Source organism: Bacillus sp. LBG-1-113, from assembly GCF_020708615.1.
In the GTDB taxonomy this organism is placed as follows: Bacteria; Bacillota; Bacilli; order Bacillales; family Bacillaceae; genus Bacillus; species Bacillus mojavensis.
The window spans coordinates 288,358-334,033 of sequence record NZ_JAJFDG010000004.1; the positions used below are offsets into that span (position 1 = coordinate 288,358).

General features: G+C 44.7%; 49 protein-coding genes, 1 rRNA gene and 1 pseudogene (1 of these 51 cut by a window edge). 33 read left to right on the plus strand and 18 right to left on the minus strand.

Annotated features, from left to right (window positions below):
- The 6 genes from LJF29_RS13030 to LJF29_RS13055 form a co-directional block, all read left to right on the plus strand.
- A protein-coding gene (locus LJF29_RS13030) for a VOC family protein (RefSeq protein WP_229148962.1) crosses the window boundary here: on the plus strand, nucleotides 1-725 show its 3' portion. Its footprint begins 133 nt before the window's first position; 725 of the gene's 858 nt are visible here — the last part of the coding sequence; the start codon falls outside the window, past its left edge; its stop codon occupies nucleotides 723-725.
- Between the two features lie 330 nt (nucleotides 726-1,055).
- Complete coding sequence (locus LJF29_RS13035; RefSeq protein WP_229148963.1) at nucleotides 1,056-2,258, plus strand: sensor histidine kinase; 1,203 nt, start codon at nucleotides 1,056-1,058, stop codon at nucleotides 2,256-2,258.
- Complete coding sequence (locus tag LJF29_RS13040; RefSeq protein WP_229148965.1) at nucleotides 2,255-2,917, plus strand: response regulator; 663 nt, start codon at nucleotides 2,255-2,257, stop codon at nucleotides 2,915-2,917. Before LJF29_RS13035 ends, LJF29_RS13040 begins: the two co-directional genes overlap by 4 nt.
- A gap of 143 nt (nucleotides 2,918-3,060) precedes the next feature.
- Nucleotides 3,061-3,996: an ABC transporter ATP-binding protein gene (locus LJF29_RS13045; RefSeq protein ID WP_229148966.1), complete on the plus strand. Its 936-nt coding sequence runs from the start codon at nucleotides 3,061-3,063 to the stop codon at nucleotides 3,994-3,996.
- A gap of 11 nt (nucleotides 3,997-4,007) precedes the next feature.
- Nucleotides 4,008-5,195: an ABC transporter permease gene (locus LJF29_RS13050; RefSeq protein WP_229148968.1), complete on the plus strand. Its 1,188-nt coding sequence runs from the start codon at nucleotides 4,008-4,010 to the stop codon at nucleotides 5,193-5,195.
- A 14-nt stretch (nucleotides 5,196-5,209) separates the two neighbouring features.
- On the plus strand, nucleotides 5,210-6,367 hold the full coding sequence (locus LJF29_RS13055) for an ABC transporter permease (RefSeq protein WP_229148969.1): 1,158 nt from the start codon (nucleotides 5,210-5,212) through the stop codon (nucleotides 6,365-6,367).
- 108 nt (nucleotides 6,368-6,475) lie between these two features.
- Here the strand turns inward: LJF29_RS13055 and LJF29_RS13060 are convergent, their stop codons facing one another.
- Nucleotides 6,476-7,039 (minus strand): PadR family transcriptional regulator, encoded by a 564-nt coding sequence (locus LJF29_RS13060; RefSeq protein WP_229149016.1) that lies wholly within the window; start codon nucleotides 7,037-7,039, stop codon nucleotides 6,476-6,478.
- A gap of 401 nt (nucleotides 7,040-7,440) precedes the next feature.
- Here LJF29_RS13060 and LJF29_RS13065 point away from each other — a divergent pair, with 401 nt between their 5' ends.
- Nucleotides 7,441-8,073, plus strand: coding sequence for an esterase/lipase family protein (locus LJF29_RS13065; RefSeq protein WP_029441297.1), 633 nt, complete (start codon nucleotides 7,441-7,443; stop codon nucleotides 8,071-8,073).
- 108 nt (nucleotides 8,074-8,181) lie between these two features.
- On the opposite strand, the pseudogene LJF29_RS21325 reads toward LJF29_RS13065, so the two are convergent.
- A pseudogene (locus tag LJF29_RS21325) lies at nucleotides 8,182-8,292 on the minus strand (TetR/AcrR family transcriptional regulator); the annotation flags it as partial.
- Nucleotides 8,293-8,542: 250 nt separating this feature from the next.
- Here LJF29_RS21325 and LJF29_RS13070 point away from each other — a divergent pair.
- A complete protein-coding gene (locus LJF29_RS13070) occupies nucleotides 8,543-9,631 on the plus strand; it encodes an acyltransferase family protein (protein WP_229148970.1) in 1,089 nt (362 codons plus the stop codon).
- Between the two features lie 36 nt (nucleotides 9,632-9,667).
- On the opposite strand, the gene LJF29_RS13075 is transcribed toward LJF29_RS13070, so the two are convergent.
- Both LJF29_RS13075 and LJF29_RS13080 read right to left on the minus strand, forming a co-directional pair.
- Nucleotides 9,668-10,285, minus strand: coding sequence for a TetR/AcrR family transcriptional regulator (locus LJF29_RS13075; protein ID WP_229148972.1), 618 nt, complete (start codon nucleotides 10,283-10,285; stop codon nucleotides 9,668-9,670).
- Complete coding sequence (locus LJF29_RS13080) at nucleotides 10,251-11,504, minus strand: MFS transporter (protein ID WP_229148973.1); 1,254 nt, start codon at nucleotides 11,502-11,504, stop codon at nucleotides 10,251-10,253. The genes LJF29_RS13075 and LJF29_RS13080 overlap by 35 nt, the downstream gene beginning before the upstream one ends.
- Before the next feature lie 129 nt (nucleotides 11,505-11,633).
- Here LJF29_RS13080 and bstA point away from each other — a divergent pair, with 129 nt between their 5' ends.
- On the plus strand, nucleotides 11,634-12,170 hold the full coding sequence (bstA, locus tag LJF29_RS13085) for a bacillithiol transferase BstA (RefSeq protein WP_229148974.1): 537 nt from the start codon (nucleotides 11,634-11,636) through the stop codon (nucleotides 12,168-12,170).
- On the opposite strand, the gene LJF29_RS13090 is transcribed toward bstA, so the two are convergent.
- Both LJF29_RS13090 and LJF29_RS13095 read right to left on the minus strand, forming a co-directional pair.
- Nucleotides 12,167-13,723, minus strand: a complete 1,557-nt coding sequence (locus LJF29_RS13090) for an MFS transporter (protein WP_229148976.1) — start codon at nucleotides 13,721-13,723, stop codon at nucleotides 12,167-12,169. The two genes, bstA and LJF29_RS13090, sit on opposite strands and share 4 nt — an antisense overlap.
- A 113-nt stretch (nucleotides 13,724-13,836) precedes the next feature.
- Nucleotides 13,837-14,319: a MarR family transcriptional regulator gene (locus LJF29_RS13095; protein ID WP_059291612.1), complete on the minus strand. Its 483-nt coding sequence runs from the start codon at nucleotides 14,317-14,319 to the stop codon at nucleotides 13,837-13,839.
- A 172-nt stretch (nucleotides 14,320-14,491) separates the two neighbouring features.
- Here LJF29_RS13095 and mprF point away from each other — a divergent pair, with 172 nt between their 5' ends.
- The gene (mprF, locus tag LJF29_RS13100; RefSeq protein ID WP_229148982.1) at nucleotides 14,492-17,062 is read left to right on the plus strand and encodes a bifunctional lysylphosphatidylglycerol flippase/synthetase MprF; all 2,571 of its coding nucleotides are present in this window, start codon (nucleotides 14,492-14,494) and stop codon (nucleotides 17,060-17,062) included.
- Nucleotides 17,063-17,077: 15 nt separating this feature from the next.
- Here the strand turns inward: mprF and LJF29_RS13105 are convergent, their stop codons facing one another.
- Nucleotides 17,078-18,055, minus strand: coding sequence for an ABC transporter substrate-binding protein (locus LJF29_RS13105; protein ID WP_229148984.1), 978 nt, complete (start codon nucleotides 18,053-18,055; stop codon nucleotides 17,078-17,080).
- A gap of 156 nt (nucleotides 18,056-18,211) precedes the next feature.
- Here LJF29_RS13105 and LJF29_RS13110 point away from each other — a divergent pair, with 156 nt between their 5' ends.
- The 4 genes from LJF29_RS13110 (at nucleotide 18,212) to LJF29_RS13125 (ending at nucleotide 21,904) form a co-directional block, all read left to right on the plus strand.
- Nucleotides 18,212-19,213, plus strand: a complete 1,002-nt coding sequence (locus LJF29_RS13110) for a FecCD family ABC transporter permease (protein ID WP_229148986.1) — start codon at nucleotides 18,212-18,214, stop codon at nucleotides 19,211-19,213.
- Nucleotides 19,210-20,241, plus strand: a complete 1,032-nt coding sequence (locus tag LJF29_RS13115) for a FecCD family ABC transporter permease (protein WP_010333443.1) — start codon at nucleotides 19,210-19,212, stop codon at nucleotides 20,239-20,241. Before LJF29_RS13110 ends, LJF29_RS13115 begins: the two co-directional genes overlap by 4 nt.
- A gap of 113 nt (nucleotides 20,242-20,354) precedes the next feature.
- Entirely contained in the window at nucleotides 20,355-21,233 is an 879-nt protein-coding gene (locus LJF29_RS13120) for a PhzF family phenazine biosynthesis isomerase (RefSeq protein WP_229148987.1), read from the plus strand.
- A gap of 86 nt (nucleotides 21,234-21,319) precedes the next feature.
- Nucleotides 21,320-21,904: a nitroreductase family protein gene (locus tag LJF29_RS13125; protein WP_024120644.1), complete on the plus strand. Its 585-nt coding sequence runs from the start codon at nucleotides 21,320-21,322 to the stop codon at nucleotides 21,902-21,904.
- A gap of 38 nt (nucleotides 21,905-21,942) precedes the next feature.
- Here the strand turns inward: LJF29_RS13125 and LJF29_RS13130 are convergent, their stop codons facing one another.
- The 3 genes from LJF29_RS13130 to LJF29_RS13140 form a co-directional block, all read right to left on the minus strand.
- Nucleotides 21,943-22,134 (minus strand): YfhD family protein, encoded by a 192-nt coding sequence (locus tag LJF29_RS13130; protein WP_229148989.1) that lies wholly within the window; start codon nucleotides 22,132-22,134, stop codon nucleotides 21,943-21,945.
- Nucleotides 22,135-22,199: 65 nt separating this feature from the next.
- Complete coding sequence (locus LJF29_RS13135) at nucleotides 22,200-22,310, minus strand: YfhE family protein (protein WP_010333447.1); 111 nt, start codon at nucleotides 22,308-22,310, stop codon at nucleotides 22,200-22,202.
- Nucleotides 22,311-22,363: 53 nt separating this feature from the next.
- A complete protein-coding gene (locus tag LJF29_RS13140; RefSeq protein ID WP_229148990.1) occupies nucleotides 22,364-23,275 on the minus strand; it encodes a TIGR01777 family oxidoreductase in 912 nt (303 codons plus the stop codon).
- A gap of 88 nt (nucleotides 23,276-23,363) precedes the next feature.
- Here LJF29_RS13140 and recX point away from each other — a divergent pair, with 88 nt between their 5' ends.
- The 3 genes from recX (at nucleotide 23,364) to LJF29_RS13155 (ending at nucleotide 25,814) form a co-directional block, all read left to right on the plus strand.
- Nucleotides 23,364-24,155 carry a recombination regulator RecX gene (gene recX, locus LJF29_RS13145; protein WP_229148992.1) on the plus strand — a complete coding sequence of 264 codons (792 nt, stop codon included), beginning with the start codon at nucleotides 23,364-23,366 and terminating at the stop codon, nucleotides 24,153-24,155.
- A gap of 7 nt (nucleotides 24,156-24,162) precedes the next feature.
- The gene (locus LJF29_RS13150; RefSeq protein ID WP_229148993.1) at nucleotides 24,163-24,483 is read left to right on the plus strand and encodes a YfhH family protein; all 321 of its coding nucleotides are present in this window, start codon (nucleotides 24,163-24,165) and stop codon (nucleotides 24,481-24,483) included.
- Nucleotides 24,484-24,620: 137 nt separating this feature from the next.
- Complete coding sequence (locus LJF29_RS13155) at nucleotides 24,621-25,814, plus strand: MFS transporter (protein ID WP_229148995.1); 1,194 nt, start codon at nucleotides 24,621-24,623, stop codon at nucleotides 25,812-25,814.
- 33 nt (nucleotides 25,815-25,847) lie between these two features.
- On the opposite strand, the gene LJF29_RS13160 is transcribed toward LJF29_RS13155, so the two are convergent.
- Nucleotides 25,848-26,000 (minus strand): small, acid-soluble spore protein K, encoded by a 153-nt coding sequence (locus LJF29_RS13160; RefSeq protein WP_010333452.1) that lies wholly within the window; start codon nucleotides 25,998-26,000, stop codon nucleotides 25,848-25,850.
- Between the two features lie 124 nt (nucleotides 26,001-26,124).
- Between LJF29_RS13160 and LJF29_RS13165 the strand changes: the two genes are divergently transcribed.
- Nucleotides 26,125-26,394, plus strand: coding sequence for a YfhJ family protein (locus LJF29_RS13165; protein WP_229148996.1), 270 nt, complete (start codon nucleotides 26,125-26,127; stop codon nucleotides 26,392-26,394).
- Between the two features lie 36 nt (nucleotides 26,395-26,430).
- Here the strand turns inward: LJF29_RS13165 and LJF29_RS13170 are convergent, their stop codons facing one another.
- Complete coding sequence (locus LJF29_RS13170; protein ID WP_229148998.1) at nucleotides 26,431-26,814, minus strand: hypothetical protein; 384 nt, start codon at nucleotides 26,812-26,814, stop codon at nucleotides 26,431-26,433.
- Nucleotide 26,815: 1 nt separating this feature from the next.
- On the minus strand, nucleotides 26,816-27,028 hold the full coding sequence (locus LJF29_RS13175; RefSeq protein WP_229148999.1) for a helix-turn-helix transcriptional regulator: 213 nt from the start codon (nucleotides 27,026-27,028) through the stop codon (nucleotides 26,816-26,818).
- A gap of 190 nt (nucleotides 27,029-27,218) precedes the next feature.
- Here LJF29_RS13175 and LJF29_RS13180 point away from each other — a divergent pair, with 190 nt between their 5' ends.
- From LJF29_RS13180 to LJF29_RS13200, 5 genes are all read left to right on the plus strand, one after another.
- On the plus strand, nucleotides 27,219-27,737 hold the full coding sequence (locus LJF29_RS13180) for an SH3 domain-containing protein (protein WP_229149001.1): 519 nt from the start codon (nucleotides 27,219-27,221) through the stop codon (nucleotides 27,735-27,737).
- Nucleotides 27,738-27,822: 85 nt separating this feature from the next.
- The gene (locus LJF29_RS13185; RefSeq protein ID WP_026014680.1) at nucleotides 27,823-28,155 is read left to right on the plus strand and encodes an SdpI family protein; all 333 of its coding nucleotides are present in this window, start codon (nucleotides 27,823-27,825) and stop codon (nucleotides 28,153-28,155) included.
- Entirely contained in the window at nucleotides 28,142-29,005 is an 864-nt protein-coding gene (locus tag LJF29_RS13190) for an alpha/beta fold hydrolase (protein WP_010333458.1), read from the plus strand. The genes LJF29_RS13185 and LJF29_RS13190 overlap by 14 nt, the downstream gene beginning before the upstream one ends.
- Before the next feature lie 231 nt (nucleotides 29,006-29,236).
- Nucleotides 29,237-30,226 carry a glycosyltransferase family 2 protein gene (locus LJF29_RS13195; protein ID WP_010333459.1) on the plus strand — a complete coding sequence of 330 codons (990 nt, stop codon included), beginning with the start codon at nucleotides 29,237-29,239 and terminating at the stop codon, nucleotides 30,224-30,226.
- A 70-nt stretch (nucleotides 30,227-30,296) separates the two neighbouring features.
- Complete coding sequence (locus LJF29_RS13200) at nucleotides 30,297-32,882, plus strand: YfhO family protein (RefSeq protein ID WP_229149002.1); 2,586 nt, start codon at nucleotides 30,297-30,299, stop codon at nucleotides 32,880-32,882.
- On the opposite strand, the gene LJF29_RS13205 is transcribed toward LJF29_RS13200, so the two are convergent.
- Entirely contained in the window at nucleotides 32,879-33,862 is a 984-nt protein-coding gene (locus tag LJF29_RS13205; protein WP_229149004.1) for a metal-dependent hydrolase, read from the minus strand. The genes LJF29_RS13200 and LJF29_RS13205 overlap by 4 nt on opposite strands.
- A 215-nt stretch (nucleotides 33,863-34,077) precedes the next feature.
- Here LJF29_RS13205 and mutY point away from each other — a divergent pair, with 215 nt between their 5' ends.
- A complete protein-coding gene (gene mutY, locus LJF29_RS13210) occupies nucleotides 34,078-35,193 on the plus strand; it encodes an A/G-specific adenine glycosylase (protein ID WP_229149005.1) in 1,116 nt (371 codons plus the stop codon).
- A 6-nt stretch (nucleotides 35,194-35,199) separates the two neighbouring features.
- Here the strand turns inward: mutY and LJF29_RS13215 are convergent, their stop codons facing one another.
- A complete protein-coding gene (locus tag LJF29_RS13215; RefSeq protein WP_229149007.1) occupies nucleotides 35,200-35,424 on the minus strand; it encodes a hypothetical protein in 225 nt (74 codons plus the stop codon).
- 82 nt (nucleotides 35,425-35,506) lie between these two features.
- Between LJF29_RS13215 and fabL the strand changes: the two genes are divergently transcribed.
- The 5 genes from fabL (at nucleotide 35,507) to LJF29_RS13240 (ending at nucleotide 39,522) form a co-directional block, all read left to right on the plus strand.
- On the plus strand, nucleotides 35,507-36,259 hold the full coding sequence (gene fabL, locus LJF29_RS13220) for an enoyl-[acyl-carrier-protein] reductase FabL (RefSeq protein WP_010333464.1): 753 nt from the start codon (nucleotides 35,507-35,509) through the stop codon (nucleotides 36,257-36,259).
- 70 nt (nucleotides 36,260-36,329) lie between these two features.
- Nucleotides 36,330-36,587: a gamma type acid-soluble spore protein SspE gene (sspE, locus tag LJF29_RS13225; RefSeq protein ID WP_010333465.1), complete on the plus strand. Its 258-nt coding sequence runs from the start codon at nucleotides 36,330-36,332 to the stop codon at nucleotides 36,585-36,587.
- A 173-nt stretch (nucleotides 36,588-36,760) separates the two neighbouring features.
- On the plus strand, nucleotides 36,761-37,021 hold the full coding sequence (locus LJF29_RS13230; protein WP_010333466.1) for a YgaB family protein: 261 nt from the start codon (nucleotides 36,761-36,763) through the stop codon (nucleotides 37,019-37,021).
- 143 nt (nucleotides 37,022-37,164) lie between these two features.
- Complete coding sequence (locus tag LJF29_RS13235) at nucleotides 37,165-37,695, plus strand: nucleoside tri-diphosphate phosphatase (protein WP_003223272.1); 531 nt, start codon at nucleotides 37,165-37,167, stop codon at nucleotides 37,693-37,695.
- 84 nt (nucleotides 37,696-37,779) lie between these two features.
- A complete protein-coding gene (locus tag LJF29_RS13240; RefSeq protein ID WP_010333467.1) occupies nucleotides 37,780-39,522 on the plus strand; it encodes an ABC transporter ATP-binding protein in 1,743 nt (580 codons plus the stop codon).
- A 72-nt stretch (nucleotides 39,523-39,594) separates the two neighbouring features.
- On the opposite strand, the gene LJF29_RS13245 is transcribed toward LJF29_RS13240, so the two are convergent.
- Nucleotides 39,595-40,656 carry an aromatic acid exporter family protein gene (locus LJF29_RS13245; RefSeq protein ID WP_010333468.1) on the minus strand — a complete coding sequence of 354 codons (1,062 nt, stop codon included), beginning with the start codon at nucleotides 40,654-40,656 and terminating at the stop codon, nucleotides 39,595-39,597.
- Nucleotides 40,657-40,876: 220 nt separating this feature from the next.
- Nucleotides 40,877-42,166, minus strand: a complete 1,290-nt coding sequence (locus LJF29_RS13250) for a glutamate-1-semialdehyde 2,1-aminomutase (protein WP_229149008.1) — start codon at nucleotides 42,164-42,166, stop codon at nucleotides 40,877-40,879.
- A 151-nt stretch (nucleotides 42,167-42,317) separates the two neighbouring features.
- Here LJF29_RS13250 and bcp point away from each other — a divergent pair, with 151 nt between their 5' ends.
- Nucleotides 42,318-42,791: a thioredoxin-dependent thiol peroxidase gene (gene bcp / locus LJF29_RS13255; RefSeq protein ID WP_010333471.1), complete on the plus strand. Its 474-nt coding sequence runs from the start codon at nucleotides 42,318-42,320 to the stop codon at nucleotides 42,789-42,791.
- A gap of 134 nt (nucleotides 42,792-42,925) precedes the next feature.
- The gene (perR, locus tag LJF29_RS13260; protein WP_010333472.1) at nucleotides 42,926-43,363 is read left to right on the plus strand and encodes a peroxide-responsive transcriptional repressor PerR; all 438 of its coding nucleotides are present in this window, start codon (nucleotides 42,926-42,928) and stop codon (nucleotides 43,361-43,363) included.
- A 30-nt stretch (nucleotides 43,364-43,393) separates the two neighbouring features.
- On the opposite strand, the gene LJF29_RS13265 is transcribed toward perR, so the two are convergent.
- A complete protein-coding gene (locus LJF29_RS13265) occupies nucleotides 43,394-43,747 on the minus strand; it encodes a YgzB family protein (protein WP_229149010.1) in 354 nt (117 codons plus the stop codon).
- 206 nt (nucleotides 43,748-43,953) lie between these two features.
- Here LJF29_RS13265 and LJF29_RS13270 point away from each other — a divergent pair, with 206 nt between their 5' ends.
- Both LJF29_RS13270 and LJF29_RS13275 read left to right on the plus strand, forming a co-directional pair.
- Nucleotides 43,954-44,838: a nucleotidyltransferase-like protein gene (locus tag LJF29_RS13270; RefSeq protein ID WP_229149012.1), complete on the plus strand. Its 885-nt coding sequence runs from the start codon at nucleotides 43,954-43,956 to the stop codon at nucleotides 44,836-44,838.
- 229 nt (nucleotides 44,839-45,067) lie between these two features.
- A 16S ribosomal RNA gene (locus tag LJF29_RS13275) occupies nucleotides 45,068-45,676 on the plus strand; the annotation flags it as partial.

Consider the following 45,676-nt stretch of genomic DNA (forward strand, 5'->3'; position numbering starts at 1 on the left):
TAACGGCTGACGGAATACGCACCCTCCTTATTCTTGAAGAAAATCCAAGCGCTGTCGTCTTGCCTGAACGCACGGTAACGGGCCTCTATCACTTTGCGATTCTGCTGCCCAACAGAAAGGAACTTGGTATCGCACTTGCCCGCTTGATTGAAAACGGGATTGCCCTCGGACAGGGAGACCACGCTGTCAGCGAGGCGCTCTATCTCTCTGATCCTGACGGAAATGGAATTGAAATGTACGCTGACCGCCCCCGAAGCACTTGGCAGCGGGATCGTGAAGGAAACTATGTCATGACGACAACCGCTGTCGACATCGAGAGCCTTTTGGAAGAGGCCGGAGAAGAGCGGAAAACAACACTTCCAAACGGTACGGTCATCGGGCACATTCATCTGCATGTCAGCGATCTGAAAGAAGCAAAAGCGTTTTACACAGATGTGCTTGGCTTTGACATTGTCGGTGACTATGCGGGCATGTCTGCCCTCTTCGTTTCAGCCGGTGGCTACCACCACCATATCGGTTTAAACATTTGGGCGGGAAGAAACGCGCCGCCTAAACCGGCAAATGCCAGCGGACTAGACTATTACACTGTTGTCCTGCCTCATCAAGAGGAACTCAAACGTGTGGCGGACCGAGTCAAAAACGCTGGATATTCGATTGAAGAAACGGAAAATCATTTTCATGTGAAAGACCCTGTCTCCGCAGCGTTTATCAAATTTGTGATTTGACTGTCATCCCTTTGCCGTAAATAACGGCAGGGGGATTTTTTATTTTTGTCCGCCTTGTTATGGTAAGAGAACCAACCTGTAAGGGGGCGTTAGACATGGAACTGAACCATCTTGTAACGGGCTCAATCGCTTTAAATAGAGCAAAATGATGCTTTATTACACACTTATTATTCGGGAGCGATGAATTCGAATAAATAAGTGAAAGCGCCGCATTTGACATAGAGTTCATATGCGGTTTTTTAATTCCGGGATTTATCTTCCAGAAACACCTGTAAAAAATAACAAGAGGCAGGTATGATAAGAAAGGAATTGCTTATAGGAGTGATGAGCGTGAAGGCTCTTTTATTTACAAGAATTTTCACCTTAATGGTGAGCTGTTCGATGTATCTGCCCCTCGTAAAGAATGATAATTGGTTTGAATATCTATTTATAGCGTTAGGAGCTGCCGTGTATGCAGCCAATCATTTTCTGCTGAAAATAGAGAAGTATGACGTCTGGTTTTGTCTGATTGATATTACGGTCGGCTTTTCGTTTGGATTCATGTTTCCCGGCACTGGTTTGTTCATTATTATGATATGTCCGGTAGCTGTCGCATTTTTTCTGCGCGGGTTCAATAGAAAAATGGCATGGTCTGTGTTATGTCTTTGCTCCATTTTGTTTTCAATTGTCCTCATTCGTACATATCTATTAGTCGGCAATGAATACGTCATGGACCATATCACCAGCATGACATTTGTGGTGTTCTGCGGGGTGGTCGGTAAATTAATCGGCAAACTTCTTGAAGCACAAGAAACGGCAAAACAGCAGTTTCAGGAACTGACGGATTCGCATCTGGCGCTGTCAGCTGCACACCAGGAGCTGCATTTATATGCGAAGCAGGTCGAAGAACTCACCGCCATTCATGAACGGAACAGAATGGCACGGGACATCCATGATACAGTGGGGCACAAAATGACGGCGCTTCTTGTCCAGCTGCAGCTTCTGCGTGAATGGCAAAAAAGAGACAGCCGAAAAGCGGAAGAAACAGTCGGGGTATGTGAAACGCTTTCCCGTGAAGCGCTTGATGATATCCGCTTATCAGTACGCACCCTGCAAACGGAGAGCGATCCCTCATTCATTGAATCGCTGAAACAGCTGACAGAAGACTTTTACAAAAATGCGGGCGTCACATCCGAACTGACGGTCAGCGGCGACCCTGCGCTGGTCCCGCTGTCTCTGCACCCGACTGTGATCAGAACAGTGCAGGAGGCGCTGACAAATGCTAAACGGCACGGCGGCGCCACAGCCTGTTCAATCCAGCTTGCCTGCACAACGGACAGCATCAGCCTTGTTATGAAGGATGACGGAAAAGGAAATCCCGAGGCGGCACTCGGCTTTGGCCTTTTGAATATGAAAAAGCGGGCAGCGGAGCACGGCGGATCGATCCGCTTTGAAAGTGAAACGGATCAAGGATTTACTGTAATCGCCGAATTTTCTTTGGCCAATAAAAAATGGAGCTTTGGACCCGCGCAGCAAAAGGAGAGTTTATCATGATTAAGATCATCATTACCGACGATCAGGATATCGTCAGGGAAGGGCTGGCATCCCTGCTTCAGCTTCGAGAAGAACTCGATGTCATCGCCACAGCGCGAAACGGACAGGAAGCCTTTGAAAAGGCGAAAGAGCTGGAACCGGATATCGTATTAATGGACATCCGCATGCCGGTTTCCAACGGGGTGGAGGGAACAAAATTAATCACCAGCTTGCTAACGGGCGTAAAGGTGCTGATGCTGACAACCTTTAAAGATTCAGAGCTGATTGCTGAAGCGCTTGAAGAAGGGGCAAGCGGGTACCTGTTAAAGGACATGTCAGCCGATACAATTGTGAAAGCGGTTATGACTGTTCAATCAGGCGGAATGGTGCTCCCGCCGGAACTCACAGCCCAAATGCTGAATGAATGGAAACGTGAAAAACAGCTGAAAGGAACGGAAGAGAAAGAAAAACCGAAGGAGCTGCACGACTTAACCGAGCGCGAAATGGAAGTGCTGGCTCAGCTCGGGTACGGGCTGAACAATAAAGAAATTGCTGAAAAACTGTATATTACAGAAGGCACAGTGAAAAATCACGTGTCAAACATTATCAGCAAACTGTCAGTCAGAGACAGAACCCAAGCTGCCATTTATTCCGTCAGACATGGCGTATCTGTCTTTTGATAGATGACGGTTGGCATATGCGTTACCTTGAAAAGGCCTGCCGCAGGCCTTTTTTTTATGCCTGATGTTCTATCCGGCGCCACATGTTTTACACTCTCATCTCTTCTACAATGGCAATGGGATAAAAAAAGGAGTGAAATGGCGTGCTTCAAGCAGAAAATATCAAAAAGGCATACGGAAAAAAAACAATTGTCAAAGGAATCTCTTTTTCCTTGAAAAAGGGTGAGTCGTTCGGACTGCTCGGACCGAACGGAGCGGGGAAGTCCACAACCATTTCTATGATTTCCGGACTTATGCCGCTTGACGGAGGGGAGATTACAGTCGGCGGGTATGTTATCGGCAAAGACACGAACAAAGCCAAACAAAAAATCGGCATTGTCCCACAGGAAATCGCCCTGTACCCGACACTGACGGCACAAGAAAATCTCGTATTCTGGGGGGAAATGTATGGACTCACGCATGGAGAGGCCAAAAAAAGATCAGCAGAAGTCCTTGAGTATGTCGGACTGACTGAGCGTGCTAAAGAGAAAATCGAAACATTCTCAGGCGGAATGAAACGGAGAATCAACATCGGCGCCGCCCTTATGCATAAGCCTGAGCTGCTAATCATGGATGAACCGACCGTCGGCATCGACCCCCAATCGAGAAATCATATTTTAGAAACAGTCAAACAGCTCAACGAAACAGGCATGACTGTGATCTATACGAGTCATTACATGGAAGAGGTCGAGTATTTATGTGACCGGATCGGCATTATTGATCAGGGAGAAATGATTGCGATCGGCACAAAAACCGACTTGTGCAGCCGCCTTGGAGGAGACACGATCATCCAAATGACTGTCAGCAGGACAGATGAAGGGTTCCTTTCTGCTGTCCGCTCTCTTGCCCATGTGAATGATGTGACAGTGAGTGAATCTGAGCTCAAAATTGAGGTTGCTGCGGCGCACCATGAGAAAGTAGTCACCAGCCTGCTCACGGAAGCCGCTGCCCATCAAACGAATCTCCTGTCTCTCCAGGTTCAGGAGCCAAATTTGGAGCGCCTGTTTCTGAATCTGACCGGCCGCACATTGCGGGATTAGGAGGGATGGCGATGAAAAAAGCAATATGGATCGCATGGAAAGATGTCAAAATCAGAATCACGGACAAAAAAGGGTTTATGATGCTTATCCTAATGCCGCTGATCTTAACAGCCATATTAGGGGCCGCTCTTGGATCAATCCTTGGAGGCAGCGAGATTGATGAAATCAAAGTCGGCTATGTCCAGTCTGATCAGTCAGGCGCGTCGAAGATGTTTAAAACAGATGTACTTGAAAAAATGAAGATGATTAAGGTCACAGAAGCCGGCAGTAAAAAGGAAATGAAAAAGCTGCTGGCGGAAAAGAAAATTGATGTCGGAATTGCCGTCCCGGCACATTGGGGAACCGGCAAGAAACCGGCCGCTGTTTATGCTGGCACTGAACAGGAATTAAAAGGCTCTATCATAGAAACGGCTGCAGTGTCTTTTATAGATCAATATAAGGCGGTACGAGAAGCGGCATCCGCCTCGATGGAATATGTCACCAAGACGGAAGCCGCAAAACAAGGAAAGCTCAATCCTTCCCTCATTGCAGAAAACCTTGCAAAGACGCTTGAAAAAGAAGCGGGTGCCAGGCTTGCTGTTACAGAGAAATCAGTCGGCACAAAAGAAGTTACCAGTTTTCAATACTATTCGGCGGCAATGCTATGCATGTTTATGCTGTTTCATATGACGGTCGGCGCGAAATCATTTTTGCTGGAAAAGGATACGGAAACCCTTGCCAGACTGCTGATGACGCCTGCACAAAAATACGCCATTCTCTTCGGGAAGTGGCTCGGAACCTATTTGTTTGCCATTATACAATTTTTCATTTTTCTTATTGTAACCATCAATGTTTTTGATGTGGACTGGGGAGACAATCTCTTGTTCGTGAGTGTGCTGGGGCTGTCTTACGCAGCAGCTGTATCCGGCATTTCAATGCTTCTTGCTTCATGCCTCAGCGATATGAAGTCAGCGGATGTTTTAGGCGGTTTTGGGATTCAGGTGCTTGCCGTTCTCGGCGGTTCTATGCTTCCGCTTTATCAATTTCCGGATTTCCTGCAGTCTGTTTCAAAGGCGGTGCCAAATCGATGGGCGCTCGAAGGCTTTCTTTCCTTAATGGAGGGGGGAGGCTGGGCTGAACTTCAAACGCCGGTCCTTCTTTTTGCGGCAATCGGCCTTTGTTCACTGGCTGTTGGTATCAGAAGGCTTCACACAAGATAAGGAGGTAAAACAAGGTGAAAAAAATCATAGCCATTTGCGGCGTTGAGCTTTCTCTCATTTTTAAGAAGCCGCAGAACTATTTGATGATGTTCGCTGCCCCGCTGCTGCTGACCTTGGTATTCGGCGGTCTGCTCGGCGGAAAAGATGATAAGGTGCGGCTTGCGATCGTCGATCAGGATGATACGCTTCTTTCACAGCATTATACCCGGGAACTCAAGCAACTTGATGATATGTATACCTTTCAAACGATGTCTAAAAGCAAAGCTTCAGAAAAACTGAAACAAAAGAAAATTGCCGGAGTCATCACCCTTTCCCGCACTTTCCAAGAGAAGCTTGAAAAAAGCGAGAAGCCGGAGCTGGTCTTCAGCCACGGTCCAGAACTAACAGGAGCGCCCGTTGCTAAACAGTATGCCGAAAGCAAGCTGGCAAAGCTCAACATTCAGGTAACCGCGGCAAAAACGGCGGCCGAGGCGGCGGGGGAGAGCTGGAAGTCGGCTTATAAAACGGTAATCGCCAAAGATCATGGAGATAGCGCTCCAGCTGTAAAACGAGAATCTCTCAGTGATAAAAAAGAAGGTAAGGGCGTAAGTGACACAGCTTCACGAGCTGCAGGCTTTTCCATTCTGTTTGTGATGCTGACAATGATGGGGGCAGCGGGCACGATATTAGAAGCGCGAAAACGCGGTGTCTGGCAGAGACTGCTCACCGCGTCTGTCAGCCGCACGGAAATTGGAGCGGGGTATGTGCTGTCGTTCTTTGTGATTGGCTGGATTCAATTTGGAATGCTGCTTCTCGCATCCCATTGGCTGTTCGGAATCAGCTGGGGCAATCCGGCTGCGCTGATCGTGTTAGTATCCTTTTTTCTGTTTGCAGTCGTGGGTATCGGGCTGATGATTGCTGCCCATGTCAGAACACCAGAACAGCAGCTTGCTTTCGGCAACTTGTTCGTTATTGCGACGTGTATGGTAAGCGGAATGTATTGGCCGATAGAAATTGAGCCGAAGCTGATGCAGTCCATTGCTGACTTTCTCCCGCAAAAGTGGGCGATGAGCGGACTGACTGAAATCATCGCTAACGGGGCAAACATCACGGATATACTCGGCATTTGCGGCATCTTGTTTGCTTTTGCAGCTGTCACCTTCACAGTGGGGCTGAAAGCGCTCCGAACGTAAAAGCATCCGCCTCCGGGCAGATGCTTTTTATCATTATATCTTGTTTTCTGTCAGGTTCAGTCTTTGTTCCAGATGTTGTTTGACGGACGGCCAGTCACTTTCGATCATTTAAGGCCGCTCTTGGGTATCCTCTTGTATCATGGCTGAAATATGCTCCAGCCAAGAAACGTAGGTTTTCTCCCGCTCCAGCGCTTTTGTCAATACCAGATAGTGGCCAAAATCCGGTGAAGAAAACGACATCGGCTCTGCTGATGCCATTAGCTTTTCATAGCTTCCCTGCAGATCTGACAGCTTCTCCTTGCGCTTCAGCAGCTGGTCTGTAAACAAGTCGGCTGCCTCTTGGCGTGACAGAGAAGAAATGAAATAAGCCTTCAGCATAAATTCATCCTTCACTGTTTCCGGAATAGGATGGTGGCGGGTCAGCCACGCGTGCAGCTCCTGTTTTCCGCTGTCAGTCAGGGTATACATTTTTTTCTCAAGTTTTGTGCCCTGAATCGTTGTCCGGAATGTGATAAAGCCTTCATCTGTCAGCTTTTTGAGCTCAGGATAAATCTGGCTGTGCTTGGCGCTCCAAAACTGGCCGAGCTCCGCTTTGAAATAACTTGTAATATCATACCCGCTCAATTCGCCTTTTCGTAAAAGCCCTAATATGGCGTATTTTAATACTCTCATGCTGTCCTCCGTGTCTATGGCTGTTTTTGCAAACCAGAAGTTTTCTAAATGCCCTGCCGCAAATCGTATCATTCTTTTCTCTTATATCAGGAAAACAAAATTGAATTCCTTCTTGAAACTTGTCCTATATCAAATAGTCATTGCCATCTCATGTCTAGCTTTCATCTGTTCCCTATATTATAGGAAAGGGAGGCTGGGAACACAACCGCATGTCTCCTACGCCTTTCAAGTTTCTTTCGAGTGTATGGATCAAGTGTACTGCAGACAACTGCCCATCGACAGGTTTATGCTTATTTCAAAATAATAGAGAAATTGAAGATTCTGATAAGTTTATATTTACCAAGTTTAAATTTAATTGTATAATCATTCTGGGTAAAAACATAATTAAGGAGAAACGGAAAATGAAAAGATTACTTATTGCATCATCTATTTGTCTATCATTGATTTTGTCTATTCTAGCCGCTCCGCCTTCAAGTGCAAAGGCGGAAACAGCACATAACCCTGTTGTTCTTGTTCATGGGATTAGCGGCGCGTCATACAATTTTTTTGCTATTAAAAATTACTTAATCTCTCAAGGCTGGCAAAGCAATAAACTATATGCGATTGATTTTTATGATAAGACAGGGAATAACCTAAATAACGGACCGCAGCTTGCTGCATATATTGATCGTGTTTTAAAAGAAACAGGAGCAAAAAAAGTAGATATTGTGGCTCATAGCATGGGAGGAGCCAATACTCTATACTATATAAAATACTTAGGCGGGGGCAATAAGATTCAAAATGTTGTCACGCTTGGAGGAGCTAATGGTTTAGTGTCATCTGTTGCGCTGCCTGGTACAGATCCTAATCAAAAGATTCTCTATACATCAATCTACAGTCTAAATGATGAAATTGTCATCAATAGCTTGTCTCGATTACAAGGAGCCAGAAACATCCAGCTTTATGGCATCGGCCATATTGGCTTGCTTTCTAATAGCCAAGTCAACGCCTATATCAAAGAAGGATTAAATGGCGGGGGACTAAATACGAACTGATGCTTCAGGGTATGCGCTAGATTAAACCTGCTGTTCATGACAGCAGGTTTTTTGTTTTCTGATAGATTGAGGAATTCAGAACCTAGAGTAAGCGGTTATTCAGCTTCCATATTCCAGCTCAACCACTTCTTTACTGAAGCTTTTCGCTATTGCGGGAGCCCCACCGCCTTCAGGACAAATTGTCCCTTCCGTAACGCCAGCTTTTTTGGCGATTTCACTCGGGAATGCTGAAATCGAATTGGATTATTATCAAAAGGTGAACAGGACACTGTTCCAGCGCGTCAAGCATAGCAGCCCGGCTGTACGGGACAAATGGCTGAGGGTGGTATACAAAAAGTTATGGATTTTTATGGGTCTTAGTCTTTCATGCATACTGAAAGATAAGAAATCAGGCACTTTTTTCAATTGAAGCAGGTGTGTTATGGTACAACCATCGATTTCTAAAAATTTGAAATAAAGGAGCGCTGTTATGCAAATAAAAGAAATTTTTGTGATCCGCTGCATTTCGTGCTTAAGTGTCGTTCTGCTCCATATCATTTCAATGGTTCTGATGCTTCAGGCGGAAGCACTTGCCGATATTTCTCACACGGTTGATTCTTTGCGCACACTCCTGATGTTCAGCACGCCTGCTTTCATTTTCATCTCTGAGTTTTTGCTGGCGCGTTCTTATCCTGACGGGGTGCCGGAGGGGTTTTTGAAGAAGAGAGGAAAAGTGATTTTTATTCCGTTTTTGTTTATCGCAGCCATAGATGCCTTGCTGATGACCAGTGCAATGGGGGGAAAGCTGACATTTCTGGCGTTTGTGCAGAAATATCTGGAAAACGTATTTTTAGGAAACTTTATCGGATATTTCATTCTTGTCATCTTCCAATTTTACATCCTGCACATGCTCTTTCATGAGTATTTGAAGAAAGCATCGCCAAAATGGGTGCTGTCTGTCTCGTTTGTGGTGACAGCCGCTTATTTGGGCTATTTCTCAGCAGTCAGTCCGGCTCCCGCTTCTGAACAAGGCGGTTCCTTTCCGTTTTTCTGGGTTCCGTTTGCAGGCTGGCTTTTCTACTTTTGTCTCGCTTATTACTGCGGAAAAGAGTACAAGCAGTTTTTATCGCTGCTGAATCAATACCGCTGGGTGATATACGGTGCTGCGATCGGATCCGCCGCGTTGGTTGTGGCTGTTTCTTATTTCGGAGAGGTCGGCATGATCAGCTCAAAGCGGCCTGACATCATGCTTTATTCAACAAGTATGATTTTCCTGTGCTTTCACCTGTTTTCTAACATAAAGCACGTGCCGAAAATCATTATGTTTATCAGTAACTACTCCTTTTCGATTTATCTGCTACACGCCTATTTTATGATCATTGGCTATGTGTTGCTGTTGAATATGCCGGACATTCCCGCTGTGCCGGCCGTTTTCTTGATGTTTGCCGTCTGCACAGCGGGCCCGATCCTGACATCCTGGGCACTGAACAAGTTTAAATATGGATATTTGTTTGTAGGGAAAATCTATCAGCCGAAAAAGCGAAAAGTAAAAATGGAAGTGCGAGACCACGCAGGCTGAAACATCGTGGCAGGAGAAACGTTCCTGCCGCGATGTTTATGCTTCATTCACTTGCAATACTGTTTTTAAATACAGTTTAGCTGCTTCAACCATTCCTGATACATCAGCTTTGTCCTCATCGAAATAAAGCGCGTTTTGGATGATGCCATCATTCACATTGAGAAAAAACTTAGTAATCGTCGCCAGAGGCTGCAACGGCTGAAATTCCCCCTGATCGATTCCTTTTTGCAAAAGCTTCGAAAACCTTGTCACAAAAAGATCATAACGTTTCTCCAAATACTCGCGCCGTTCTTCATTGCGCCAAGCTGTCACCAAATATTCAAATTGCACCGGAGCCAATGTATCCTCTGCTTCACGCAGACCTTCAGTCAGTCCATCGAGGTAGCTGGTAATAGTCTTCCAGACACTTCGGTTTTCAGCTGATTTATCAAGCTTTCGAAGTCCTTCATCGAGGCCTGCCTCAATGATGCGGCGAAACATCTCTTCTGTACTGGAAAAATAAAGATAGACGCCGCCCCTGCTGAAGCCCGACTCCTCCACAACGTCCTTCATTGTCGTTAATTCAAATCCTTTTCGTTTAAAAACGGTTTTGGCAGCTTCTAAAATCTCCGCTTGCCGTTTATCTTTGTGCTCCTTTGTTACTTTCGGTGACAAGATATCGCCTGCTTTCTGACATTTTCTTACCTATAAGTGTAGTCAACCCGGCCGCAATCAGCAAGCAGCCGCAGATCAGAAAAGCAAAAGATACGCCGATCAATTCGGCCAGCACGCCCCCGCCCGCCATGCCGAGAATGGAGGCGAGAGTCGTCGTGCTCTGAATAGCGCCAAACACTCTGCCGCTATAATCAACAGGTACAGACGTCTGAACAAGAATTTGAAACGGGACATGGACGAGGCCGAAAGCCGCTCCCATAATGAAAAAAGCGAAAATAAAAAGTGCTGTGCCGACAATTCCGAGGCCACCCAGAAATGGCACACATCCAGTTGCTATTCCAAGCAGACATGCCCCTAGTGTGAAATAAAGCAGATAAGAGGAAATTCGCCTTTTTCCTACAATGGCCGCCGTCAGCAGCATACCGGCCCCGCTTACGGCCATGCACCATCCTGCAAGCTCGGGCGGCGCACCGGGAAAAGAGCGGATGAGAATAATAGCCTGTGAATCACCAATCTGCAAAATGAAGAGAACCAAGCAAGCCGTGAACAAGCCCGTCAATAGAAGAGGTGTCTGTTTCATAAATTGAAAACCTTCTTTTATAGAAGCAAGTGCTGATGTTTTGTCTTGAGGTGTATTGGATGTTTGCTGAAACGCATCTCTCGGAAGCGAAAACAAAATGACAGCAGACAGAAGAAAAGCGCCCGCGTTGATGAAGAAAACGGAATGAATGGAGACTGCGGCGACCATTATGCCGCCAAGCGCGGGACCGAAAATTTTGGCGGTGTTATCGATGATGCTGCTGATAGAAACAGCCTGCTGAATGAAAGCTTCTGATGTCAATTCCTTAAGCTTGCCGTTTTTAGAAGGTGAAAACAATGAAGAAAAACAGCTCTGAAGGCTGAGCAATACGTAAAGCTGCCAAAGCTCACTGACATAAACACAGCTGATAACGGTGAGGGTGCGGCCGATTTCAGACAGAAACATGATCATTTTTCTGTCAAATCGATCTGCAAGCACACCCGATACGGGGCCAAGAACAATGACAGGCAGTGCAAATGACATCATTAAAAAAGACATATCCAGTGAAGAAGCATCCAGCTGAAAGGCGGCTAATGTTAAGACGGCCAAAATGTGCAGCCAGTCGCCAAGGGAAGAAATCGTTTGCGAGGCTAACAGCGTCATCAGCCCTTTATTTCTCCAAAACAATGATTGACCCATAGTTTTCTCCTCCTGCTCATAAAAATGACACTATTGTCGTTTTTTATTGTATGGGAAAATAACACAATAAACAATGGTTTTCTTGTAAAATAATAAAGATTGAATAAAGCATTCAGGAGGGAAATGGGCATGTCAACAGCCAATCTAAGCTATCCTATAGGAGAGTACAAACTTAGGAAATTCATATCAAACGAGCAGAAAGAAGAATGGATTCAAGTGCTGGAGGAAGTGCCGGCTAAGCTGAAGCAAGCCGTTGAGGGGATGACAGCCAGCCAGCTTGATACACCGTACCGAGAAGGCGGATGGACCGTCCGGCAAGTTGTACATCATCTGGCTGACAGTCATATGAATGGCTATATCCGTTTTAAATTAAGCTTGACAGAAGAGACACCGGCTATCCGTCCGTATGATGAAAAAGCATGGTCGGAGCTTGAAGACTCCAAAATAGCGGAGCCGAGCGGTTCACTCGCGCTTTTGCAGGAGCTTCACGGAAGATGGACAGCTCTTCTTCGCACTCTGACAGATCAGCAATTTCAGCGCGGATTTTACCATCCCGATACAAAAGAGGTCATTACCCTAGAGAACGCGCTCGGGCTGTATGTCTGGCACTCCCATCACCATATCGCTCATATTACGGAGCTTTCCAAACGGATGGGGTGGTCTTAACGCTTTTGCCGGCGGAAAGCCGGAAGACTGATTGCTGCAACCACCAGCACTGAAATCACGGCCGCCGCCGCATATAAATGATCATAGCCGCTGGCAACACTAGCATGAATGGCATCGCTTATCGCAGTTTTGACTTCAGGCACAGGTATGCGTTCGATCTGTTCTTGTAAAGAAGAAACATCTGAACTGTCGATCTCGGGAATCATCTGCATATCCTTCCCTGACTGTCCGCTGTCCGATAAGCGGCTGCTGATTTCATCACCGATTTGGTCAAATCCTGCTGTGATAAAACCTGCATAAAGAGTAGGCGCCAATGTCAGGCCAATTTGCCTTACCAATGATAGCGTGCCGAGCGCCGTGCCCTTATTCGTTTTCGCCGCCTCTGATACAAGGACGTTCAGCGGCGCGCCTAACAGAAAGCCAAAACCAATCCCAGCTACCACACTTGCGATCACAAACTCCCATTTCTCCGTCACCCAAAGCGGAAATAAAGCAAATCCCGCACATGAAATGATTCCTGAAAGCACAACAGTTTTCACCGGTCCTTTTTTGTCGGTGAGCGCTCCGCCAAGCCAAGCGCCGATTCCGGAAGCTAAGGCGAGAGGTGTCATCCAATAGCCGGCTTTTGCGGCAGGAACGCCTAAATATTGCTCAACATAGGACGGAATAAAAATAACCGCCGCCAACAGGCTCCCGGATAATAAACCGATGATAAGCGTTCGCTGAAACAGGTGATTCCGAAGTAAAGAATACGCCAGAATGGGATCGCCCCCGCGCATTTCCATCCGCTTCTCAAACCATACGAGCGCCGCAAAACAGAAAATACCAATTAGAATAAATCCATAAACCTCAGGATCTCCCAGGCTTTTTAAGAGATTTGTTCCGTCAAGGTTTGTCATGCCGTACATTACAGCCAAAATTGACAAGGACAGAAGAAAAATTCCGGCCGTGTCGAGACGTTTGGCCTCCGGCGCTTTGGTTTCCACAATAAAAAATGCACCGAGAACAACCAGCAGCACCGCAATCGGCAGGTTAATCAAAAACAGCCAATGCCACGATCCGGTCCAATCAAGCAGAAAGCTTCCGACATTGGGTCCTAGCACAGCAGCCATCCCGTTCATCGCCCCTAGCAAGCCAAGGGCCTTCCCTTGCTTTTCCTTTGGAAGCGTAGCAAGGACGTGAGAACTTCCGATGATGAAAATCCCGCCGCCTCCAAGCGCCTGAATCAGCCGTGAGATAAGAAAAAGCGGAAAGCTTTGGCTCAAGGCGACAAGCAAAGAACCGAGCCCGAAAAGGCCGACTTCAATAAGAAACAGCTTTTTTCTGCCGTAGCGATCGGAAAGCTTTCCGACGATCGGCACACTGACGCTGAGTCCGAGCGTATAAAGCGTAATGCCCCACGAACCCCAAGACGGGGAAACAGCAAACGATTCGTTTATCGTGGTCAGCGCAGCGGAGATGATCCCATTATCCAACGCAGCCATAAATACCCCGATGGTAAACAGGCTGATCGCCCACTTTTGGCTTTTTTGATCTGCCAATGCCTTTGGCATACTCATCAACTCCTTTTACTTCACTTGAAATATATTATTCATTTAAAATGAACTAAATGTCAAATAAAAAAAGTCTGCCTCCGCAGTTGCGGGAGGACAGACTTCGCCTGACATTATTCTTTTTTTGCCTGCTCCAGCGCTCTGGAAAGAATAGAAAGCCCTTTGGAAACAGCTTGCTTTTCATCAGGAGACAGCATTTCCAAGGAACGCTTCAATTTCATATGGCCCTTTTGATAAAGCCCGCGAAAAATATTTTTCGCATCCTCCGTTAAATGGACAACCACTGAACGGCGATCCTCTTCAGAATGCGATCGTTTAACAAAGCCGGATTTCTCAAGGCGGTCTAGCAGCCCGGTTGTATTTGACAGGGAAGCTCCCATTTTCTCTGCAATATCACTGACCTTCAGCGTTCCGTGATTGTTTAAAAGCATCAGCACTTTCATTTGCGGCATGCTCATATCCAGCTTCATCCACTCAGACACATCACCGAGCCCGGCAGATGTTAAGACTTTCATATAAAGCACCCAAATTTCACGTTCCTCAGATGAAAGAATATTTTCGTTTAATACTGTTGTATCATGTAAGTTATATTCCATTTGATCACTTCCTCATCATTCGCTCCTCTTACCATATTACTCGATTTTAACTGCTGAAAGAAAGTCAGCATAAACCGCAGATGGGACTTTGTCCGAAAAATAGCGGTAGTGTATAATGAGTTGGAGATTATTGGGGAAAGAAATATCGAACTGTATATGATTGGAGAGACCATTGCTGATTAAAAAGAATGCTTTATCAATTTTAAAAATCGTTTTTCCTGTTGCTGTTTTACTATTTGTGTTTTATCAGTCGAAGAAAGAATTGACAAACCTGTCATTCAAACGAACGCTTATGGTGATCAACGGGCTGGAGCGGACCGACTTATTCATTCTTGTGCTCATCGGCCTGCTTGCTGTTGCGGCCATGTCACTCTATGATTACGTTCTTAAATATTCGCTGCGCCTTTCGATCACAAACGGAAAGGTGTTCAGGGTATCCTGGATTGCTAATTCATTTAATAATGTCCTTGGCTTCGGAGGGTTAGCCGGAGTCGGGTTAAGAATGATGTTTTATAAGGAGCATACAAAAGACCATAAAGCGCTGGTGAAAGGAATTGCCTGGCTTACATCCTCGATGCTGCTCGGCCTTTCAGTTTTCAGCATTTTCGTTATCGCAAGATTGCTGCCCGTGGATGAAGTCATCAATGAAAAACCATGGCTGTGGGCGGTTGTTATCGGCTTCGCGCTGATTGTGCCGATCTCTTTGGCGGCGGCTATACGAAAAGGCCGCAAAGCAGAGGGTGAAGAGGACGGAGACATAGTGAAAAATCCGATTTTCGCTTATATGGGCGCTTCCGTAGCAGAATGGCTTATGGCTGGAATCGTAATCTATCTGTCTCTGCTCGCCATGGGAATTCATGCTGATATCAGGTATGTGTTCGGGGTATTTGTGATTGCGGCAATCGGAGGCATGATCAGTCTTGTTCCAGGCGGCTTCGGCTCGTTTGACCTTTTGTTTTTGCTCGGAATGGAGCAGCTGGGCTACCATCAGGAAGCCATTGTGACGTCGATTGTGCTGTACCGGCTCGTCTATTCATTTATCCCGTTCGTTTTGGGGCTGTTCTTTGCTGCCGGCGACCTGACCGAAAGCACGATGAAACGGCTTGAAACGAACCCGCGAATTGCACCGGCAATTGAAACGACAAACGTTCTGCTTGTCGTACAGCGGGCCATGTTAGTGAGGATTTTGCAGGGATCGCTTTCACTCATTGTGTTCGTAGGCGGTCTCATTGTCCTTGCGTCGGTGTCACTGCCGATTGATCGGCTGACAGTCATTCCGCACATTCCGCATCCGGTCCTTTTGCTGTTCAATGGGCTGTCCTTAAGCTCAGCGCTCATTTTGCTGATATTGCCGATCGAGCTTTATAAACGGACAAAACGGTCCTATACAATGGCGATTACAGCGCTTGTCGGCGGGTTTGTTTTCAGCTTTTTAAAAGGGCTTAATATCAGTGCTATATTCATATTGCCGATTATCATCGTTTTGCTTGTGCTGTTGAAAAAACAATTTGTCAGAGAACAGGCTTCCTATACGCTCGGGCAAATGATTTTCGCTGCGGCTCTGTTTACTGTGGCGCTGTTTAACTATAACCTTATCGCAAGCTTCATCTGGGATCGGATGAAGAAGGTGCTGCGCCACGAATATTTCGTCCACAGCACTTCTCATATTACACATGCGACCATTATGGCAGTCATCGCCGTTCCGCTGTTCTTCTTTATCTTTACAGTGGTGTATCATAAGAAAACCAAACCAATTGGGGAAAAAGCTGATCCAGAACGTCTTGCTGAGTTTTTGAATGATAAAGGCGGCAACGCGCTCAGCCATCTCGGCTTTCTGGGGGATAAGCGGTTTTATTTCTCAAGCGACGGCAATGCATTGCTTCTGTTTGGAAAAATCGCAAGGCGGCTGGTCGTGCTTGGCGATCCGTCCGGCCAAAAGGAATCGTTCCCACTTGTGCTCGAAGAATTTCTGAACGAAGCACATCAAAAGGGCTTCAGTGTTCTGTTCTATCAAATCGAACGAGAGGACATGGCGCTGTACCATGATTTTGGGTATAACTTTTTTAAACTTGGCGAGGAAGCCTATGTGGACTTAAACACGTTTACCATATCAGGGAAGAAAAAAGCCGGTTTGCGGGCGATCAATAACCGGTTTGAACGGGAGGAATATACCTTCCATGTTGACCATCCCCCATTTTCGGAAGCCTTTTTAGAAGAGCTCAAACAAATCTCAGATGAATGGCTCGGCTCGAAAAAGGAGAAGGGCTTTTCACTCGGGTTCTTTGATCCGTCGTATTTACAGAGAGCACCGATCGCTTATATGAAAAATGCTGAAGGGGACATTGTGGCTTTCGCAAATATCATGCCGATGTATCAGGAAGGCGAAATCTCGGTCGATCTGATGCGCTATCGCAGCGACGCCCCGAACGGTATTATGGATGCATTGTTCATCCGCATGTTTTTATGGGCGAAGGAGGAGGGATGCACGTCATTTAACATGGGTATGGCGCCTTTGGCCAATGTCGGCACAGCCTTTACATCCTTCTGGTCAGAACGCTTCGCGGCTGTCATTTTTAATAATGTTCGGTATATGTACAGCTTCAGCGGGCTCAGGGCATTTAAAGAAAAATACAAACCCGAATGGCGCGGAAAATACTTGGCGTATCGGAAAAACAGATCTCTTTCTGTCACCATGTTCCTCGTCACGCGTCTGATCGGCAAAAGCAAAAAAAACTCCGTCTAAACAGACGGAGTTTTTTTATTTAGACGTTAAGAAATACGTTTCAATATCGTCAAGCAGATAGTTTGCGGCTTTGATTCCGCCTGCGGTTGTCCACACGACGTCATCTACCTCATGGGCGTTCCCTGACTTCACAGCCTTAAGGTTTTTCCATAGTGAACTGCTCGTCCACTGGTTGGCCCATTTTTCATTATCTTTTGCATTATCGGCTTTATAAGTGAAATAAAAAAGCACATCGCCATCCATATCAGGAATGGATTCTTTGCTATCTGTTGAGAACGTGAACTGGTCCTTTTGTTTCTTGAATAGCTCCACTTGCTTTTCAGGACGTTTAAAACCAAGCTGGTCTAAAATAATGCCGGAGAATGAATCTTTATAATAAATTCTCGACTCGCCGGACAGAAAGCGAACAACAGACACGGTTTTGTTTGTCTGATCGCCAAGCTTATCTTTCATATCGGCAACGCGCTTATCAAAATCTGCAATGACTTCTTTGCCTTTGTCGGCCTTATTCACCGCGTCGGCATAAAGAGTCAGGTTATCCTTCCAGTTCCCGGCTAAAGATTCAGCAAAAACCGTCGGCGCAATCGCATTTAACTGATCATAAATCTTTTCTTGGCGCACTTTATTTCCAATAATCAAATCAGGCTTTAATTCCGCGATGGCTTCCACATTCGGTTCGGTTTCGAGCCCGACGTTTTTCACACCTTTCATGTCGTCTTTCAGGTAGTCATACCACGGATCACCCTTCCAAGACTTCACGGCCCCGACTGGTTTAATGCCAAGCGCTAAAAGCGCCTCTGTCCCTTCATTTGTTAAGACGACAATCCGTTTTGGATTGGCTGGAATATTGTCTGATGCCCCCATTGCATGTTTAACCGTTCTTGTTTTGCTGTTTGCCCCCTGGCTGTTACCGGAACTTTCTGAACTATTACAGGCAGAAAGCACCATAACGGCCATAAGGAATACAAATAGCATGCTGATATGCTTTTTCATCTTTTTCCTCCCAATATTGAAATTCATTATCATTTAGATCATAATAAGCAGTGGTGAGAGTGTCAATCATTAATTGAGGATGATTCTCAAAAACAATTAATTTACTGCAGTCATGGTGAAGAATGGTACATAGTAAATCACTAGGAGAATTGGATGATGATCTTCAAAGAGGCTTATTCGAAATGGATTTTGTTATTATGTCTGCTTTTCGTTTTGCTGGCGGCTGTCTGCGCAAGTGTCATATACGGCTATACCGGTACGTCATGGGGACAGGTCTATCAAGCATTTACATCTTTTAACGGATCAAATGAGCAAGTCATCATTAAAGACGTCAGGCTCCCGCGAGCACTGGTTGCCACAGTTGTCGGCGCTTCCCTTGCGGCTGCCGGCGCTCTGATGCAGGCGCTGACAAAAAACCCGCTAGCATCACCAGGGATTTTCGGAATCAACGCAGGGGCCGGCTTTTTTATTGTTGCCGGATCATTTTTTCTGCATATTCAATCACCCCAAGCGCTTGTATGGAGCTCGTTCCTCGGTGCTTCCTTTACCGCCGCGATTGTCTATGCCGCAGGTTCGCTTGGAAGAGAAGGGCTCACGCCGATCAAATTGACGCTGGCTGGAGCAGCCATGGCGGCAATGTTTTCTTCGCTGACACAAGGCATGCTTTCCGTCAATGAACTCGAGCTGGCTCAGGTGTTATTTTGGCTGACGGGCTCTGTGCAGGGCAGGAGTCTTGATTTGCTGCTGACAATGCTTCCGTATGCCGCGGCAGCGCTTATGATCAGCTGTTTCCTCGGCCAAAAAATTAATCTTCTTGTCATGGGAGAAGATGTTGCCAAAGGACTCGGTCAAAAAACGGGGCTGCTGAAATTCGTTATGGCACTATGTATTGTCCTGCTTGCCGGTTCGGCTGTCGCCATTGCCGGGCCGATTTCCTTTATCGGCATCATCATCCCGCACTTTGCCCGCTTTATCATCGGCAATGACTATCGCTGGGTTCTGCCGTTTTCCGCTGTTTTAGGTGCGATTTTACTTGTTGCCGCGGACATCGGGGCACGATATATCATTATGCCTCAGGAGGTTCCGGTCGGGGTCATGACGGCGATGATTGGCATGCCTGTGTTTGTTTACATCGCAAGAAGGGGGGCGAATCTATGAAACTACGTTTTGGCTTTACAGCGGCTGAAAAGAAAGCATGGATTGTCTTTTTTGTTTTACTCGGTTTAACAGCGGCTGTGTTCATCATAAGCGCCGGGCTCGGGCAGCGGTTCATTCCTCCTTGGGATGTGGCCAAAACATTTTTCGGTGCAGGTTCAAAGCTCGATGAAATGATGGTGATGTCGTTCCGCATGCCAAGAATTTTGACAGCTGTATGCGCCGGCGTTTGCTTGGCTGCGGCAGGCGCAATTTTGCAGGGGCTGGTCAGAAACCCTCTCGCATCCCCGGATATTATCGGAATCACGGGCGGAGCGGCTGTGGCTGTGGTGCTTGTCATGATGTTCTTCTCAGACCGAAGCGATTCACTGACGATCAGTCTGTCATGGCTTCCGGCAGCCGCATTTATCGGGGCATCAGTTGTTGGACTTATCGTTTATTTACTCGCATACAAAAATGGCGCCTCCACGTTTCGGCTGGTGCTGATCGGAATCGGATTTTCAATGTCTGCACAAGCGATGACCACATTGCTCATGATCAAAGGCCCGATCTACAGGGCGTCTCAAGCCAATGTATACATAACAGGTTCAGTCTACGGATCGAACTGGCAGCATGTAAAAATAGCCGTGTTGCTGTCAGCCATTCTCTTATTCATTTGTTTTATCTGTCTAAAAAATATGAATATACAGATGCTCGGTGAAGATATTGCGGCAGGTGCGGGAAGCTCCGTGCAAAGAAACCGGTTCTTCCTGCTGCTGCTGAGTACGGCTCTTACGGGCTGTGCGGTTTCGGTTGCCGGAACGATTGGTTTTGTCGGTCTGATGGCGCCGCACATCGCAAGGCGCCTCGTCGGCTCGTCTTACGGTGCGCTGCTCCCGGCATCTGCACTGATCGGGGCTCTGCTCGTATTAGGAGCAGACATCATCGGCAGAACCTTATTTGCCCCGGTCGAAGTTCCGGCAGGCGTTTTTACAGCGGCGATCGGCGCGCCCTATTTTATTTATTTGCTCTATAAAACAAGAAATTCCTGATCGTAAAACCCATTTTCTCTGAAAGAAAATGGGTTTTTTAATAATGACTGAAAATTGCCACTAATATTTTGTTATACTGACAGAGACATTGATGCAGAAAGGATGGCAGGCGAATGAAAGCAGAGGTATTAAAATATGAAGCATTTACGGAAAATCCCGGCAAAGGCAACCCCGCGGGAGTGGTATTGCACGGGGATGCTTACACAGAAGAAGAAATGCAGAGAATAGCTGAACTCGCAGGATATTCAGAAACCTCCTTTATTCGGAACAGCGAAGCGGCTGATCTTGAACTCCGTTACTTCACTCCTGGACACGAAATGGATTTATGCGGACATGCGACGGTCGCTTCCCTATACGCGTTATGTGAAAACAGAAGGCTGGAGAGCGGTAAAACGTACACCATCCAGACAAAAGCCGGTATCCTGCCAGCAAATATTTCTGAAAAAGAGGGGCGCATTCATATCACACTTGAACAGGCTGCTCCGAAATTCAGACCATTTACGGGCGACCGGGGAAAGCTCGCGGACGCATTAGGAATTACGGCGGAGGACTTTCATGATGACCTTCCAATTGTTTTTGGCAGTACAGGCATATGGACTGCAATTGTTCCGCTCAACTCATTAGAAGCCTCTAAAAAAATGGTGCCGAATAACAAACAATTTCCGGAAGTTCTAGTTGATCTGCCAAAAGCCTCAGTGCACCCGTTTACCTTTGAAACGATTCACTCTGACAGCGACCTGCACGGACGCCACTTTTCGTCGCCGTATTCAGGAACAATAGAGGATCCCGTGACTGGCACAGCATCCGGCGTGATGGGAGCTTACATGCAGCAATACGTCAGGTCCGGGCAGCGCACATTTATCATTGAGCAAGGACAGGAGATAGGGAAAGACGGAAGAGTGGAAATTGAAATAAACGGAGAAAACGATCACATCAAAGTGAACATGACAGGGACTGCCGTTTACTCAGAAACTCGGATTCTTGAAATCTAATAAGGCTGGAGGTTTACAAAAAGCCGCACTTTCCGTTATGATTATGATTGATAATCATTTTCAATTGGATAGGAAGGGTGAAGCTGATGCCTCAAGCCGAACAGATAAATCAAGATTCAGCACTGCGGGATATCATACGCAGCAGAAGATCAATCCGTAAATTTAAACAAGATCCCGTCCCTCCGGCTGTCATCCTTGACATGCTAGAAACGGCAAAATATGCGCCGAATCACAGAGTAACGGAGCCTTGGAGATTTATTTACGTTTCCAGTGAAACAGGAAAAGCAAGCTTGATTAAAACCTTTGCTTCATTTTCTAAAAAATCAAAGCCGGACATGACGGAAGAAAAACTCCAAAATTTCAAAAAGACACTCAGCCGTGTGCCTGGATTTCTGCTTGTTGTATTTCAGGAAGATGAGAACGAAAGAGCAAGAGATGATGATTTTGCGGCAACCAGCTCATTGATTCAAAATCTCCAGCTTCTTGCCTGGGAAAAAGGAATCGGCATGGTTTGGAAAAGCGGAAAGATCCTCTATGATAAAGACGTGCATCAAGCCTTTGGTTTACAGGATAACGAGCGCTTCGCCGCGATCATACAAACAGGCTATCCTGATGAAATGCCGGAAGTGAAAAAACGCACACCGATAAAGGAACGGTTCACCGAGCTGTAAAAAACCCCCTGTCTCAAGCAGAGACAAGGGGTTTTTCATTAACGTTTCTTGCTTTTCGCTCTCTTATCGGCCGCTTTCGCGCGCTCCTGCGCTTCGCGGTCATCCGCATCAGCGAGCTCGCTTGAATATTCCTCGTAAACGCCGTCAGTTTCTCGTTTTAACGCATCTGGAACCTGAGGAAGTTTTTGTTTGTTTTTATCACGGTTTTTGTGGATATGATTTCTGCCCATATCAAATTCCCCCTAAAAAGTGATATCAAACAAACATAGTATCTGCTTTCCGGCGCTATGTATCCCTACTTCCGCTTAGCAGCTTTTTCCGCCTTTTTAAATTCACTTGAATAAAGAACTTCCTGCATTTTCTTCAGGTTGGCTCCTTGCTGGTGCTTCTCCCTTTTCTTTTCCATAAAAGGACCTCCTTCAACCATGTTATTCTTAAGGTTGACGCTTCCTTCCGTTTTTATACAGCCTTTCGGTCCGTCAGCAGCTGCGAAAGGGCGAATTCCAGATCTGAAAATGTAAAACGGAATCCGGACGTAATTGCTTTTTTAGGCAGAGCGCGCTGTCCTTTCACAATAAGCAGGCTCATCTCACCCAATGCTTTTGATAAAAAGAATGCTGGAACGGGGAGCCAGTGGGGACGATGTACCACCCGTGCAATCGTTTTTCCAAACTGCTTCATTTCAACCGGATTAGGGGAGGTCACATTAACAGGACCTGAGATACTGTCGTTTTCAATTGCATATAGAATCAGCTGGGCGGCGTCCTCCACGTGAATCCAGGACAGCCACTGATTGCCCGTCCCGATCGTTCCGCCGGCCAGCAGTTTGTATGGCAGGATCATTAGCGGAAGAGCGCCTTTTTCTCCAAGCATCACGCCAAATCTCGCGTAAACCGTTCGGATGCCCATCGCCTCAATAGTTTGCCCTTCCCGTTCCCACAGATGTGCAGTATGGCTGAGAAAATCCTCGTCTGACGTGGGAGAGTCTTCTGTAAAGGTCTTTTCAAGGTCAGTGCCGTAAATGCCCACTGCACTGGCTTGAATAAGCGCCTTCGGTTTTTCCGCCTGTTTATGAATAAGCCGCCGTACTTCCCGGGTTGCATCGATACGGCTGGAGAGAATTTGCTGTTTCGTTTTTTCATTCCAGCGGCCAAAAATCGATTTCCCCGCAAGGTTTACCCAGACATCAATATGAGGAAGTTCTTGTTCAGGCGCAGCATCTTCAGTCAGCCATTGGACATAAGTGATATTTTTTTGTTCAGTTTTCCCCGCGTTTCTTGATAAGATATAAACATGATGTCCCTGGCGGGTGAGGACGCCAGTCAGATGCGTACCGAGAAAACCCGTTCCGCCCGTCATTGCAATATTCATACACATCTCTCCTCATCGTTCTGATAACTATACTTTACCTCATTTTGATCATAGAAAACGCGTTTGAGACCGGAGAAGGGAGATTAAGATGCCATTTATTACAAAGATATCAGCGCAAAAGAAGAATACTGAACGTTTTAATATTTTTCTGGATGAAAAATATGCTTTCAGCGTTGACGCCGATGTGCTCGTGAAATTTGAGCTTAAAAAGGGAAAAGAGCTTGATGACCTCGAGATCATTGATATTCAATACGGCGATGAAGTGAAAAAAGGCTTCAACCGTGCGATTGAGTTTTTATCCTATCGAATGAGGTCAACAAAAGAGGTAGAAGACTACTTAAAGAAAAAAGAAACCTCGGCGCCCGTCATTGCGGAAGTGATTCATAGGCTGAACGATTACAGCTATTTAAATGACCAAGAGTTTGCGGCGGCCTATGTAAGCACTCACAAAAAAACAAACGGAAAAGGGCCTGACGTTTTGTTCAGAGAGCTGAAGGCGAAAGGAATCGATGACGATACGATTAAAGATACGCTAGGTTCTTTCTCGTTTGAGGAACAGACGGAAAAAGCAGTTAAGCATATCGAAAAGCTTCTGAAGAAAGACAAGAAACTCTCTTCAAAAGAGATCAAACAGCGAGCCCAGATGCAGCTGCAGCGCAAAGGCTTTTCATTTGATGTCATCTCTGCGGCGCTGGAGCAGATTGAATACGAAAATGATGAAGACACTGAAAAAGAAGCGCTGCGTCTTCATGCGGAAAAAGCGTTTAGAAAATACCGTTATGACGGCTCCTATGAAAGTGCCATGAAGGTCAAACAATTTTTATTTAGAAAAGGATTCTCACTCGATTTAATCGAGCAATTTCTGCGGGAAGAGGAGTAGCTGAAAAATGGAGAAACGATACAGTCAAATGACAACACACGAGCTCAATACAGAAATCGCAGGACTTTCTGAAAAAGCAAGAAAAGCGGAACAGCTTGGAATCATAAATGAACTGGCAGTGCTCGAACGGAAAATTGCAATGGCAAAAGCATACTTGCTGAACCCGGAGGACTTCTCACCGGGAGAAACGTATATTGTGGACGGCTCTGAGGACGAGTTTCACATTAACTATTTAAATGGCGTTTTCGCTTGGGGATACAGAGCATCGGCTCCCGATCAAGAAGAAGCGCTTCCAATCTCAGTATTGCAGCAAAAGAAGCAGGGATGAACGAGAGGCTGAATATCAGCCTCTTTTTTATTTGAGCACATTCAAGGCGATTTTCAGAGAAAAAATGATTGAATTCATCCTGGATTTCTTTTAAGATGGAACTCGTTGTTTTTTAAAAATTAAAGGAGGCGATGACGTTGAGTATGAAAAATCCATCTGTAAAGTTCATTATTTTTGTCCTTATGATCTGCACGTTTTCAATTGGATACACAGAATATGCGGTGATGGGTATTTTGACGTCGATTGCCAATGACTTTCATATACATGTTTCCTCTGCGGGACTCCTTGTTACTGCTTATGCGGCAAGCGTCTGTGTGACAGGCCCGCTTGTCACGATTGTTTCTGTCAAGCTCCCGAGAAAGCCGGTGCTGCTTGGATTGATGGGGATTTTCATCCTTTCCAACCTGTTAAGTGCGCTGGCACCGAATTTTGCGGTATTGGCCGTCTCAAGAATTTTATCTGCTTCCATTCACGGCGCATTCTTTGCAATTGCGATGGTATTTGCTAGTGAAATGGTGCCGCCGGAAAAACGCGCCGCAGCCGCTGCGTCTATGAACGGTGGTTTAACAGTGGCTTTAATGCTGGGTGTTCCATTCGGTTCCTACTTGGGTGATGTCCTAAACTGGAGAGTCGTGTTTTCCATCATTACGGTGCTTGGAGTGATCGGATTTTTAGGCCTGATGGCTACAGTGCCGAACAGAAAACCAAAAGTCATCCCGATGCTCATGAATGAGTGGGGAGTATTTAAACACAAACAGGTGCTGTATTCCTTTGCGATTACCATTTTAGGCTATTCAGGCGTATTTATCGCTTACACGTTTATCGAACCGATTTTAAGAAATTCAGCGGGTTTCAGCACAGTCGGCATTACAGGCGCCCTCTTCGCCTATGGTTTGGGAGGGGTTGCGGGAAATTTCTTTGCGGGAAAAGTGCCGCTTCCTCTGCTGACCCGGACCATGATTGGCGTCATGATCGGTTTGATCGGCGTACTTGCGGTATTCCCGTACATCGCCGTTTATCCGGCCGCAGCCATTGTCGCGACTTTCTTATTTGGCGCTTGCGCATTCGGCACGCCGCCTCTTTTGCAAACAAAGGTTCTTTCTTCATCTGAGAACGGCACAACGATCGCCGCAGCTGTGAGCGTGTCTGCATTTAACCTGGCCAATGCGCTCGGCGCGTGGATCGGCGGTATCATTTTAAGCGGGACCGGCTCCTATTCCTGGCTGTTTGCAGGAGGGGCGCTGATGACCGCGTGCGGACTGGTGCTGTCAACCTTTGCGCATCTGTCTGAAAAGAAAAGCGTCTATGAATATCAAGTCAATAAAGGGTAAAAAAACAGCTGCACATGTGCAGCTGTTCTTCTTTTATCGTTTGCCGGAGGCTCTCATTTTCTCCTGAGGATGCTGATTGATTGACCCGTCAGGACGCTTTGAAGCATAGTCGTCCTTCGCTCTCGGTTCACCTTGAAACTTGTTTTCGTTTTCGTAAGGAAATCCTTTTTCTTTATTGCGGACCATGTCATATCCCCCTAGGTTCGAGATCAAAAAGTTGCGTCTTGCCGGATGAAGACGTAAGGTTAGTATATGGAGAACATGAAGTTTTAAAGCGTAATTTTTTTCCTGAAGGAAAGGAGACCACCAAATGAATACGTATATTGAGAAACTGACAAATCTGCTTCTGGAAAAAAACAATATGATCAGCTACATTCAGGCGAAAACATGGGTGGAATTGTTATGGAGCGACTTTGAAGCAACCTATGCAAAAGCCGGACACGCCTACCAGGGCGAAAAAATGACTGAAAAAATCGTCACACAGTGGATTGAGAACTATGGCGGCCAGCTCCACCTTTTCCAAAGCGGCCGTGAAGACGTAAATGATTACTTAAACCAAAGCAGAGGTCTTTTACATTAACACAGCCTGCCGGCATAAAGTACGGCAGGCTGTTTTTTACACATTTGTATTGAGTACATCACTCATCACCATTCTAATCATAAAACCAAGAAAAGCAGTATATGCAATCAGCTGCAGATAGGATAAAGGAAGCATAGATTGATGAATAAGAACAGCACCTATTAGCAATAGAACAATCATTACCCAATGTGATATATAGCCCGCGAAATGAGCATTTGAGCGGGTGCGTTGGTCATTCTGAAAGTGTACGTTTCCCCAGAGTTTATTTCTATGAATGTGCGCGGCAGAATAAAGAACTCGTGCTGTTCCGATGACTGCTAACAGAAGTGTTAAGGTTGAAGGTGAATGCCAATAAAGGATATACAATAAAACGGGAAGTAAAGTTTGCAATAATAATCCGGTATAATACGTCATGTTCATCTTATTTATCTCTTTCTATCCAGAATAATTGATCTAATGAGCACTCTAATACTAATGATAATTTAATTGCAGTGCCTATCGAGGGTTCATATCTTTGTTTTTCAATTGCAATGACTGTCTGTCTTGTCACTTGAATGTTTTCTGCCAGCTGATCCTGTGTCCATCCTTTATCTTTTCTGTATTCTTTTACACAATTACGAACCCCGTGCTTCATCTAATTTGATCCTCTCTTTATGTAACGTATACCTTACATAATGTATCATACAAGTATTAGTATGTAATGTACACCTTACAAACCTTAACATTTCCTTAATTGTTAGAAAAAATAAACAAATAGTGTTTCATTCACCGGGCAATAAGGGAATACCTCTTATATCTTGTCAACATACGAGGAGGAGCTATAAATGAAAAAGAAACAAGTATTGCTCGCTTTAACAGCCGCCGCAGGACTGAGTTTCACAGCATGTAGCACCGCTCCCGCAGCAAAAGCCGCAACCCCTCAGACCATGAATGTCACCATGCCATCATCAGATTCTTATGTTATTAAAGCAGGAAAACTGAATGTGCGAACTGAACCAAATCAAAAAAGCGCGATCCTCGGCACGGTATCATCTGAACAGAAAGTCACTGTAAAGGGATTTGCAAATGCTAATTGGGCTCAAATTGAATTCAAAGGGAAAAAAGCATATATTTCAACACACTTCTTAATGAAAACCGCAAGTCAAGCAAAAACAGCAAAACAGACTGCCTTCTATTCACCAACACCGGAAAATGGAAAAGCCAAACAGCTTTCCTCCGAGACAGAAGTCACTTTGCTCGGCTGGGGATTCAGTGAAAACGGAGGATTTGATTTCAGCTGGGCATTCGTTGATTATGGCGGGGTAAAAGGCTATATTCAGACAAAGGATTTACAAGTACGCTAAATAGACAGGCTCTTGCTTGTCTTTTTGCCTTGATATTGAAACATTTCTTCTTTCTGAACGTAACAATGAGAAAGGAGATGATCATATGGCTTGTTTAGTCGGCGGAGGGCTCATGATCATTGCAGGTCTTTTCATCAAATTGTTCCCTCCAAAATCCATTAACAGTGTATATGGATTCAGAACGAGACGCTCAATGTCAGATCAAAGATTATGGAATGAAGCCAACCGTTACAGTGCGGCGCTCATGATCCTGTCAGGTTTGATTGTCTTGGGGGCCGGGGTGCTGCTGAGATCAAGCTTTATCATTCTTCAGCTGATCATGCTTATTGCTGCTTGTATCATCACTTTTATGCTGACGGAGAAAAGGCTGAAACATATGACGAAAAGTCAAGGAGGAGAGTTGAGTGGAAGGAGTTAACAGTCAGTTTATCAAAACAAATGGGATCACGCTCCACGTTGCTTCCGCAGGGCCGGAGGACGGCCCGCTTATTGTCCTGCTCCATGGGTTCCCTGAATTTTGGTATGGCTGGAAAAATCAAATCAAACCGCTTGCCGATGCGGGGTATCGGGTGATTGCTCCCGATCAGCGCGGTTACAACCTCAGTGATAAACCCGAAGGAATTGAGGCTTATCGAATTGATACATTAAGAGATGATATCATTGGGCTTATTTCGCAATTCACTGATCAAAAAGCAATCGTGATCGGGCATGACTGGGGAGGAGCAGTAGCCTGGCATTTGGCATCAACACGTCCGGAATATGTTGAAAAGCTGATCGCCATTAACATACCGCATCCGCACATCATGAAAACCGTAACGCCAGTCTACCCGCCGCAATGGCTGAAAAGCTCGTACATTGCCTTCTTCCAGCTGCCGGACAAACCGGAGGCCGCGTTAAAAGAAAATAATTATGAGAAATTAGATAAAGCCATCGGGCTATCTGATCGGCCGGAGCTTTTTTCTTCTGAGGATATCAAAAAGTACAAAGAAGCGTGGAAGCAGCCTGGCGCCCTGACGTCAATGCTGAACTGGTACAGGGCCCTCAGAAAAGGCAGCCTTGCGGAAAACCCCCGCGAATACCATACAGCCCCTTACCGGATGATCTGGGGAATGGAAGACCGCTTTTTAAGCAGAAAGCTTGCAAAAGAAACAGCAAGCCGCTGTCCAAACGGGCATTTAATATTTGTGGATGAAGCGTCCCATTGGATCAGCCACGAAAAGCCGGCCATCGTGAATCAGCTTATTTTAGAATATCTTGAAAAACAATAAGTCAGATTTTCTTTGCACGTCTGTCGAAATGGCAGACTTTTTCTATGCTTTTTTTTCATACTCTATTTTAAACCTGACAAAATAACATTACATATACTCAAATGTCATACCAAAAATGTAACAAAAAACAGGTTTAAACGACTTTAAAAAAAGGAATAGCCTTACTGAAGATTTGTGTACAAATTCCCCTAAGGCAATACTTAAAAAGAATAATAAAAAGAAGGTGCCTTAATGAAGCAAGGATTAATCTCGATTATTATCCCGTCTTACAATGAAGGTTATAATGTCAAACTCATTCATGAATCTTTAAAAAAGGAATTCAAAAACATTCATTATGATTATGAAATATTCTTCATTAACGACGGAAGTATTGATGACACGCTTCAGCAGATCAAAGACCTGGCATCCAAATGCAGCCGAGTGAAATACATATCATTTTCGCGAAACTTTGGAAAAGAAGCCGCGATCTTGGCCGGATTTGAACATGTTCAAGGCGAGGCAGTTGTCGTGATGGACGCCGATTTGCAGCATCCGACCTATTTGCTGAAGGACTTTATCAAAGGCTACGAGGAAGGCTATGATCAAGTCATTGCCCAGAGGAACAGGAAAGGGGATAACCCCGTGCGTTCGCTTCTTTCGTCCCTTTACTACAAGTTCATTAATAAAGCGGTGGAAGTTGATTTGCGTGACGGTGTCGGAGACTTTCGGCTGTTAAGCCGCCAAGCTGTGGATGCACTTTTGAAATTGAGCGAAGGCAACCGCTTTTCAAAAGGCCTGTTTTGCTGGATAGGTTTCGAACAGAAAATTGTTTTTTACGAAAATGTCGAAAGAAAAAACGGCACATCCAAATGGTCATTCAGCAGCCTTTTTAATTACGGAATGGACGGCGTTGTCTCCTTTAACCATAAACCGCTGAGAATATGCTTTTACACCGGCATTTTTGTATTGCTGCTCTCTCTTATTTATATCATCGCCACGTTCGTCAAAATTCTTACAAACGGTATTTCTGTACCCGGATATTTCACAATTATATCTGCGGTCTTATTTCTTGGCGGGGTTCAGCTGTTAAGCCTTGGCATCATAGGAGAATACATCGGCAGAATCTATTACGAAACAAAAAAACGGCCGCATTATTTGATCAAAGAAGCAAATATCCCAAGCAAAGATCTGCCTGAAACGAACGAATTGAAAAACATGCGGCGCCTGACTAAACTGCACTGAAATGAATGAATTGCCATTGGCAGTGCTTTTTTGCATGCTTACAAGTTAACGGCAAGACTGGAGAATCCTTATGAAAAAAAGAAAACATGTCTTCATTTATGCGGCCAGTCTGTTCATAGCGGTTCTAGCACACGCTTTTTTTGTGAAAGAATGGGCGGATGGCAGATATATGACCGGTCCCGGTGACGGACTGGCGCAAATGATCGTATTTAAGAAATTATTATATGAACAATACACGCAAGGAAACTTTTTCTATCATTATTCATTCGGACTCGGCGGAGGCACATTCAGTCAGCTTGGCTATTATTTTTCTGCTTCTTTTCTTTTTCTTGCGACTTCCGCCGCAGTATGGCTGCTGCAATCCGTTCATCTCATCGGTGAGGCGGATACGCTTTTTTGGGCGCAGTCAGCCGTTTTTATCAGCATTATTAAGCTGAGTCTGATTATTTTTACATCAGCTTCTGTTTTCAGCTATTTGCTCAAACGCAGAGCAGCGGCATTTACGGGTGCTGTCCTATACGGAGTATCGATTATTTACTTTCGCCACGAAGCGTATTGGGAATTTTTCACCGATACAATGATTTGGCTCCCGCTTCTCGTGCTCGGAGCAGAAAAAATCATCCGAGAGCGGCGTCCGGCATGGTTTATCATTGCTTGCTCCTTGAGCTTAATCAACAATTTTTACTTTGCATACATAAATCTGATTTTCATTGGAATTTATATCTTGTTCAGATGGTTTATCAAGCTGGAAGAACACGAAGTGAAAAAATGGGTTCAATGCAGAATGTTTATCGTCTCGGGACTCATTTCTTTTGGTATCAGTGCGGCGGTATTTGTGCCGGTGGTTTACGGATATTTAAATAACCTGCGCCCACCGTATAATGAAAAAATAGAGTGGCTGAATTTCGATGATAATATTTTATTTTCGAGCAGGATTATCGTGGTGCCAGCCATCTTTTTACTGTTTTTGTTTGTCATTTCTTTTTATAAACACCGCGTGTTTCGCCTTTTTGCCGGAATGAGCCTTCTGTTTATTCTCTTTCATTTCAGTCCTTATGCGGCAAGCGCCTTTAACGGCTTTTCCGCACCGCAAAACCGGTTTGAATATATTTTGGCCTTTACAATCGCCGGGGCGGCAGCCGCAGGTTTATCACAGCTGCAGGAGCTGAGGCGGAAAGAATTGCTTCCAGCAGCAGCGGTTGTTCTGCTTCTTTACTGGTATCATGTCCAAAGATATGAGCTTGATATATGGAAGCCAGCGAATGAAAGCATCTTACTGCTTTTGTTCCTGACAATTGCTGCTTTGTTTGCCGCAGTTTTTGTGAAAAAACGGGCAAAGCTTGCTGTATACGGTGTGGTGATTTTGTCTTCGCTGCTTGTCGCTAACACCTATCAGAAATATGCGCTCTCAGAAGGAGGCGGGCTGGACAGTGTTTCAAAATCCTATATTACAAGCGAGGAATACAAAGGAGACGAACAATCTAAGCTCATCAGACGTGTGCAAAAGGAAGACAATGACCCGCTCGTGAGAATCGACTGGATGAATGGCGTGCGCAATAACACTCCGATTATTTACGGGTTTAATGGATTCAGCGCCTACTCGAGCATTTTAAACAGCCATCTGCTCTCCTTTTATTGGAATGATCTTCGCATCGATATGGGAAGAGAAAGCGTCAGCCGCTACGCTTCATTGGGGGACAGAGCGAATTTGTACAGCCTGCTTTACGGCAGATACTATATGACGGAAAAAATAAACGAAGCGAATGTTCCATACGGCTTCACAAAACATATGGATTCAGAGCACTACACCGTTTATGAAAATCAATATATGCTTCCTTTCGTCAAATCAGCCGAAAGGGTTTACGCAGAAAGTGACCTGAAAAAGTTGCCGGCACTTGCAAAAGAGCAAGCGATGCTCAAAGGAATTGTATTAGCAGATCCAACTGAAAAAACAGAGCAGCCCCCTAATCTGACGAATCTGATTTCCAAATCGGACATCACTGCAAAACAGGCTCAATATCAAAACGGACTCCTGACTGTAACTGGAGAAAACGGAGGAGAATTGATCATCACCCCGAAAAAGCCATCAGTCGGTCCGGGCGATTACTATGTCAGTTTTTATTTGAAAAGCAAAGCAAGAGACAAAGGATTTACGCTAAAGGTAAATGATTATGTCACAACAAGAAAATCAAATCAATCGATCTATAAAACGGGAGTAAACGATTTGACCATCAGAGTGCCTAAAGCAGATCATATCTCAATCAGGCTTCCGAAAGGAACGTACGAGCTTTCAGATATCGCGCTTTTTGAAGAAAATTATCAAACATTAAAAAACGCTGCGTCGCAAAACAAAACGGAGAAAACAGACAGCCTGGAATGGAATAAAAACAAGCTGACATTCACATATCACAATTCCAAACCTCAGTACATCATGCTCCCGATTCCGTATGAGAAAGGCTGGGAGCTGAAAATTAACGGAAAGCAGCAGCAAATTGAAAAAGCCGATTACACTTTTATTGGTTTTAAGGCGCAAAAGGGAGACAATCAAATTGAACTGACCTACTATCCGCCATATTTTAAGATATCGGCTGTGATTTCTTTCATCAGTCTGCTCCTAGCTGTTTTTTATACAAGACGCAAAAAAGCCCGGCTCTAAATAGAGCCGAGCTTTAATTTTTTCTGAAGCTTTTCTTCGCTGAATATCCAGCCAGTATAAGATGAGCGTATTTCAAGATCATGGCTGATATGAACGATTGCCACAAACGGATAGTGCCCTTTACTCCGATAACGCAGGTCAATAAACCGGACCTCATAATGGTCTTTATACGTATCCACTTCCCACCTGTAAACCGGAGAGAATGAAAGAAACGCCGCAATGTTGTCATCCTGCTTCGCAGCTTGCATAACATCGGTTTCAGGAACCGGCACCCGATTAAACGTATCAAGTATCACCACATGCCCGTCCATGCTCCTTCCTACATAAAAGGCATGCGCGGTCGTAACAGCAATTCGCCATTGCCGAAATTTCATCGTCGGTGAAATGATAATGTTTTCGATCTCTTCCTCAATTAGCTCACGGAGCTGCCGTTTGATTCGCAGCTGCATCATCAGGCGCAAGATATAATAGCCTGCCAGTATGACGTATAAGGTGAGAAATGTGATACCGGGGCTGCCGCCGACATACCAAACCGCGATGGCAGCCAGATGGCTGATGAAAATAAACGGATCAAATGTGTTAATCAGCCCGAGTGCCACCCATTTTTTCGAAAACGGCCGGATGGCTTGTGTTCCGTACGCATTGAAAATGTCCACAAATACATGCAGAACGACTGCCAACAATGTCCACAGCCACAGATGCAGAAAATCAGCCTGGGGATAAAATAAATGCAAAATCGCCGGAATGATGACAGACCAAAACAAAACGGCGGGAATAGAATGGGTAAAACCTCTGTGATTTCTTATATAAACAGCATTATTTTTAAGTTTTAACACAGTATCGATATCAGGAGCCTGTGAGCCCGCAAGCGTAGCGATCATGACTGCGTGAGCCATTGCCGGATCTGTTCCGACAACCGGATCCAGTGTCGCAATTCCGCCGAGTGCGATGCCCATGACAACATGTGTGCCCGTATCCATAGGTGACCTCCTTGCAGGTTTATCCTGCACATTCACTTTGTAAGACATTCCCTAATTTTATATACCCAATCTTTTAACCTGTTCAATCGTTCTCATATGTTTCCGCTTTTTCTTTACTTCTATTTAATGTAACATATTATCGTACTGTGCCCTTAGTGTACAACAAAAAACAGTCTAAAGAAAAGCGGGGCGCGAGAGACTGGGGAGAAACACATATGAATGTACTTGAAGATAAGGTAAGACAAAAAGATATACAGCAATTTCAAAATGATTTAATTACATGGTTCGAAAGAGAACAGCGCATTCTGCCGTGGAGAGAGGACCAAGATCCATATAAAGTGTGGGTGTCTGAAGTGATGCTCCAGCAAACGAGAGTAGAGACGGTCATTCCTTACTTTTTAAGGTTTGTGAAGCAATTCCCGACAGTAGAAGCACTCGCTGATGCCGATGAAGAAAAAGTGCTCAAAGCATGGGAAGGTCTCGGTTATTACTCGCGGGTCAGAAACCTGCAAAGCGCTGTAAAAGAAGTGAAGCAGCAGTACGGAGGAGTTGTTCCATCAGAAGAAAAAGAATTTGGCGGCTTAAAAGGCGTAGGCCCTTACACAAAAGGAGCAGTGCTAAGCATTGCCTACAATAAACCGATTCCCGCGGTTGACGGAAATGTGATGCGTGTTATGTCGAGAATTCTGTCCATCTGGGATGATATTGCTAAGCCAAAAACAAGAACCATTTTTGAAGAAGCGGTCCGTGTGTTTATTTCAAAAGAAAAACCCTCGGAATTCAATCAAGGTTTAATGGAGCTGGGAGCCATCATCTGCACGCCGAAATCACCTTCTTGCCTGCTCTGTCCTGTCCAGCGGCATTGCTCAGCGTTTGCAGAAGGGACTGAACGGGAACTCCCGGTGAAAAGCAAAAAGAAAAAACCCGGGATCAAAACAATGGCTGCAATTGTACTGACAGATGATGACGGACAAGTTTATATTCATAAACGCCCGTCAAAGGGACTGCTAGCCAATCTGTGGGAATTCCCGAATTTTGAAACACAAAAAGGAATGAAAACAGAGCGCGAGCAGCTCACTGCATTTTTAGAAAGTGATTTTGGCATACAAGCTGAAATCAGTGACCTCCAAGGTGTTGTGGAGCATGTTTTCACCCACCTGGTATGGAATATTTCTGTGTTTTTCGGTAAAGTAAAACAAGTGTCGGATGCTGCAGAACTGAAAAAAGTAACGAAGGAAGAGCTCGAAGAATTCGCGTTTCCAGTGTCACATCAAAAAATTTGGAAGATGGCAGTGGAAGCAGCCGGAGTATATAATTCGGCTGCTCGGTAAGAGTCCTTAATCATAACTGACGCGCGTGCCGTGGGTGTAGTCTGCTTCATTGCGCTTCATTCCGCCGCGCGCTTCAATCTCTTGCGTTAATTCCCGGTATTTTGATTGGCCTTCTTCGTTCAAATAAGGCATAATTTGCTGAAAGGCATGATGAAAATAGGCGAGTTCACTGTTTTTCCAGTCCTTTTTGGAAATCATGGTCAATTCGCTCATATCTCGTCCGACATACATAACGGAAGACCCCCTTTAAAGTTCTTGCCATTATTGTTTGTGGAATGAAGAGAACTATACGCTACAAGGAGCTGAGGAAAAAATGGAACAAAATAAATGCGCACTCGTAACAGGAAGCAGCCGCGGCGTCGGAAAAGCAGCGGCGATCAGACTTGCGGAAAATGGCTATAATATTGTCATTAACTATGCACGCAGCAAAAAAGCCGCTCTGGAAACAGCGGAAGAAATCGAAAAACTTGGAGTTAAAGTGCTTATTGTAAAAGCAAACGTGGGACAGCCCGCAAAAATTAAAGAGATGTTTCAGCAGATTGATGAAACCTTTGGAAGGCTGGATGTCTTTGTTAATAACGCTGCCTCAGGTGTATTGAGACCAGTTATGGAATTAGAGGAGACACATTGGGACTGGACGATGAACATCAATGCAAAAGCCTTGCTTTTCTGCGCTCAGGAAGCGGCAAAGCTGATGGAGAAGAACGGCGGCGGTCATATTGTCAGCATCAGCTCATTAGGTTCAATCCGATACCTTGAAAACTATACGACAGTCGGTGTGTCAAAAGCTGCATTAGAGGCTTTAACCCGTTATCTCGCAGTAGAGCTTTCACCAAAACAGATTATCGTAAATGCAGTATCAGGCGGAGCGATTGACACAGATGCGCTTAAACACTTCCCGAACAGAGAAGATCTTTTGGAGGATGCGCGTCAAAATACCCCGGCGGGACGTATGGTAGAGATTAAAGACATGGTCGATACGGTTGAATTTTTAGTGTCTTCAAAAGCTGATATGATCCGCGGACAGACCATTATCGTTGACGGCGGGCGCTCACTGCTCGTTTAAAAAATTTTTTTGAAAAAAGGAATAGCCAATCGATTACCTGCACATTCTAATGACCGTGGAGGTGATAACAATGGCTAACTCAAATAATTTCAGCAAAACTAACGCTCAACAAGTTAGAAAACAAAACCAACAATCAGCTGCTGGTCAAGGTCAATTCGGTACTGAATTTGCTAGCGAAACAAACGTTCAGCAAGTCAGAAAACAAAACCAACAATCAGCTGCTGGCCAACAAGGTCAATTCGGCACTGAATTCGCAAGCGAAACTAACACACAGCAGGTAAGACAGCAAAACCAATCTGCTGAACAAAACAAACAACAAAACAGCTAATCACTGAAACAGAAAAAAGCACTTCATCTTCGGGTGGAAGTGCTTTTTTCTGTTTGAAAAACGACAAAACTTGTGAAAGCTCAACAGAATGAGTCAAAGGGTTTGCCGGATCAGGATCGAAATGATTAATGGTGGAAACGTTTAGACTTTGACCAGGGCTGAAGGAGGAACCGATGACGGAATTTGAAAAGCTGGTAATAGAACAGATGAAAACGATGGACAAGCTTCTCGATCTCCAATCAGAGCTCGACCGCTGCAAACAAATCGAAGCAGAACTCCGGCACTTGGAAAGGGATGCAAGGCTGCGCGGTATTCAGGATGAAATTGCGGTAAAACGAAAACATCTCGCTGATATACAGGATATGTTTCAAAAGCAGACAGAGCAGGTGATTCGTTCATATCGCAGCTCAGAAAAGCCGTCTTCCTTTGTGTAGAGCAGGAATGTGCCATTCCCAAGCCGGAATGGCTCTTTTATTTTCATTTTTCAATTTGTAACGTTATAATAGGTAAAAGACGTTGTCGGTAAGCAAGTTTGGACATACTAACTGTAGGGCTTTATAGAAAGTAGGGGAGAAATATGGGTTATCCCAAGGAAGGAGAAACCATTCAAATTCACAGCTATAAGCATAACGGGCTGATCCACAGAATTTGGAATGAAACGACAATCTTAAAAAGTACAGAAATGTGTGTCATCGGAGCCAATGACCGGACGATGGTAACCGAATCAGACGGCCGGACATGGATAACCAGAGAGCCCGCAATCTGTTATTTTCACGCAAGACAATGGTTTAATGTCATCGGGATGCTGAGGGAAGACGGGGTTCACTATTACTGCAACATCAGTTCTCCGTTTGCCTATGATGGCGAAGCAATTAAATATATTGATTACGACTTGGATGTCAAGGTATTTCCTGACATGACCTATAATATTCTCGACGAAGATGAGTATGATGATCATCGGAAAGCCATGAATTATCCAAAAGAAATTGACAGTATTTTAAGAGACTACTTAAATACGCTGCTTCACTGGATTCATCAGCGGCAGGGACCGTTTGCGCCCGAGTTTGTCGATATGTGGTATGAACGGTATTTGCGCTATACAAAATAATGGTTACGTAAAAACCTGTTGCGGGGTACAACAGGTTTTTCACATGGGCTCACACACATCATGATAAAGAGAGGGGGAATCAACGTGGGGGTTATGAAACGCTATATGCAATTCGTCAAACCTTATAAAAAGCAAATTTTCATTACAGTATTAATCGGGATCGTAAAATTCTCCATTCCGCTTGCTCTCCCATTGCTTTTGAAGTACGTAGTTGACGATATTATTCAAGGAGGCGGCACGGCCAGTGACAAAACAACGTCATTGTTCACCATTATGGCGATCATGTTCGCCTTATTTTTAATTTTGCGCCCGCCAGTTGAATATTATCGCCAATATTTTGCCCAGTGGACAGCCAGTAAGGTACTCTATGATATAAGAGCCAAGCTGTTTGATCATATACAGAAGCTGAGTCTTCGTTTTTATGCGAATACTAGAACGGGGGAAGTCATTTCCCGAGTGATCAACGATGTGGAACAGACAAAGGACTTTGTGATCACAGGTCTGATGAATATATGGCTCGATATGCTGACGATTTTGATCGTGATCTCTATCATGCTGACACTGGACGTGAAATTAACACTTATTTCCGTGGTTTTATTTCCATTATACGGAATATCAGTGAAGTATTTTTACGGCCGTTTAAGAAAGCTGACAAGAGAACGGTCACAGGCGCTTGCTCAGGTGCAGGGGCATTTGCATGAACGGATTCAAGGCATGCCGGTGATCAGAAGCTTTGCGATAGAAGACCATGAGCAGGCCAACTTTAACGAAAAAAACAGCCATTTCTTAGATAAAGCAATCAGTCATACGAATTGGAATGCCAAGACCTTTGCAGTTGTCAACACCATTACAGATCTGGCACCGCTCATCGTGATTGCATTTGCCGGCTATTTTGTCATCAACGGACCGCTGACTGTCGGAACGATGGTTGCATTTGTCGGATATATCGACAGAATGTATAACCCTGTCAGAAGGCTGATTAATTCATCTACAACCTTGACGCAGTCAATCGCTTCAATGGACAGGGTGTTTGAATTTATTGACGAGCCGTATGAGCTGACTGACAAACCAAATGCCATCAAAGCTGACCATATCCGCGGAGAAGTCGAATTTCAAAATGTATCGTTTCAATATGAAAAGGAAAAAGAAAACATCCTTCATGACGTGTCATTAAAAGTAATCAGAGGAGAAACTGTAGCTCTCGTTGGAATGAGCGGCGGAGGGAAATCCACGCTCGTCAGCCTGATTCCAAGGTTTTATGATGTATCAAGCGGCAGTCTATTGATTGACGGGACAGATATTCGGGATTATGAAGCAAGAAGTCTGCGCAATCAGGTTGGCATGGTGCTTCAGGATACCTTTTTATTCAGTGAAACGATTAGAGAAAATATCGCGATCGGAAAACCTAACGCCACGCTTGAAGACATTATGGAAGCCGCAAAAGCAGCTAATGCACATGATTTTATTATGAGTTTTCCGGAAGGGTATGAGACCCGTGTAGGAGAAAGAGGCGTTAAGCTCTCCGGGGGACAAAAACAGCGGATTTCCATTGCGCGTGTATTTCTGAAAAATCCGCCGCTGCTGATCTTGGATGAAGCCACTTCAGCTTTGGATCTTGAAAGTGAACACTACATTCAAGAAGCGATGGATAAACTGGCGAAGGACAGAACAACTTTTGTCGTGGCTCACCGCTTATCAACGATTACGCATGCGGATAAAATTGTCGTCATGGAAAACGGAACAATCATTGAAACCGGAACTCATGATGAACTGATGGATTATGACAGTCAATACAAGCACTTATTCACAATCCAAAACTTGAAGTAAACTTCGATCTTATATCCTTTTATCAAGGATATAAGATTTTTTTGTATAAAAAAACCCGGCATATGAACCGGGCTACTCTTCTATTTCCATTTCGCAGTCTTTCGGATGGTACGTTTGAAAGCTTGTAATAAGTGTTTCTAAATGTTCAAGCTGCTCGCGGTATTCTACAGCGCTTGCCATAATATTAAGCATATTATAATCAAGAAGCTCATCATCTGAGTTGCGCTGGTTTTTAAGAAATGACTTTGTCAGCAGCTGTTTGTATTGGATGCCTTCTTCATCTGTATCATCATGCGGTTTAATTTTGCCGACAAACCTCATCAAAATCCGCTCGTGCCAATAAAGCAGGTAATCAAGTTCTTCAGTCAGTGTTTCCTGAAACTCTTGAGGCATATGATAAATCTCGTTTTCCAGGCGATGCAGCTTCTTCAGCGTGTCGAGCGCCCGGTTTGCGGTTATTATCGCCTGTCTGAACAGGACAAGTTTTCTTGATTTCACGTAAGTCGTTTTCTTAAAGTAGCTTCTTTCTTCTTTATATAGAAGATATGTCTGATCTAGCTTGAGCATTTTTTCTTTCAATTTTTCAATATCCTCTTTCAAAATTGAATGCTCTGTTGACTGGCGCATAATCAGCCTGATCCATTTCATGATTTCTTCAGTGTTTTCGACTGTGTTATGAATCAGCTTTGTCTCGTACTTAGGCGGCAGGAACACCAGGTTGACGATAAAGGAAGAAAGCACCCCTAAAATGACTGTGCTTGTTCTGATCAACGCAAACATTAAAAAGTCGTCACCGGCAGATTCTAAAATCGCAATAACTGTAACAAGAGCAATGGAAATCGTATGTTCAATTTTAAGCTTCAGCATTATGGTAATAACAATCACTGCTGTCAATCCGATCATAATCGGACTGGGTCCGAAAATAAGACCGAATACTGTGGCAATAACAGCTCCGATAATATTTGCCTGAACCTGATCAATAATAATAAGAAAAGAGCGGTAAATTGATGGCTGGATCGCAAATATCGCTGCAATCCCAGCAAAAATCGGTGCGGGAAGTCCGATCCACGAAGCTAAATAAAGAGCCAGCGTAATCGCGATCCCTGTTTTGAAAATGCGGGCACCAAGTTTCATTGGTTTGTGCGTGCATTCCTTTCTATAATAAATTGTTTGACCTAGCAAATGGCTAATCATTAAAATTCCCTGTGAGTTTATTTGCTAAACAATTAAGTAATATACAGGGATCAATACAATTATTCAAGCTATTTCTCAAGAAAAAGACCAAAATCTTACACGCTTTTTAAAAGTACACAAAAACAGGAGCTTTAAGCTCCTGTCCGCCTGATGTGCAATATTACTTTTTAAGATGTTTAAAAGCATCCTCAACAGCAGCAAGCGTATCTTTAATGTCCTGCTCTGTATGTGCTGTTGTAATAAACCACGCTTCATATTTAGAAGGTGCGAGATTAATGCCGCGCTCCAGCATCAGCTTGAAAAACGTAGCGAATGTTTCACCGTCACTGCGTTCTGCCTGATCGTAATTTTCTACTTTCTCATCAGAGAAGTAAACCGTCAGTGCACCCTTTAAGCGATTGACTGTTATTGTGATGCCATGGGTTTCTGCGTGTGCCAAAATGCCTTCCTCAAGCATAGCGCCAAGACGGTCAAGCTTTTCATACACGCCTTCTTCTTTCAGCACTTCCAGGCAAGCAATGCCAGATAAAATAGAAGCGGGGTTTCCGGCCATTGTTCCTGCCTGATATGCAGGGCCGAGCGGTGCGACTTGCTCCATAATTTCTTGTTTCCCGCCATAGGCTCCAATTGGAAGTCCGCCGCCAATAATTTTTCCGAGTGCAGTTAAATCCGGTTTAACCTGTAAAAGATCCTGAGCACCGCCATACATAAAGCGGAAAGCAGTAATGACTTCATCATAAATAACGAGGGCGCCCGCATTGTGAGTCAGTTCGTTTACTTGTTCTAAGAAACCTTCTTTTGGCTCAACGATACCGAAGTTGCCGACAATCGGTTCAACCAGAACCGCTGCGATTTCACTGCCCCATTTATCTAAGGCCGCTTTGTAGCTGTCAATATCATTAAATGGAACTGTAATGACCTCGTTTGCAATGCTTTTCGGTACACCGGCTGAGTCAGGTGTGCCCAGAGTAGACGGACCGGAGCCGGCGGCTACGAGCACAAGATCTGAATGGCCGTGATAACAGCCTGCAAATTTAATGATTTTGGTGCGGCCTGTGTAAGCGCGAGCCACTCGGATGGTCGTCATCACAGCTTCTGTCCCTGAATTGACGAATCTTACTTTATCCATAGCGGGAAGGGCTTCCTTCAGCATCTTTGCAAAAGTAACCTCATGTTTTGTCGGTGTTCCATATAATACACCGTTTTCTGCCGCTTTTTTAATCGCCTCTGTAATATGCGGGTGGGCATGTCCGGTGATGATCGGGCCGTAAGCCGCCAAATAATCAATGTATTTGTTTCCGTCGACGTCCCAAAAATAAGCGCCGTCTGCTTTCTCCATTGCAACAGGAGAACCCCCGCCAACTGCTTTATATGATCTTGAAGGGCTGTTTACACCGCCGACAATATGCTCTAATGCTTCACGGTGAAGTTCAACTGATTTTGTATACAAAAATAATAACCTCCTATATCTCCATGCGTCCCCTCTATTGTAGCATGCTTCGAGACAAGAACAACGGATTCAGGCTCAAGTTCAAGGCCCATGGTTGTAATCTGGACAAGAATTGGATACGCTTAATACAAAAACATCCGGAGGTAATGAAATGACTATTGAAATCGGACAAAAAGCGCCTGATATTGAGTTGAAAGGTGATCATGGGGAGATAGTAAAATTATCGGATTATGAAGGGCAGTATATCGTCCTTTACTTTTATCCAAAAGACATGACACCGGGATGCACAACTGAAGCCTGCGATTTTCGTGACAGCCATGAAAACTTCGCTGAGCTGGATGCTGTGATTATCGGCGTTAGCCCGGACAGCGAGGAAAAACACGGAAAATTTAAAGAGAAGCACAATCTGCCGTTTTTGCTGCTTGTCGATGACGAACACAAGCTGGCGGAGGCATTTGATGTGTGGAAACTGAAGAAAAACTTCGGAAAAGAATATATGGGAATTGAACGCTCCACTTTTTTAATTGACAAAGATGGCCGGCTCGTTAAAGAATGGAGAAAGGTAAAAGTGAAAGACCATGTAGCCGAAGCGCTCCAGACGCTGAAAGATATGTCGGAAAAGTAAAATTGTCAGTCAGCTTTATAATAGATGCTGCAACTTTTACCCTAATATCAATTGACAAATTATCGTAAAAAGAGGTACACTAATTATAAACATTATAATGTAAGAATCTTTTTTAGAAGAGAGGTGCATGACGGATGGCTGCACATGAACTAAAAGAAGCCTTAGAAACGTTGAAGGAAACCGGAGTTCGCATTACTCCTCAACGTCATGCGATTCTGGAATATCTCGTTAACTCTATGGCTCATCCAACAGCGGACGATATATATAAAGCTCTGGAAGGGAAATTTCCTAACATGAGCGTAGCGACGGTATATAACAACTTGCGTGTGTTCCGGGAATCCGGCCTGGTAAAAGAGCTCACATATGGCGATGCTTCTAGCAGATTTGATTTTGTTACATCCGATCACTATCACGCCATTTGTGAAAGCTGCGGTAAAATTGTGGACTTCCACTATCCCGGCCTTGACGAAGTGGAGCAGCTCGCTGCACATGTGACCGGCTTTAAAGTAAGCCACCACCGTTTAGAAATTTACGGCGTCTGCCAAGAGTGTTCAAAAAAAGAAAACCATTAAAATAAGCTGACCGCAAAACGGTCAGCTTATTTATTTGAACATTTTCTTCTTATTATAAGACTCATCAAATTCTTTTCCTTCTAAGCTTTGATCTAACGTCAGCGGCTCTCTGCAATGCATACACATATCTACTCTGCCTAAAACCTTGGTCTCTTTTTCACAGCCAGGGCAAATGACCCGAACCGCTTTGGTCGAGAGCATGCCGATCCAAAAATAAACAACCGTGCTGAGTCCGATGGATAAAAGCCCAAGTATCATAAACAAACTCGAAAGCAAAACGGACTCCTTAAAAAAAATCCCGATGTACATAATGATAAACCCAACGAAAACCAAACTTAACGCAAACGTTCTGATCTTATTAATTTTGCTGGAGTATTTCGCCATGTCCATCCCCCTCTGAATTAAATATAGCACAAACCCGATGGGATTTTCTTCATGTTTTCGTTTGAAATGGAATTTAAATATGGAGACTTGCTTTGAAATTGTTTATAATAGTTCAATGTGTTTAGAAAAAAGGAATTTCGATTTAACCATAGAATTGAATCAAATAGAGAATGAAAAAATTGAACAATTGCATTGGAGGAATAGTGATGGAAAATCTTCTCCGTCCAATTTATCAAGAAAGAGCAAGCCATCCTAATACATTGGCTGTTATTATGATTGAGAGAAGAAACAAAACATCTTCCCTGACTGATAACTTTGATGCCGCTTTGCTTGTCATTGTAAAGCAGTCTGATAAACCTGTTTTTATAAAGCATTATGAATTTGATCACAAAACAGCCTCTTTACATGTGATAACTGATGCTCAGGTTCAAGAATGGATTTTGCTCGGCACAAATAGAAGAATAATAGATTGGATTGTAAACGGAAGAGTCATGTTTGACCGCAATGAGTATATTGCTGAGCTTATCGACAGGCTTAATACTTTTCCGTTTGCAGAACGCAAACTGAAGATCGGCCTTGAATACGGCAAGTTAATTAGAAGATACGTTGAAGGAAAAGCTTTCTTTGAAGCCAATCAATTTTTAGATGCCTACAATGCGGTAGTTCATGCCCTGCATCATCTCGCACGTATTGAAGTAATCGACAGAGGATTCCACCCTGAAACCACTGTGTGGAGTCAAGTGCGTCAAATCGAGCCTCAAGTGTACAAATTATATTCCGAGCTGATTGAAAGTCACGAAAGCTTGGAAAAAAGGCTTGAATTGTTATTCTTAGCAAATGATTTTCTGATTCATTCTAAAGCTGAGATTGGTTCAGCACATCTTTTCGAAGTCATGAAAGAAAAGGACATATGGCAATTTAGCGAGCTTCTTCAGCATCCTGACTTAATCCATTTCACTCAAGACCTTGGCGTCATGCTTGATTACCTGACGGAAAAAGGTCTTATCAGCGTGTGCCGAATGGAAACCAAAGGACAGGCTGTCTTTCATCGAGGATATTCTTTTAAAAAAGATGTTGACTCTGATTCTTGAGCATGGTATATTATTAAACGTCGCTGATGCGCTTCTGAAAAAACAAGCTCACAGCGGCGGAGAAATAAAATAAAAAACATTTGACAGAACAAAGTAGAAATGTTATACTAATAAAGTCGCTTCTTCAAGAAGTGCTGATGATCTTTGAAAACTAAACAAGACAAAACGTACCTGTTAATTCAAGTTTTAAATAAATCGCACAGCGATGTGCGTAGTCAGTCAAACTACTTTATCGGAGAGTTTGATCCTGGCTCAGGACGAACGCTGGCGGCGTGCCTAATACATGCAAGTCGAGCGGACAGATGGGAGCTTGCTCCCTGATGTTAGCGGCGGACGGGTGAGTAACACGTGGGTAACCTGCCTGTAAGACTGGGATAACTCCGGGAAACCGGGGCTAATACCGGATGCTTGTTTGAACCGCATGGTTCAAACATAAAAGGTGGCTTCGGCTACCACTTACAGATGGACCCGCGGCGCATTAGCTAGTTGGTGAGGTAACGGCTCACCAAGGCAACGATGCGTAGCCGACCTGAGAGGGTGATCGGCCACACTGGGACTGAGACACGGCCCAGACTCCTACGGGAGGCAGCAGTAGGGAATCTTCCGCAATGGACGAAAGTCTGACGGAGCAACGCCGCGTGAGTGATGAAGGTTTTCGGATCGTAAAGCTCTGTTGTTAGGGAAGAACAAGTACCGTTCGAATAGGGCGGTACCTTGACGGTACCTAACCAGAAAGCCACGGCTAACTACGTGCCAGCAGCCGCGGTAATACGTAGGTGGCAAGCGTTGTCCGGAATTATTGGGCGTAAAGGGCTCGCAGGCGGTTCCTTAAGTCTGA

What these genes read in the sequence shown, in the direction of transcription:
- recX (WP_229148992.1), top strand. Translation starts at nt 23,364, where the DNA reads ATGCCATTTATTACAAAGATATCAGCGCAAAAGAAGAATACTGAACGT.
- LJF29_RS13185 (WP_026014680.1), top strand. Translation starts at nt 27,823, where the DNA reads ATGGCTTGTTTAGTCGGCGGAGGGCTCATGATCATTGCAGGTCTTTTC.
- LJF29_RS13270 (WP_229149012.1), top strand. Translation starts at nt 43,954, where the DNA reads ATGGAAAATCTTCTCCGTCCAATTTATCAAGAAAGAGCAAGCCATCCT.
- bcp (WP_010333471.1), top strand. Translation starts at nt 42,318, where the DNA reads ATGACTATTGAAATCGGACAAAAAGCGCCTGATATTGAGTTGAAAGGT.
- LJF29_RS13080 (WP_229148973.1), bottom strand. Translation starts at nt 11,504, where the DNA reads ATGGGTCAATCATTGTTTTGGAGAAATAAAGGGCTGATGACGCTGTTA.
- LJF29_RS13245 (WP_010333468.1), bottom strand. Translation starts at nt 40,656, where the DNA reads ATGAAACTTGGTGCCCGCATTTTCAAAACAGGGATCGCGATTACGCTG.
- LJF29_RS13175 (WP_229148999.1), bottom strand. Translation starts at nt 27,028, where the DNA reads ATGAAGCACGGGGTTCGTAATTGTGTAAAAGAATACAGAAAAGATAAA.
- fabL (WP_010333464.1), top strand. Translation starts at nt 35,507, where the DNA reads ATGGAACAAAATAAATGCGCACTCGTAACAGGAAGCAGCCGCGGCGTC.
- LJF29_RS13165 (WP_229148996.1), top strand. Translation starts at nt 26,125, where the DNA reads ATGAATACGTATATTGAGAAACTGACAAATCTGCTTCTGGAAAAAAAC.
- LJF29_RS13110 (WP_229148986.1), top strand. Translation starts at nt 18,212, where the DNA reads ATGATCTTCAAAGAGGCTTATTCGAAATGGATTTTGTTATTATGTCTG.
- LJF29_RS13135 (WP_010333447.1), bottom strand. Translation starts at nt 22,310, where the DNA reads ATGGAAAAGAAAAGGGAGAAGCACCAGCAAGGAGCCAACCTGAAGAAA.
- LJF29_RS13095 (WP_059291612.1), bottom strand. Translation starts at nt 14,319, where the DNA reads ATGGAATATAACTTACATGATACAACAGTATTAAACGAAAATATTCTT.
- LJF29_RS13180 (WP_229149001.1), top strand. Translation starts at nt 27,219, where the DNA reads ATGAAAAAGAAACAAGTATTGCTCGCTTTAACAGCCGCCGCAGGACTG.
- LJF29_RS13200 (WP_229149002.1), top strand. Translation starts at nt 30,297, where the DNA reads ATGAAAAAAAGAAAACATGTCTTCATTTATGCGGCCAGTCTGTTCATA.
- sspE (WP_010333465.1), top strand. Translation starts at nt 36,330, where the DNA reads ATGGCTAACTCAAATAATTTCAGCAAAACTAACGCTCAACAAGTTAGA.
- LJF29_RS13230 (WP_010333466.1), top strand. Translation starts at nt 36,761, where the DNA reads ATGACGGAATTTGAAAAGCTGGTAATAGAACAGATGAAAACGATGGAC.
- LJF29_RS13040 (WP_229148965.1), top strand. Translation starts at nt 2,255, where the DNA reads ATGATTAAGATCATCATTACCGACGATCAGGATATCGTCAGGGAAGGG.
- LJF29_RS13140 (WP_229148990.1), bottom strand. Translation starts at nt 23,275, where the DNA reads ATGAATATTGCAATGACGGGCGGAACGGGTTTTCTCGGTACGCATCTG.
- LJF29_RS13125 (WP_024120644.1), top strand. Translation starts at nt 21,320, where the DNA reads ATGCCTCAAGCCGAACAGATAAATCAAGATTCAGCACTGCGGGATATC.
- bstA (WP_229148974.1), top strand. Translation starts at nt 11,634, where the DNA reads ATGTCAACAGCCAATCTAAGCTATCCTATAGGAGAGTACAAACTTAGG.
- LJF29_RS13160 (WP_010333452.1), bottom strand. Translation starts at nt 26,000, where the DNA reads ATGGTCCGCAATAAAGAAAAAGGATTTCCTTACGAAAACGAAAACAAG.
- LJF29_RS13065 (WP_029441297.1), top strand. Translation starts at nt 7,441, where the DNA reads ATGAAAAGATTACTTATTGCATCATCTATTTGTCTATCATTGATTTTG.
- LJF29_RS13130 (WP_229148989.1), bottom strand. Translation starts at nt 22,134, where the DNA reads ATGGGCAGAAATCATATCCACAAAAACCGTGATAAAAACAAACAAAAA.
- LJF29_RS13060 (WP_229149016.1), bottom strand. Translation starts at nt 7,039, where the DNA reads ATGAGAGTATTAAAATACGCCATATTAGGGCTTTTACGAAAAGGCGAA.
- LJF29_RS13120 (WP_229148987.1), top strand. Translation starts at nt 20,355, where the DNA reads ATGAAAGCAGAGGTATTAAAATATGAAGCATTTACGGAAAATCCCGGC.
- LJF29_RS13150 (WP_229148993.1), top strand. Translation starts at nt 24,163, where the DNA reads ATGGAGAAACGATACAGTCAAATGACAACACACGAGCTCAATACAGAA.
- LJF29_RS13215 (WP_229149007.1), bottom strand. Translation starts at nt 35,424, where the DNA reads ATGTATGTCGGACGAGATATGAGCGAATTGACCATGATTTCCAAAAAG.
- LJF29_RS13265 (WP_229149010.1), bottom strand. Translation starts at nt 43,747, where the DNA reads ATGGCGAAATACTCCAGCAAAATTAATAAGATCAGAACGTTTGCGTTA.
- LJF29_RS13195 (WP_010333459.1), top strand. Translation starts at nt 29,237, where the DNA reads ATGAAGCAAGGATTAATCTCGATTATTATCCCGTCTTACAATGAAGGT.
- LJF29_RS13115 (WP_010333443.1), top strand. Translation starts at nt 19,210, where the DNA reads ATGAAACTACGTTTTGGCTTTACAGCGGCTGAAAAGAAAGCATGGATT.
- mutY (WP_229149005.1), top strand. Translation starts at nt 34,078, where the DNA reads ATGAATGTACTTGAAGATAAGGTAAGACAAAAAGATATACAGCAATTT.
- LJF29_RS13235 (WP_003223272.1), top strand. Translation starts at nt 37,165, where the DNA reads ATGGGTTATCCCAAGGAAGGAGAAACCATTCAAATTCACAGCTATAAG.
- LJF29_RS13170 (WP_229148998.1), bottom strand. Translation starts at nt 26,814, where the DNA reads ATGAACATGACGTATTATACCGGATTATTATTGCAAACTTTACTTCCC.
- LJF29_RS13105 (WP_229148984.1), bottom strand. Translation starts at nt 18,055, where the DNA reads ATGAAAAAGCATATCAGCATGCTATTTGTATTCCTTATGGCCGTTATG.
- LJF29_RS13205 (WP_229149004.1), bottom strand. Translation starts at nt 33,862, where the DNA reads ATGGATACGGGCACACATGTTGTCATGGGCATCGCACTCGGCGGAATT.
- LJF29_RS13050 (WP_229148968.1), top strand. Translation starts at nt 4,008, where the DNA reads ATGAAAAAAGCAATATGGATCGCATGGAAAGATGTCAAAATCAGAATC.
- perR (WP_010333472.1), top strand. Translation starts at nt 42,926, where the DNA reads ATGGCTGCACATGAACTAAAAGAAGCCTTAGAAACGTTGAAGGAAACC.
- LJF29_RS13090 (WP_229148976.1), bottom strand. Translation starts at nt 13,723, where the DNA reads ATGCCAAAGGCATTGGCAGATCAAAAAAGCCAAAAGTGGGCGATCAGC.
- LJF29_RS13070 (WP_229148970.1), top strand. Translation starts at nt 8,543, where the DNA reads ATGCAAATAAAAGAAATTTTTGTGATCCGCTGCATTTCGTGCTTAAGT.